This is a genomic window from Paenibacillus sp. 453mf, from assembly GCF_900116105.1.
Lineage (GTDB): Bacteria > Bacillota > Bacilli > Paenibacillales > Paenibacillaceae > Paenibacillus > Paenibacillus provencensis.
This window is the reverse complement of the sequence record NZ_FPAC01000012.1, coordinates 1-50,156: the sequence shown is the minus strand read 5'-3', so window position 1 is coordinate 50,156 and position 50,156 is coordinate 1. Positions and strand designations below refer to the sequence as shown.

The 50,156-nt window shown below is 46.1% G+C and carries 45 protein-coding genes and 2 other annotated features; all 45 genes read left to right on the top strand.

The window, feature by feature from the left end:
- A partial coding sequence (tig, locus tag BM415_RS23610; protein ID WP_091161784.1) for a trigger factor occupies positions 1–1,016 on the top strand: 1,016 nt, incomplete at its 5' end.
- A 375-nt stretch (positions 1,017–1,391) separates the two neighbouring features.
- Positions 1,392–1,982: an ATP-dependent Clp endopeptidase proteolytic subunit ClpP gene (clpP, locus tag BM415_RS23605; protein WP_091161783.1), complete on the top strand. Its 591-nt coding sequence runs from the start codon at positions 1,392–1,394 to the stop codon at positions 1,980–1,982.
- 12 nt (positions 1,983–1,994) lie between these two features.
- Entirely contained in the window at positions 1,995–3,248 is a 1,254-nt protein-coding gene (clpX, locus tag BM415_RS23600) for an ATP-dependent protease ATP-binding subunit ClpX (protein ID WP_091161781.1), read from the top strand.
- 101 nt (positions 3,249–3,349) lie between these two features.
- Complete coding sequence (ispG, locus tag BM415_RS23595; protein WP_091161779.1) at positions 3,350–4,447, top strand: flavodoxin-dependent (E)-4-hydroxy-3-methylbut-2-enyl-diphosphate synthase; 1,098 nt, start codon at positions 3,350–3,352, stop codon at positions 4,445–4,447.
- A gap of 213 nt (positions 4,448–4,660) precedes the next feature.
- Entirely contained in the window at positions 4,661–6,400 is a 1,740-nt protein-coding gene (gene lonB, locus BM415_RS23590; protein ID WP_091161778.1) for an ATP-dependent protease LonB, read from the top strand.
- A gap of 87 nt (positions 6,401–6,487) precedes the next feature.
- The gene (gene lon, locus BM415_RS23585; RefSeq protein ID WP_091161776.1) at positions 6,488–8,827 is read left to right on the top strand and encodes an endopeptidase La; all 2,340 of its coding nucleotides are present in this window, start codon (positions 6,488–6,490) and stop codon (positions 8,825–8,827) included.
- Positions 8,828–8,900: 73 nt separating this feature from the next.
- Positions 8,901–9,515, top strand: a complete 615-nt coding sequence (gene yihA / locus BM415_RS23580; protein ID WP_091161774.1) for a ribosome biogenesis GTP-binding protein YihA/YsxC — start codon at positions 8,901–8,903, stop codon at positions 9,513–9,515.
- Between the two features lie 275 nt (positions 9,516–9,790).
- Positions 9,791–10,381: a non-ribosomal peptide synthetase module gene (locus BM415_RS23575; RefSeq protein WP_091161773.1), complete on the top strand. Its 591-nt coding sequence runs from the start codon at positions 9,791–9,793 to the stop codon at positions 10,379–10,381.
- A gap of 327 nt (positions 10,382–10,708) precedes the next feature.
- The gene (speD, locus tag BM415_RS23570; RefSeq protein ID WP_091161771.1) at positions 10,709–11,107 is read left to right on the top strand and encodes an adenosylmethionine decarboxylase; all 399 of its coding nucleotides are present in this window, start codon (positions 10,709–10,711) and stop codon (positions 11,105–11,107) included.
- A 480-nt stretch (positions 11,108–11,587) separates the two neighbouring features.
- Positions 11,588–12,973, top strand: coding sequence for a glutamyl-tRNA reductase (gene hemA, locus BM415_RS23565; protein ID WP_091161769.1), 1,386 nt, complete (start codon positions 11,588–11,590; stop codon positions 12,971–12,973).
- Positions 12,974–12,987: 14 nt separating this feature from the next.
- Complete coding sequence (ccsA, locus tag BM415_RS23560; RefSeq protein WP_091161767.1) at positions 12,988–13,815, top strand: cytochrome c biogenesis protein CcsA; 828 nt, start codon at positions 12,988–12,990, stop codon at positions 13,813–13,815.
- Positions 13,816–13,820: 5 nt separating this feature from the next.
- Complete coding sequence (locus BM415_RS23555; protein ID WP_091161766.1) at positions 13,821–14,471, top strand: precorrin-2 dehydrogenase/sirohydrochlorin ferrochelatase family protein; 651 nt, start codon at positions 13,821–13,823, stop codon at positions 14,469–14,471.
- A 6-nt stretch (positions 14,472–14,477) separates the two neighbouring features.
- Complete coding sequence (gene hemC / locus BM415_RS23550; RefSeq protein WP_091161764.1) at positions 14,478–15,428, top strand: hydroxymethylbilane synthase; 951 nt, start codon at positions 14,478–14,480, stop codon at positions 15,426–15,428.
- 4 nt (positions 15,429–15,432) lie between these two features.
- Positions 15,433–16,980: a uroporphyrinogen-III C-methyltransferase gene (gene cobA / locus BM415_RS23545; RefSeq protein WP_091161763.1), complete on the top strand. Its 1,548-nt coding sequence runs from the start codon at positions 15,433–15,435 to the stop codon at positions 16,978–16,980.
- Positions 16,981–17,025: 45 nt separating this feature from the next.
- Positions 17,026–18,027, top strand: a complete 1,002-nt coding sequence (hemB, locus tag BM415_RS23540; protein ID WP_091161761.1) for a porphobilinogen synthase — start codon at positions 17,026–17,028, stop codon at positions 18,025–18,027.
- 60 nt (positions 18,028–18,087) lie between these two features.
- Positions 18,088–19,392: a glutamate-1-semialdehyde 2,1-aminomutase gene (hemL, locus tag BM415_RS23535; protein ID WP_091161760.1), complete on the top strand. Its 1,305-nt coding sequence runs from the start codon at positions 18,088–18,090 to the stop codon at positions 19,390–19,392.
- Positions 19,392–20,288 (top strand): RluA family pseudouridine synthase, encoded by an 897-nt coding sequence (locus BM415_RS23530; RefSeq protein ID WP_091161758.1) that lies wholly within the window; start codon positions 19,392–19,394, stop codon positions 20,286–20,288. Before hemL ends, BM415_RS23530 begins: the two co-directional genes overlap by 1 nt.
- 152 nt (positions 20,289–20,440) lie before the next feature.
- Positions 20,441–21,892: a LysM peptidoglycan-binding domain-containing protein gene (locus BM415_RS23525; protein ID WP_091161756.1), complete on the top strand. Its 1,452-nt coding sequence runs from the start codon at positions 20,441–20,443 to the stop codon at positions 21,890–21,892.
- 149 nt (positions 21,893–22,041) lie between these two features.
- Positions 22,042–22,322, top strand: a binding site (T-box leader).
- Positions 22,323–22,385: 63 nt separating this feature from the next.
- Positions 22,386–25,055 carry a valine--tRNA ligase gene (locus BM415_RS23520; protein ID WP_091161754.1) on the top strand — a complete coding sequence of 890 codons (2,670 nt, stop codon included), beginning with the start codon at positions 22,386–22,388 and terminating at the stop codon, positions 25,053–25,055.
- Between the two features lie 80 nt (positions 25,056–25,135).
- On the top strand, positions 25,136–26,512 hold the full coding sequence (locus BM415_RS23515; RefSeq protein ID WP_091161753.1) for a bifunctional folylpolyglutamate synthase/dihydrofolate synthase: 1,377 nt from the start codon (positions 25,136–25,138) through the stop codon (positions 26,510–26,512).
- A 4-nt stretch (positions 26,513–26,516) separates the two neighbouring features.
- Positions 26,517–27,887 (top strand): UDP-N-acetylmuramate--L-alanine ligase, encoded by a 1,371-nt coding sequence (murC, locus tag BM415_RS23510; protein WP_091161751.1) that lies wholly within the window; start codon positions 26,517–26,519, stop codon positions 27,885–27,887.
- 128 nt (positions 27,888–28,015) lie between these two features.
- Positions 28,016–29,269, top strand: a complete 1,254-nt coding sequence (locus BM415_RS23505; RefSeq protein WP_091161750.1) for an SPOR domain-containing protein — start codon at positions 28,016–28,018, stop codon at positions 29,267–29,269.
- Between the two features lie 120 nt (positions 29,270–29,389).
- Positions 29,390–29,632, top strand: a complete 243-nt coding sequence (locus BM415_RS23500) for a DUF4321 domain-containing protein (RefSeq protein WP_047914296.1) — start codon at positions 29,390–29,392, stop codon at positions 29,630–29,632.
- Between the two features lie 117 nt (positions 29,633–29,749).
- Complete coding sequence (locus BM415_RS23495; RefSeq protein ID WP_091161748.1) at positions 29,750–30,355, top strand: Maf family protein; 606 nt, start codon at positions 29,750–29,752, stop codon at positions 30,353–30,355.
- Between the two features lie 62 nt (positions 30,356–30,417).
- Positions 30,418–31,107 (top strand): RadC family protein, encoded by a 690-nt coding sequence (gene radC / locus BM415_RS23490; RefSeq protein ID WP_091161747.1) that lies wholly within the window; start codon positions 30,418–30,420, stop codon positions 31,105–31,107.
- A gap of 167 nt (positions 31,108–31,274) precedes the next feature.
- Entirely contained in the window at positions 31,275–32,309 is a 1,035-nt protein-coding gene (locus BM415_RS23485; protein WP_091161744.1) for a rod shape-determining protein, read from the top strand.
- Between the two features lie 281 nt (positions 32,310–32,590).
- Complete coding sequence (mreC, locus tag BM415_RS23480) at positions 32,591–33,430, top strand: rod shape-determining protein MreC (RefSeq protein ID WP_091161742.1); 840 nt, start codon at positions 32,591–32,593, stop codon at positions 33,428–33,430.
- On the top strand, positions 33,430–33,963 hold the full coding sequence (mreD, locus tag BM415_RS23475; protein ID WP_091161741.1) for a rod shape-determining protein MreD: 534 nt from the start codon (positions 33,430–33,432) through the stop codon (positions 33,961–33,963). Before mreC ends, mreD begins: the two co-directional genes overlap by 1 nt.
- Before the next feature lie 79 nt (positions 33,964–34,042).
- On the top strand, positions 34,043–34,705 hold the full coding sequence (gene minC, locus BM415_RS23470) for a septum site-determining protein MinC (protein WP_091161739.1): 663 nt from the start codon (positions 34,043–34,045) through the stop codon (positions 34,703–34,705).
- A gap of 5 nt (positions 34,706–34,710) precedes the next feature.
- Positions 34,711–35,505 carry a septum site-determining protein MinD gene (gene minD, locus BM415_RS23465; protein ID WP_091161737.1) on the top strand — a complete coding sequence of 265 codons (795 nt, stop codon included), beginning with the start codon at positions 34,711–34,713 and terminating at the stop codon, positions 35,503–35,505.
- Between the two features lie 6 nt (positions 35,506–35,511).
- Positions 35,512–36,690: an FtsW/RodA/SpoVE family cell cycle protein gene (locus tag BM415_RS23460; protein WP_091161736.1), complete on the top strand. Its 1,179-nt coding sequence runs from the start codon at positions 35,512–35,514 to the stop codon at positions 36,688–36,690.
- A 109-nt stretch (positions 36,691–36,799) separates the two neighbouring features.
- Positions 36,800–37,699: a M23 family metallopeptidase gene (locus tag BM415_RS23455; RefSeq protein ID WP_091161735.1), complete on the top strand. Its 900-nt coding sequence runs from the start codon at positions 36,800–36,802 to the stop codon at positions 37,697–37,699.
- On the top strand, positions 37,692–38,543 hold the full coding sequence (locus BM415_RS23450) for a M50 family metallopeptidase (protein WP_091161733.1): 852 nt from the start codon (positions 37,692–37,694) through the stop codon (positions 38,541–38,543). Before BM415_RS23455 ends, BM415_RS23450 begins: the two co-directional genes overlap by 8 nt.
- Before the next feature lie 70 nt (positions 38,544–38,613).
- The gene (locus tag BM415_RS23445; RefSeq protein ID WP_091161732.1) at positions 38,614–39,804 is read left to right on the top strand and encodes an Rne/Rng family ribonuclease; all 1,191 of its coding nucleotides are present in this window, start codon (positions 38,614–38,616) and stop codon (positions 39,802–39,804) included.
- 111 nt (positions 39,805–39,915) lie between these two features.
- Positions 39,916–40,001 (top strand) — a sequence feature (ribosomal protein L21 leader region).
- A 13-nt stretch (positions 40,002–40,014) separates the two neighbouring features.
- Positions 40,015–40,326: a 50S ribosomal protein L21 gene (gene rplU / locus BM415_RS23440; protein ID WP_091161730.1), complete on the top strand. Its 312-nt coding sequence runs from the start codon at positions 40,015–40,017 to the stop codon at positions 40,324–40,326.
- A gap of 13 nt (positions 40,327–40,339) precedes the next feature.
- Positions 40,340–40,678: a ribosomal-processing cysteine protease Prp gene (locus BM415_RS23435; protein WP_091161729.1), complete on the top strand. Its 339-nt coding sequence runs from the start codon at positions 40,340–40,342 to the stop codon at positions 40,676–40,678.
- An 18-nt stretch (positions 40,679–40,696) separates the two neighbouring features.
- Positions 40,697–41,008 (top strand): 50S ribosomal protein L27, encoded by a 312-nt coding sequence (gene rpmA / locus BM415_RS23430; protein ID WP_091161727.1) that lies wholly within the window; start codon positions 40,697–40,699, stop codon positions 41,006–41,008.
- Positions 41,009–41,206: 198 nt separating this feature from the next.
- Entirely contained in the window at positions 41,207–41,944 is a 738-nt protein-coding gene (locus tag BM415_RS23425) for a Spo0B domain-containing protein (RefSeq protein WP_091161725.1), read from the top strand.
- Positions 41,945–41,957: 13 nt separating this feature from the next.
- Complete coding sequence (gene obgE / locus BM415_RS23420; protein ID WP_091161724.1) at positions 41,958–43,268, top strand: GTPase ObgE; 1,311 nt, start codon at positions 41,958–41,960, stop codon at positions 43,266–43,268.
- A 154-nt stretch (positions 43,269–43,422) separates the two neighbouring features.
- A complete protein-coding gene (locus tag BM415_RS23415) occupies positions 43,423–43,860 on the top strand; it encodes an ACT domain-containing protein (protein WP_091161722.1) in 438 nt (145 codons plus the stop codon).
- Between the two features lie 35 nt (positions 43,861–43,895).
- A complete protein-coding gene (locus BM415_RS23410; RefSeq protein ID WP_091161721.1) occupies positions 43,896–45,182 on the top strand; it encodes a homoserine dehydrogenase in 1,287 nt (428 codons plus the stop codon).
- A gap of 34 nt (positions 45,183–45,216) precedes the next feature.
- Positions 45,217–46,179 (top strand): homoserine kinase, encoded by a 963-nt coding sequence (thrB, locus tag BM415_RS23405; protein WP_091161719.1) that lies wholly within the window; start codon positions 45,217–45,219, stop codon positions 46,177–46,179.
- Positions 46,176–47,048: a prephenate dehydratase gene (gene pheA, locus BM415_RS23400; RefSeq protein WP_091161718.1), complete on the top strand. Its 873-nt coding sequence runs from the start codon at positions 46,176–46,178 to the stop codon at positions 47,046–47,048. Before thrB ends, pheA begins: the two co-directional genes overlap by 4 nt.
- 19 nt (positions 47,049–47,067) lie before the next feature.
- Positions 47,068–47,955, top strand: a complete 888-nt coding sequence (gene ilvE, locus BM415_RS23395; RefSeq protein WP_091161716.1) for a branched-chain-amino-acid transaminase — start codon at positions 47,068–47,070, stop codon at positions 47,953–47,955.
- A gap of 185 nt (positions 47,956–48,140) precedes the next feature.
- Positions 48,141–49,745 carry a LysM peptidoglycan-binding domain-containing protein gene (locus BM415_RS23390; protein WP_091161714.1) on the top strand — a complete coding sequence of 535 codons (1,605 nt, stop codon included), beginning with the start codon at positions 48,141–48,143 and terminating at the stop codon, positions 49,743–49,745.
- The last annotated feature ends 411 nt before the right edge of the window (positions 49,746–50,156 follow it).

Here is a 50,156-nt window from a genome sequence, read left to right as displayed (position 1 = left end):
TCAAAGCAAAAGTTGTTGTTAAACCTGAAGCTAAACTTGGCGAGTACAAAGGACTTGAAGTTCCTAAGGCGAACACAGAAGTTTCCGAAGAAGAACTGACTGCTGAGCTTGAGCGTCTGCAACAACGTCATGCTGAGCTGGTAGTCATCGAAGAAGGTACAGCGGAGTCCGGCGATATCGCTGTAATCGATTATGAAGGTTCTGTTGATGGGGAATTGTTCGATGGTGGACAAGCAGAGCGTCACTCCCTGGAACTGGGTTCCAACACATTTATCCCTGGCTTTGAAGAACAAGTCATCGGTCTTTCAACTGGCGACAACAAGGATGTTGAAGTGACATTCCCTGAGGAATATCATGCAGCAGAGCTTGCTGGCAAGAAAGCCATCTTCAAAGTGAAAGTACACGAAATCAAACGCAAAGTGCTTCCTGCAATCGACGATGAGTTTGCTAAAGACGTAAGTGAATTCGATACTCTTGCTGAGTACAAAGAAGATCTTACGAAGCAGCTGTCTGAGCGCAAAGCAGAAGAAGCAAAAGCAAACCAAGAGAATGTTGTTGTTGAGAAAGCGGCTGCTAACGCAGAAGTTGAAATTCCACAAGGAATGGTTAACACCGAAGTACGCAACATGATGCGTGACTTTGACAACCGCCTTCGTCAACAAGGCATGAACCTTGAAATGTTCATGAGCTTCTCCGGTCAAACAGAAGCAGATCTTCAAAACCAAATGAAGGGCGATGCTGAAAAACGCGTACGCAACAACCTGGTTCTTGAAGCAATCGGTAAGCAAGAGAACATTGAAGTATCCGATGAGGATATTAACGAAGAGCTGAACAACATGGCGGCTTCCTTCAGACGTACTCCAGAAGAGATTCGTCAAATTCTCGAAAGCAACGGTTCTTTCGACAGCCTTCGTGAAGAAGCTCTGCTTCGCAAAACGATCGACTTCCTTCTTGCAAACAGCGTAGAAGTTGACGCTCCAGCTGAGGAAGCTGCTGTAGAAGCAACAGAAGAATAATATTACACATTACGTTAGAAATATAACAGATAAGGCACGTAAGGTATTTTACTAAACGTGCCTTATTTCTTCTCTTCTATATCCATTTTATAGTTAAATATACTATTAAATGGTAATGCGTGAGCTGTCGTGATATTTTAACTGTACCTTCCATATACTTGAGTTATAGGTCTTGACTCCATAGGATGGAAGTCCGATTTGCACATACATAAAAAAAATGGTTAAATATGATCAAGCTTTCTCTTCAGCAGCTATTGGCTGAGAAAAGCAGTCATAAATGACATTGAACAGGGAACATGATAAAATTAAGACTGATATTTATTTAACCCTGATTGATGTGGCAGTAAGATTCTATAATGGAGAAGAGGTCGGAACATGAATCTCGTGCCTATGGTTGTTGAACAAACCAATCGCGGTGAACGTTCTTACGATATATATTCAAGACTACTGAAGGATCGTATTATCTTTCTGAGCGGTGCAATAGATGATGATGTGGCCAACAGCGTTATTGCTCAGCTCTTATTCTTGTCTGCAGAGGATCCGGAGAAGGATATCAGTTTATATATCAATTCGCCAGGTGGTTCTGTTACAGCAGGGTTGGGTATATATGATACAATGCAATTTATTAAGCCAGACGTTTCAACCATCTGCGTAGGGATGGCTGCCAGCATGGGCTCACTTCTGCTCACTGCGGGTGCACCTGGCAAGCGCTATGCGCTGGAGAACAGTGAAGTTATGATACATCAGCCGCTTGGCGGGATCCAAGGTCAGGCATCCGATATTCAAATTCACGCCGACTGGATTATTAAAACGCGTCAGAAGCTTAATCAGATCTATGTGGAGCGTACGGGTCAACCCCTTGATAAAATCGAGCGTGATACGGACCGCGACTATTTTATGAGTGCGGAAGAAGCTTTAGAATACCGTATCATTGACCAAGTACTCACCAGACCGATTAATTCTTAAAGGGGTGGTTAGATGTTTAAATTTAACGATGAGAAAGGACAGCTTAAATGTTCTTTCTGTGGTAAATCCCAGGAACAGGTTCGTAAGCTTGTGGCTGGACCAGGGGTATATATTTGTGACGAATGCATCGAGCTATGTGCAGAGATTGTAGAGGAAGAGCTCGGTCATGATGAAGAGATTGATCTGAAGGATATTCCAAAACCGATGCAGATTCGTGATATTTTGGATCAATATGTTATCGGTCAGGAACAAGCGAAGAAATCGCTGTCTGTTGCTGTATATAATCATTACAAGCGCATTAATACACAGAGCAAAATTGACGATGTGGAAATGTCGAAGAGTAACATTTTGCTATTGGGACCAACGGGTTCAGGTAAAACGCTCTTAGCTCAAACCATGGCGAAGATTTTGAACGTTCCATTTGCGATTGCTGACGCGACCTCGCTTACAGAAGCAGGATACGTAGGTGAAGACGTTGAGAACATTCTGCTCAAGCTCATTCAAGCTGCCGATTATGATGTAGAAAAGGCAGAACGCGGCATTATTTATATTGATGAGATTGATAAAGTAGCACGTAAGTCGGAGAACCCATCGATTACTCGCGACGTTTCCGGTGAAGGCGTACAGCAGGCCCTCCTCAAAATTCTAGAGGGTACGGTTGCTTCTGTTCCACCGCAAGGCGGACGTAAGCACCCTCATCAGGAATTCATTCAAATCGATACAACGAATATTTTGTTCATCTGTGGCGGTGCCTTTGACGGACTCGAGCAAATGATCAAACGCCGTATCGGCAAAAAAGTGATCGGATTCAACTCTTCTGCTGAGCAGAAGGATCTGAAGCCGGGTGAGTACCTTGGAATGGTTCTTCCAGAGGACTTGCTGAAATTTGGTCTCATTCCGGAGTTTGTTGGACGTCTTCCGGTCATCTCTACATTGGAGCCGCTTGATGAGGCTACCCTTGTTCGTATTTTGTCTGAGCCGAAGAATGCTTTGGTTAAGCAGTATACGAAGATGCTGGAGCTGGACAACGTAACTCTCGAATTTGAGAAGGAAGCACTCGAAGCGATCGCTCGGGAAGCGATCAAGCGTAATACGGGTGCCCGTGGACTTCGTGCCATCATTGAGGGCCTTCTGCTGGATGTGATGTATGAAATTCCTTCTCGTGAGGATATTACGAAGTGTGTAATTACGAAACAGGTTGTTGAAGAGAAGACAGCACCTGAACTGCATGGTGAGAAAGATAAGAAGCAAGAAGAGAGTGCCTAAATAAACAAGTCTTACTCCACTCGTAATGAGGTTTATTTATACTGGATTTTTCCAGGCCTCTAGCGGGTGGAGATTTGACGTTATGGGGAGAGACAGGAATCATGTTTTTAAGACAAGATACACGTCCCGTAAAAGTCGGCAACATTACCATTGGCGGAAGCAATGAAGTCATTATTCAAAGTATGTGTACAACGAAAACGGCTGATGTGGATGCAACGGTAGCTGAGATTTTGCGGCTTGAAGAAGCGGGATGCCAAATTGTTCGCGTAACGGTCAATAATGATGAAGCAGCAGAAGCGATTAAGGAAATTAAGAAGAGAATTCATATTCCGCTAGTCGCGGATATTCATTTTAATTATAAATTGGCTCTGAAAGCGATCGAGAATGGCATCGATAAGGTGCGGATTAACCCGGGTAACATCGGCAAACGCGAAAAAGTAGAGGCTGTTGTTAAAGCATGTAAGGAAAAAGGCATCCCGATCCGCATCGGCGTTAATGCTGGGTCGCTTGAGAATCACTTGCTTGAGAAATATGGATATCCGACAGCAGATGCAATGGTAGAAAGTGCTCTGTTCCATATCGGTATTCTGGAAGAGCTGGATTTCCATGATATTATCGTATCCTTGAAGGCATCTGACGTTCCGATGGCCATTGAGGCATATACTAAGGCTGCGCAGGTGATCCCATATCCATTGCATCTAGGGATTACAGAAGCGGGTACGTTGTTCTCAGGCACAATTAAGAGCTCGGCCGGGATGGGTGCTCTTCTTTCCATGGGAATTGGATCTACAATGCGGATTTCTTTAAGTGCGGATCCGGTTGAAGAGATCAAGGTTGCCCGTGAGCTTCTCAAAACCTTTGGTTTGATTACAAATGCCGCAACCCTGATTTCTTGTCCGACCTGCGGCCGTCTGGATATTGACCTGTTCTCGATTGCTAATGAAGTAGAGGATTATATTTCACAAATCAAAGTGCCGATCAAGGTTTCGGTGTTGGGTTGTGCGGTCAATGGTCCTGGTGAAGCGAGAGAAGCAGATATCGGGATTGCAGGGGCGCGCGGCGAAGGTCTTCTGTTCCGACATGGAGAGATGATCCGCAAAGTGCCTGAGGCCGAAATGGTTGAAGAGCTGAAGAAAGAAATCGACAAGATCGTAGAAGTATACGAAGCAACCGGCATTATTCCGGGACGCAAGCACTAATATCACTTTTATAAGGTCTGAATTTGATCATAACTGCTTCCTCATATAGGAAGCAGTTTTCTTTTTGTCTGAAGAACTGTCTCTGTTCATGTTTGGTGTTTAAATCTACAAGAGAACTTCTGTTTTCTACGTTTATGCCTGAGTGAAAAGGCTATACTACCATGTATCGAACTTTTTGTGGTAAGAGCGTAAAGAACAGGAGGGACACCTAATATGGGTACTGAATTAACCATTATTGTCATGTTAATCAATTTGTTTTTCGGAGTCGTGATCGGGCTCTATTTCTGGAATATGCTGCGTGGACAAAGAAACAACAAAAGTGCGGTGGAACGAGAGTCTCGCAAGGAATTGGACAAACTGAGAAAGCTGCGCTCCATATCGCTGACCAAACCGCTTGCGGAGAAGACGCGTCCTGCCAAGATGGAGGATATTGTCGGTCAAAAGGACGGGCTTCGTGCGATGAAGGCGGCACTGTGCAGTGCAAATCCACAGCACGTTATCGTTTATGGACCGCCAGGGGTAGGTAAAACAGCGGCAGCGAGGGTCATATTGGAGGAAGCCAAAAAAAATCCGGCCTCTCCGTTCAAAGCAGATGCTAAATTTACGGAGATTGATGCGACGACCGCCAGGTTCGATGAGCGCGGAATTGCAGATCCTTTGATCGGCTCTGTTCATGATCCGATATACCAAGGCGCAGGGGCGATGGGAGTTGCCGGTATTCCTCAGCCTAAACCAGGGGCAGTTACGAAAGCGCACGGTGGGATTTTATTTGTCGATGAAATTGGAGAGCTTCATACGATTCAGATGAACAAGCTGCTCAAAGTGTTAGAGGATCGTAAAGTTATTTTGGAAAGTGCATACTATAATTCCGAAGATACGCATACTCCTGCTTATATCCACGATATATTTCAAAACGGTCTGCCGGCTGATTTCCGTTTGGTAGGGGCAACCACCCGTTCACCTCACGAAATTCCTCCGGCTCTTCGTTCCCGGTGCATGGAGATATTCTTTCGAGCGCTGCTGCCTGAGGAGATTGGACAAATTGCAGAAGATGCAATTAGCAAAATTGGCTTTGGAGCTAATCCGGAAGCAGTGGAGGTCGTAAAAAGATATGCCACCAATGGACGTGAAGCGGTTAATATCGTGCAGCTCGCGGCAGGACTTGCACTGACTGAGAATCGGGATGAACTCCGTGCTTCAGATCTCGAATGGGTCGCCAGCAGCAGCCAGATTCAACCGAGACCCGACAGGAAAGTGCCAAGTCTTCCTCAAGTGGGCTTTGTCAATGGTCTTGCGGTATACGGACCTAACATGGGGGCGCTGCTTGAGATTGAAGTGTCAGCGGTACCTGTAATGAAGGGAAAAGGAGTATATAACATCACAGGGGTTGTAGACGAAGAGGAGATTGGCGGAGGATCAAGAACGCTACGGCGGAAGAGCATGGCCAAAGGTTCAGTGGAAAATGTAATCACTGTACTCAGATCAATGGGTCTTGAGCCTTCTAACTATGATCTTCATATTAATTTCCCTGGAGGTACACCAATAGACGGTCCTTCTGCGGGAATTGCCATGGCAACAGCTATTGCTTCTGCAATCAAGGGGATTCCCGTCCATCATGAGCTGGCGATGACAGGTGAAATCAGCATTCATGGAAAAGTAAAACCGATCGGCGGTGTGCTGGCCAAGGTAGAGGCTGCTTTTCAGGCTGGAGCCAAGACCGTTATTATCCCCGCAGACAACTGGCAGACCATTTTTGAGGATTTGAATGGTCTTAAGGTTATTCCTGTGGAATCCGTGGATGAAGTATTCGAGCATGTCTTTGGCAAAGAGCTGATGATGGACAATGAAGAGAAGGCATCACCTGCGCCCGAGCTATTTCCCCAATCTTCTCCTTCGATATTGCATGCGGATATGAATCGGGGCGGAACGATGAATAGTACAGAAAGCATGTGAAGACTTCTCCTTCATTGGTTTTTTATGTGAACATTTGATAGAATAATGAATGATAACAACCTGAGAGCCATTGGAGGTGTGAAAGCGATGGGGCAGAGCAAAGCCAAAGTTCGTCGTTTTCCTTTACTGCCTTTAAGAGGACTTCTCGTCTATCCGAGCATGGTGCTTCATCTCGACGTGGGCAGGGAGAAATCCGTCAAGGCTTTGGAAAAAGCGATGGTAGAAGAACATCTGATTCTCCTGTGTTCTCAATCTGACGTAAATATAGAAGATCCTACACGTGAAGATATTTATCGGATCGGTACAGTGGCGAAGGTCAGACAAATGCTGAAGCTTCCTAATGGAACCATTCGTGTCCTCGTGGAAGGACTTGAACGTGCAGAGATAACAGAGTATACAGATCATGACGAGTTCTATGAAGTGCTGGCGGTGGAACTGCCGGAGGAAGATGCGGACCACCCTGAGACAGATGCATTAATGCGGACGGTTCTCAGCCAGTTTGAAAATTATATAAATTTATCGAAGAAAGTAACACCAGAGACTCTTGCAGCTGTATCTGATATTGAAGAGCCAGGGCGTCTTGCCGATGTAATAACGAGTCACTTGTCGCTGAAGATCAAGGACAAACAAGAAATTCTGGAGACTGTAGATGTTAAACAGCGGCTTGAGAAGCTGCTGGATATTTTGAACAATGAGCGTGAGGTCCTTGAGCTGGAACGTAAGATTAACCAGCGGGTCAAGAAGCAGATGGAGAAGACCCAGAAGGAGTACTATCTTCGCGAGCAAATGAAGGCGATTCAGAAGGAGCTTGGGGAGAAGGAGGGGCGTGCCGGGGAAGTTGAAGAGCTTCGTACTGGAGCAGCAGAGTTGTCACTCCCTGACAAAGTCCGCGAGAAAGTCGAGAAGGAAATTGATCGGCTTGAGAAAATGCCTGCCAGCTCAGCAGAGGGAGGCGTTATCCGCAATTATGTGGATTGGCTGTTAGCTCTGCCGTGGAGTCGCAGGACTGAAGATGATCTGGATATTCATGCGGCTGAAGAAGTGCTGGATGCAGATCATTACGGTCTAGAGAAGCCGAAGGAGCGCGTGCTTGAATATCTGGCTGTCCAAAAGCTGGTGAAGAAGCTGAAAGGGCCGATTCTTTGTCTTGTAGGCCCTCCAGGGGTTGGTAAGACATCACTTGCGCGTTCTATTGCAAAATCGCTTGGTCGTGAATTTGTGCGCATCTCCTTGGGCGGTGTTAGAGACGAAGCGGAGATTCGCGGACATCGAAGAACGTATGTCGGTGCCATGCCTGGCCGAATCATTCAAGGGATGAAGACCGCAGGTTCACTGAATCCTGTGTTTTTACTGGATGAGATCGACAAGATGGCTTCTGATTTCCGTGGAGATCCTTCCTCGGCTCTGCTTGAAGTGCTTGATCCTGAACAGAACAATACGTTCAGTGACCATTTTGTAGAGCTTCCCTTTGACCTGTCAAACGTGATGTTTGTTACCACGGCTAATACGATTCATAGTATTCCGCGTCCACTCCTCGATCGGATGGAAGTGCTTAACATTCCAGGATACACGGAGCTGGAGAAGCTGCAGATCGCAAGCCGCTATTTGCTGCCGAAGCAGATCACAGAGCATGGATTGACAGATGAACAGATGGAAGTACAGCAGGATGCTCTCTTGAAGGTCATTCGAGAATACACGAGAGAATCTGGAGTGAGAAATCTGGAGCAGCAGATGGCTTCCTTATGCCGCAAAGCTGCGAAGAAGATTGTATCCGGTCATACGGACAAGATCGTTATTGCTCCGGACGATGTGAAGGAATATTTAGGTCCGCAGAAATTCCGTTACGGTGTTGCCGAGCTTGAGGATCAGATCGGGACGGTTACAGGTCTTGCTTGGACAGAAGTCGGTGGTGAGACACTGGTGATCGAAGTGACCGTTGTTCCAGGCACCGGCAAGCTTACCTTGACCGGTAAACTGGGGGATGTCATGAAGGAATCCGCGCAAGCAGCCTTCAGCTATACTCGTTCCAAAGCAGAGGATCTTGGAATCGCACCTGACTTCCACGAGAAGAACGATATTCACATCCATATTCCGGAAGGTGCAATCCCGAAAGACGGACCTTCTGCCGGAATTACAATGGCAACCGCGCTGATATCCGCTCTGACCAACCGTTATGTGTCCAAGGATGTGGCGATGACAGGTGAGATTACACTCCGCGGACGGGTTCTCCCGATTGGCGGTCTTAAGGAGAAATCACTTGCGGCACATCGTGCAGGATATAAGAAAATTTTGCTCCCCAAGGATAATGAACGGGATCTAAGAGATATACCGGACAGTGTACGAGAAGATGTTGAATTCGTACCTGTTGCACACATGGATCAAGTGCTTCACCACGCACTGGTCGAACAACAGACAGGTGTGCACTAGATTAGCCACTGATGCATCAATGAGAGCTTCGTTATTTCATTGCTGTGTTATGAAGAGAGGATAAATAACGATTATGAAAGTTACAAAATCCGAATTTATCATTAGTGCGGTCAGCCCTAGCCAATACCCTGAGGACGCCTTGCCGGAGATTGCTCTGGCAGGGCGTTCCAATGTGGGGAAATCTTCGCTGATCAATCGAATGATTAATCGTAAGAATTTAGCAAGAACGAGCTCAACCCCAGGCAAAACCCAGCAGCTTAATTATTACCGCATTAATGATGCACTTTATTTCGTGGATTTTCCAGGCTATGGGTATGCCAAAGTGTCGAAGACGCAGCGTGCACTCTTCGGTCAAATGATGGAGAAGTATTTGCTTGAACGAGAAGAACTAAAATTAGTGATGCAAATGATTGATATGCGTCATCCCCCTACGAAAGACGACATTATGATGTATGAATGGCTGAAGCACCATGGACTTCCCGTATGCGTCGTGACCACGAAGATGGATAAGATTCCTAAGACACGCAGAGCCAAGCATGCAAAGGTAATAAGAGATGCGATTGGTCTTCATCCTGAAGACAGCTTTGTCTCTTTTTCGTCGGAGGAAGGCCTCGGCAAGGATGAGCTGTGGGCTGTGATATCTCGTTATGCAGGGTTTTCAGAAGAGCAGCCGTCTGTAGGGGAGTAGTCTCAAGCATTTTTATCGAAAGCAGCGTGACAAGGCGATATTGCAGAACAATAGAGTTATCATGAACTTTCATGCAGAATAATGAGCTTTTTCCCTCTGAGATGAATAATTTCAAGTTTCTTCCTGATTTTTAATGATTTAAAGCAGAAATTCATTGTATGGCAGAAGGGCGGGCACCGCCTGCGGTAGTGTATAATGAAGCTAAGCAGTGAAAATTACGGTTTTAAATCGGTCTGACTACAGCGTGGTCGGGAAAGAATTGAGGAGATTTTTTTATGGCTCAGCGGTTAGCCACAGAATATGTTAAAGCCACTTTGAAATTAACAGAACCTCAGATGCAGCAGTTTTTAAAGATGGCTGAAGACAGCCAGTTTCAGCACCAACGAGTGAAGGTGCTGGGTAAGGGCGGACAGGATGTTGTACTTCGTGATGGTGCTGGAGAGGAAGTATATTTCCCATTTGATCGAGAAGATGGATTATATGTCTGTGAGTTGTCTTGCCGTCTGGTGAATCCTCAGCTGACGAGTATCGTACGTAAATTGTTTCTTGCTTTTAAGGGTGAAGGAATGGAAAACCGGGTGTATACTGGATTTACCATGATGTATTTTTATTCCCAAGGCTCTGTTCGCAAGATTATTGAAGTCAAACAAGACCAAGCTCGTATCGTATACGAATATAAGAATTCCTTGCAAGAGATTGAACAGCAATACCGATCACTTGAGGTTGAACAGAAGATTGTGCGTGTGAAGAACAACATCAATCATTTGCTTGATGCAAGAAACAGGGTATCTTGCCAGGAGGATATTCGTCATATTGATGAGCAGTTACGCATAGAAGCATTTATCCTATTTACTCTTGAAGCCTAGACATCATGCTAGATCGAAACCATGGCCTGCTCCTTACGGAGTGGGCTTTTTATATATTCCAGCAAGGTTTCAGGTTAAAATTTATTTTTTGCGTGCTGTTCCACATGAAGGCCACAAAAAATATACTGTATTGCTCTTTGAAAAAACTGTTGCATTTGTAATGAATAGGTGTTATTTTTATTCTCGTTGAAAAGAATATAGGAACCAGGATTCACTCAGGACATTGTGTATGTTGCGAGAGATTTATCCCTCGGGAAGTGAATGACGTAGGTCCTAGCGGATGAAATTTTTTCAAACATTTTATTCCTAGGAAGGGGGAGCCGAAAGATGGAATATACAACTTTCGGAAGACACGTTGCTGTTGACACTTGGGGAGTAGACTTTGATCTGTTGAACAATGAGGATTTCTTGCAAGTACAGATGGTAGAAGCAGCGGATGCTTGCGGTGCGACCATCCTGTCCGTGCAATCCAGACAGTTTGAACCTCAGGGAGCTACTGTGCTTGTCATGCTGTCTGAGAGCCATCTCTCGATTCATACGTACCCTGAAAGAGGTTTTGCCGCGATCGATTGTTATACTTGTGGAGAAGCGGTGGACCCGCAGCTTGCTGTTGACTACCTGGTATCCGTATTGAAGCCGGAGAAGATTTTTTCAAAGACATTAGTACGCGGAAACGGTGAATTAGAAGTCGTAGCACCTGTAAAACAGCAGATTGAGCTTGTATAATACACGGATTTATAATACGATACAAATATATAAAGAACCATGGAATTTCCATGGTTCTTTATATATTTTATGTAATAAAATAGAAATCCTCCTAGCTCTTTTATGCGTTTGATTAGAACAAGTTTCAAATAAGTGTGGAGCGTATAAATAAATGAAGTGGTGGTAAAATTAAGTAGGCAATGTTTATGAAATGGGTTCAATAAGTTAAAAAGATGAGGATTTCATAAACATGTCATAAAAAGCATTAGGGCGAAACTGTACATATGTTATACTAAATACTGCTTATGGCTAACGGTTAATAGCACATTAATGTTATAGATTGAATCAATTTCATAATACCCTTTAGCTGCTTTAATCAAGAATATATATAGATCAAAATTATTTTAGTTTGTCTATTTATAGTTTTATATTTATTTTTTAAATGAGTTATGAAATTGATTCGAGTATTTACGAATTTTTGTAGAGGCAGGTGAACTTGCAATGCACATCGTCGCAGTTGGGTTAAACTATCGCACAGCGCCTGTAGAAGTAAGGGAACGCTTTACATTTGACGAAAGAGACCTGCCATCAGCGCTCCGAGAGCTCAAGAAGACAAACAGTGTATTGGAAGGCGTCATCGTTGCTACATGCAACCGTACGGAAATGTATGTGGTGGTTGATCGTCTCCATATGTGCGGTTATTTTATACGCAGCTTCATGGAGCAATGGTTTGGTATTTCTCGCGAGGAGTTTACTCAACATCTATATATATATGAAGATGAACAGGCGATACGTCATCTATTTAGGGTAACCAGCGGACTGGACTCCATGGTGATTGGGGAAACTCAAATTCTAGGCCAGGTTAAGCACGCCTTCTTAACAGCTCAAGCCGAGAAGGCTACCGGAACATGGTTTAATACGCTGTTCAAGCATGCCATCTCCGTAGGCAAGAGAGCGCATAGCGAGACCTCAATTGGTGAAGCGGCGGTTTCTGTCAGCTATGCTGCTGTAGAGCTGGGTAAGCGTATCTTTGGCTCCTTTAATCATAAGAAGGTCATGATTCTGGGTGCAGGGAAGATGAGCGAACTCACGGTACAGCATCTGTATGCTAACGGCGCTGAAGAGGTAATTGTGGCTAATCGGACCTTCTCTCGCGCAGAAGAGCTGGCAGCCAAATTTGACGGAACCGCATGCACCATGGAGCAGGCGTTTACCCGTCTTCATGAAGTCGATATTTTGATCAGTTCAACAGGAGCGAAGGATTTCGTTATCTCGGCTGAAATGGTTAAAGACAGCATGAAGCGAAGAAAGGCACGTCCTCTATTCATGATCGATATTGCTGTGCCGCGGGATATAGATCCCGTGATCTCAGATTTCGCCAACGTCTTTTTATATGATATTGATGATCTTGAAGGTGTGGTTGAGACGAATCTGGAGATGCGCCGGATCGAAGCAGCGAAGATTGATTCCTTTATCGAGGAAGAGATTGTCGAGTTCAATCATTGGCTCAAAACATTGGGGGTTCGTCCTGTAATTAGAGCTTTGCAAGAAAAAGCAAACAGTGTGCATGAGGAAACACTGGAGAGCTTGTTTAACAAGTTGCCTGAGCTGGATGAGCGTCAACGTAAAGTGATTCGGAGACTGACGAAGAGTATGCTTAATCAAATGACGCATGAGCCCATTAATCGTATAAAAGAAATAGCAGTGGATAAGAATGCTGAAGATGTATTATCGATGTTCACTACCCTGTTTGGTCTTGAGGAAGAGCCGGAAGACAAGGAAGAGTCTTCTGTGCCATCAAGAGTGAATATGAAGCCGGCCACGGAGCCTGGTCGTGAGGTAGAGCAAGCACCTTCACGGATTGCATATGTTCCAGTGAGCCTGTAAGGCAGGTGTAAGAAGTGTCTACAGTAGATACGATTCACACTATGCTGATTTATATTTATGCCCTGAGCCTTCTGTTTTATTTCTCGGATTGCATTCGACGCAATACGAGTGCGAAGCGGATGGGCACAGGGCTTCTTGTTGTCGTGTTCCTGATGCAGCTAATGTACTTGATTCTAAGCACCCTTGATCTGGGACATATTCCGATATATTCGATGTATGATTTTGTATTTCTATTCACGTTTAGCATCGTCATCACCTCTCTAATCATGACGAGATTCAGGAAATCGGAATATATCGTATTCCTACTGAATGTTGTCGGTTTCAGTGCTTTGGTGCTCAGTGATTTTTGGCTTGCCCCCATCGTGAATCCTAAGCTCAATTGGCAGACTGTACATGGGCTTCTTGTCATGCACATCGCTCTTGCTAATCTGGGGTTTGCTGCATTAACGCTCGCTGCTGTATTTGCTGCGATCTATCTGTTTCTGCATTTCAGACTTAAATCGAAGCAATGGGGCGACACGATGCGGCGCATGCCGAGTCTTGAAATGCTCTATATGTACATGAACAAGTCAAGCTCAATCGGGACCCCGATGCTAGGTGTTTCGGTCATGCTTGCCGTATTATCGATTATGGCAGAGAAGCGCTGGCCATTATTACTCGATGCCAAAGTCCTCTCTACGTTAATTGCATTATGTATCTATTTAGGGTACTTCATTTCAAAACGATATAATGGTCATGCCCCCCATGTTATGGCACGGTGGACGCTTATAGGATATGTATTTGTTATCATTAGTTTTATCAGTAATGCTTGGTCTGTATTTCACCGCTGGACAGGAGAGTGAAGTAAATGGAGCAAGCTTATGTTCCGATATGGCTTGATTGCTCTGGTCGTACTGTCATTGTTATTGGCGGTGGTCCAGTGGCTGAGCGTAAGGTTAGTGGACTTCTTAATTCAGGAGCAAACATTACGATCATCAGTCCCACGATGACCGAGAGACTTCTTCAGCTGGCTCAGCAGGGAGAAGTCTCCTGGATTCAAAGGCCCTACCGTCAGGGAGACCTGAGAGGGGCTTTTCTTGTATATACAGCTACGAATCAAGCGGATATCAACCAACAGGTGGTTAAGGAAGCGAAAGAGACCGGCGCTTTGGTGAATAGCGCAGATGAGCCGCGCACAGGTGATTTTATTACACCGAGTGTTCTGCGCCGAGGCAGGCTGGCCATCGCTGTGTCAGCTTCGGGGTCAAGTCCAGGAGCTGTAGCACAAATTAAGAAACAGCTGGAGCAAGATTATGGTGATGAGTACAGTATGTACTTTGATTTTTTGCATCATATTCGTCAACTCATCCTGCTCCGTATTCAGGACCCAGTCCGGAGAAGACATCTGCTTCAAAAAGTATTAGAGTTAGACATATTAGCGGAAATTAGAAATGGACATTATGAATTATGGTCCGATGAACGGATGAATAAATGGATTGCAGACAATCAGGAGGGGTAATTAACAATGCGAACGATTGTAGTAGGAAGCAGACAAAGCGCACTGGCTCTAACACAGACAGGGCATGTCATTGATGATTTGAAGAACCTATGCAAGCATCACGGGCTTCCCTTTGATTTTGAGGTCAAGAAGATTGTAACTAAGGGCGATCAAATTCTGGATGTCACTTTATCCAAAGTCGGGGGCAAGGGGCTGTTCGTAAAAGAAATTGAGCAGGCCATGATGAACGGCGAGATTGACATGGCTGTACATAGCATGAAGGATATGCCATCTGTGCTTCCTGAACCATTGACTACCGGTGCAGTGCCGAGCCGGAAGGATCCAAGAGATGCATTAATATCCAGAACCGGATCCTCACTGGATGAGCTGCCCCAAGGCGCAAAAGTTGGGACGAGCAGTTTGCGCAGAGCGTCTCAGCTCAAAGCCTACCGTCCCGACTTTCAAATTGAATGGATTCGAGGCAATATTGACTCCAGACTCCGCAAGCTTGAGACAGAAGGCTTTGATGCCATCATTCTCGCTGCCGCGGGGCTTTCTCGAATGGGATGGGAAGATCGGATAACGGCTTATTTGTCTCCGGACACTTGTCTGCCAGCGGTAGGACAAGGCGCGCTCGGTATTGAATGCAGGAAGGATGACCAGGAACTCCTTCATTTACTCAGTTTATACAATGATCGGGAGACGGCAATCCCGGTTGCAGCTGAACGGAGATTTCTAAATGTGTTGAACGGAGGCTGTCAAGTACCCATTGGGGCGTATGCAACTTGGGCTTCTCAGCAAGGAGAGGCTGTTGATAAGCAGCTTATCCAGCTAACGGGTATGGTTGGCACACCGGATGGATCGACAGTGCTTAAAGAGACGCTCATTGGGAGCGATCCTGAACGTCTTGGGGAGGAAGTTGCTGAACGCTTGATTCAAAAAGGCGCAGAGAAGATACTGGCAGATGTAAGGGGATGAGGAAATGGCAGGAAAGGTATATCTCGTGGGTGCGGGACCGGGTAACGCAAAGCTTATTACAGTAAAAGGCTGGGAGTGTATTCAGAAGGCAGATGCGGTAGTCTATGATCGCCTAGCCAGTCCTAGACTGCTTCGGATTATGAAGCCTGGAGCTGCCAAAATCTATGTCGGCAAGAAAACAAACCGTCACACAATGAAGCAGGAGGATATCAATCAGCTGCTTGTCGATCTCGCTCATGAAGGCAAAACAGTCGTTCGTTTAAAAGGCGGGGACCCGACCATTTTTGGAAGGGTCGGTGAGGAGGCGGAGCTGCTTCGGCAACATGATATCCCGTTTGAGATCGTGCCAGGAGTTACCTCTGCGATCAGTGTACCAGCCTATGCCGGTATTCCTGTCACACATCGGGATTATGCATCATCCATTTCGATTATTACGGGACATGAGAGTCCTGATAAGCTAAATAGAGCGATTTATTGGGACAAGGTAACGAACGCTACAGGAACTCTGGTATTTATGATGGGGGTTGCGAATATCGGCTATATCAGTAAGCAGCTGATAGATCATGGCAGACCCAAGGATACGCCTGTAGCGCTGATTCGCTGGGGAACTTGGGCAGAGCAGGATACACTAGTGGGCACGCTTGAGGATATTGAGCACAAGGTCCAGGAGCACGGATTCCGTCCGCCCGGCGTCATTGTTGTTGGCGATGTGGTCAAGCAGCGTGAACGGCTGCAGTGGGCTGAATTAATGCCTCTCTTCGGCAAAAGAATACTTGTGACAAGGGCAAGAAGTCAGGCAAGCGAGCTTGTTTCGCGGATTGAGGAATTGGGTGGAGAGCCTTATGAGCTGCCTGTTATTGAAACGGTTCCTGTACAAACGGATCATCATAGGGAGCAAATAGCAGAAGCGCTAGATCAGTTAGAGCAGTATGACTGGGTCATATTTACGAGTGTGAATGGAGTAGAGCATTTCTTTAGAGCGATGGAGGAGCAGAAGAAAGATATACGCTCACTCTATCGTGCAAGAATTGTGGCCATTGGTCCGTCGACGAAGAAAGTGCTTCGTGACAAAGGCATTTTGGCGGAGCAGGTCCAAGGTTCTTATCAGCAGGAAGGACTGATGGATACCTTTGATGCCGAGCTGCTCCCAGGACAAAAGGTGCTGCTGCCCTCAGGTAACCTAGCTCGTCCTTGGCTCTCCGAGAAACTAAGGGAGAAGGGGCTTGAAGTAAACAGCGTCAGTGTATATGAAACGGTCATTCCTGAGGAGCAGGATGATGAGCTGATTGGACTCTTGCAAAAGGGAAAAGTCTACGCTGTCACGTTCACCAGCTCTTCAACGGTGACTCATCTCCTAACGCTATTAGAACGGATGGGATATGAACAGCCTGCTTCTTTATTTAAAAATGTTCACGTAGCCTGCATCGGCCCTGTTACTGCAGAAACGGCAACAAGTTCTGGACTCCATGTCAGCATCGTTTCAGAAGAGGCAACAGTTGAGAGCTTGGCTGATGCGCTGTGTCATATTAACGAAGATGTTCATGTTGTTTAGATTTAAGATACGAGTTAGACGAACTAGAGAAAGGGGTTATTCACAATGGGATTTCCAATCGTAAGGCATCGCAGATTACGGCAATCGGCCGCTATTCGCAGTATGGTGCGTGAAACACATTTGAATGTTAGTGATTTTATACAACCGATTTATGTTACATACGGTACAGGGGTTAAACAAGAAATTTCGTCTATGCCGGGAGTGTACCGTTTTTCACTCGATACGCTGAAAGAGGAAGTGCAGGAGATTGCTGAACTTGGCATTCCGGCTGTGCTTCTGTTTGGGATTCCAGATACGAAGGATGCAGTAGGCTCTTCCGCGTATGCCGAGAATGGAATTGTGCAGGAAGCGACCAGGCTCATCAAATCCTGGTATCCAGATTTGCTCGTGATCGCAGATACCTGTCTATGCGAATTCACGGATCACGGTCATTGCGGCATGATTCATACCCATGAGCGGGATGGTCATGTATGCGTGGATGTTCTGAATGATGAATCACTTGAGCTTCTGGTTAAGACCGCTGTGTCCCAGGCTGAAGCAGGGGCTGATATTATTGCACCATCCAACATGATGGACGGTTTCGTAGGTGCGATTCGTGCAGGACTTGATGAAGCAGGATTCTCTCACATTCCAATTATGTCTTACTCGGTGAAATACGCTTCTGGCTTCTACGGACCTTTTCGCGAGGCAGCAGATTCGGCACCTCAGTATGGTGATCGCAAAGCTTACCAGATGGATCCGGCTAATGCAAGGGAAGCGCTGCGTGAAGCAGAGACGGATGTTCTTGAAGGAGCAGATATGCTGATGGTGAAGCCTTCTTTATCTTACCTGGACGTAATGCGCACAATTAAGGACCAGTTTGATCTGCCGCTGGTAGCATATAACGTTAGCGGTGAATATGCAATGGTCAAGGCCGCGGCAATCAACGGCTGGATTGATGAAGAGAAGGTGGCCATGGAAATCCTGCTCAGCATGAAGCGTGCAGGAGCGGATATGATTATTACGTATTACGGCAAAGACGCAGCCCGCTGGCTGTCAGTACGTTGATTATTTAGAAGAGCTACACTATTGCAATAAAATTGGATAACAGAGGAGAGAGGTTTGAGAATGAGTGAACAGATTCGTCAGCCGCGCCGGGAGGAACGTTCCCGTACCGCTTTTGAAGAAGCAAAACAATATATGCCTGGCGGTGTGAATAGTCCGGTACGTGCATTTAAATCTGTAGGTTTAACTCCTGTTTACGCAGACCATGGTATAGGTTCTAGAATCTATGATATTGATGGTAATTCTTTTATTGATTATGTGGCTTCTTGGGGCCCCCTTATAATGGGACATGCCCACCCGGAAGTGATATCCGCGATCCAGGAGACGGCTGTAAAGGGAACAAGTTTTGGCGCGCCGACACTGATTGAGACGGAAATGGCCAAGCTGGTATGCGAGCGCGTACCATCGATCGATGTTGTTCGTATGGTGAACTCGGGCACGGAAGCCACGATGAGCGCGATCAGACTTGCTCGTGGGGCAACAGGCAGAAGCAAAATTCTGAAATTTGAAGGCTCCTACCATGGACACGCTGACAGCTTGCTGATCAAGGCAGGTTCTGGTGTAGCCACTCTTGGACTTCCGGACAGCCCCGGTGTACCTGAAGGAGTCGCTGCCAACACCATTACGGTTCCTTACAATGATCTGGAATCGGTTCGCTTGGCCTTTGATAAATTTGGGGAACAGATTGCTGCGATCATCGTAGAGCCTGTGGCAGGCAACATGGGCGTTGTGCCGCCAGCTGCGGGATTCCTTGAAGGGCTGCGCCGGATTACCATAGATTACGGCAGCCTGCTTATTTTTGACGAGGTCATGACAGGCTTCCGGGTAGGACTTCATAGCGCACAAGGCCGGTTCGGTGTAATCCCGGATTTGACATGTCTCGGCAAGGTCATTGGCGGCGGCTTGCCTGTTGGCGCATATGGCGGCAGACGAGACCTTATGGAGCAGGTAGCTCCGGTCGGCCCAATCTATCAAGCAGGTACACTCAGCGGTAATCCGCTGGCCATGGTTGCAGGTTATACGACACTTAAGCTTCTTAACGAAGAAGTATACACTCGTCTCGAAGAGCTGGGCGCTAGGCTTGCTGCCGGCTTTGAGAAGAATGCGAAGGAGCTGGGCGTTCCTGTAACGATCAATAGGGTCGGATCGATGGTATGTCCATTCTTTACAGATCAAGAAGTCACGAATTATGACGTTGCCAAATCAAGCAATTTGGATCATTTCCGAGCTTACTTTGGCCATATGCTTCAGGAAGGAATCAGCGTAGCCCCTTCTCAATTCGAGGGGATGTTCATCTCCGGGGTGCATAGTGTCCAGGATATCGATGATACGATTGAAGCGAATTATAATGCGCTGAAGGCTTTATGATGAAATATAAGAAAAGAGGAGACTGGGCTGAGCTGATGCCAGGCAAAAAAGTGCTCTCCCAGGATGATCGGAGTATGGCCGCCGAGAAGTGGCTGCTTGAGGAACTGGGTATGCCCGAGAAGCTCTTGCACGAGCTTAGAGCTAATAGCGGTATTCAACTTGCAGGGGACCGGCTTCGGCTGGCCCTTTTTCCTCCGGCACCGTATGGAATTACACCGCGATATGTAGGGCTGGATGTGCTGTATGAGGATGATTTTTGTCTTGTTGTAAACAAGCCGGTAGGCATGCCAATTCATCCAGATGGAAGTGAGCGTCAGGACGGAATAGTGACACTTGATCATGCGGTGGCTGGATATTACCAGGCAAGCGGGCTTGAGGTCGCGGTGAAACATATCCATCGGCTGGATGTGGATACGTCAGGTCCGGTGCTGTATGCGAAGAACCGCTATGCAGAGCTTAAGCTGAATGCCATGATGCAGCTTAAGCAGATTGAGCGCAAATATGTAGCTATCGTTCACGGAATCGTAGCACAAAATAAAGAGACGATGGACTTGCCGATCGGTAAGGACAGGCATCACAAACAGAGAAGAAGAGTCTCCCCTACAGGTCAGCATGCCGTAACTCATATGGAGACATCAGAAAGACTAAGAGGAGCAACAGTGGTTCGGCTTCGTCTGGAGACAGGTAGAACGCATCAAATTCGGGTGCACCTCAGCCATTTGGAACATCCCTTGTTTGGCGATACGCTGTACGGCGGCATGAGAGAGGGAATTCGCAGACAGGCGCTACATGGAGAAGAGCTCAGCTTTCAGCACCCTTTTACGGGAGAGCTGCTTACAGTGATAGCCTCTTGGCCTCAGGATATGATTGATTTGTATGATTCGCTAAAAGTGTAAATAAAAATATGAATCCACGGATGAATGGTATGAGTCCTCTGACAGATGCATATACATGTACACGAGAAGCATCTTGAAATGACTTGTGTAACATGACGTAAAGCTATGAAAATCTCATGGTGAATATATGCTGTGAAAGGAGGACTAGCGCTATGTTAAACCCGCCGTATGGACTTCGGTTTGATATTTACGAGCGTGTTCATTTACCCGAGGATGTTCCTGCCATAAGTGAGCTGGATGAGATTGAATTGTATCCTCGCATACAGGTTGTCTCGGAGCAGGAGCACGCTGCGCTACGTGGACACTTACTGTTGTCCGGTATTTATCAAGGAGAGAACAATCAGCAGGAGGAGCTGTCTCATCAGATTCCTGTTGAGATTACGATTCCACTCAGCCGTGTCGCATCCATTGATGATATTGCAGTGGAGATTGAGAACTTCGACGTGGATCTCTTGTCGACGCGCAGTCTGAACATTACGGGCGTGCTCTCTTTGCGCGGAATTGAAGGAATTGGACCGGCAGAAGAAACCTCTGACTGGAATCCAGAGGAGTTTACGGTTGTTCATTCCAATTCAGGTGAGGAAGAGGCGCCAGCTAATCCACTGTATTCGGGATACAATCCGTATAATCGAGATCCATCCATACCGGATTCAGAACAACAAGAAGCAATCCTGTCGGATGCGGAATCGGCAACTGAATTTCAATCTGAAACGGAAGCTGGAGCGTACTCACCTTCAAGGCCTTTTTTGCATACGCCATATGAGGCTTCCGTATCCGAGCCGACTACGACAGAGAATATTGATGCATGGTCACTGCCGTATGAAGCGGAGTCTGTCCATGATTCAGTGAATCGGGAAGAAGCACAGCCACAGGCACCACACAATGCAATAGAGAGCGTAGATGAACAATATGACGAGGATGAAGAAGAGACGGATCGGGTACAAGATGACCCATCGAATCAATATGGTGAGCTCGCATCCGTTAATCAACAGCCGGAAGCATACTCATCTCCAGAGGTGTGGAGCTTTGAGCCTGCTGTAGTTGTAGGAGCAGACCGTGACGCAGCTCCAGCTGTGAACGCTGAGACAGATGCTGGCACAGCTCCTGATTTGATTGATGAGGCATCCGGCGATGGTGGTGAGGGGAATGAACTTGAGGCAGACTCCATTCCACGAGAGCAGGAAGCGCAGGAGGTCTTGCTCGAAGCAGATGTGCCGCAGCCTGATCCTTCCGAAGAGAAGCCCGAATTGAAGGTTGCCTTTGGAACCAAAAAATCAGGCGAAACATCAGCACAAGGCTCCTATGGAATTACTTCTCTCCTACAAAAGTCCAGGACTGCAGAAGAGGTCTTGCAGCTTGAACAGGAGTTTCCGATCGAACAGCGTGATGAAGAACCTGCAGAGGAAGTTCAATGGAAGAGTCTGTTTCTCGGAAGAGGCGCAGAGCAAACACCATTCAAGAAGGTTAGACTCTGTATCGTGCAGCGTGAAGAAACGCTTGAGACCATTGCAGACCGATATCAGCTCAGTACGCGTGAGTTGCAGCTATATAACCGTCTGTCCGAGCAATCGGTTGAGGAAGGCCAGGTATTGTATATTCCATAGGAGAGCTGGCATACAGGAGAGTTCCCGGTTTGAATCGGGGACTCTCTTTTTTTGTCATGAAAGGTCTAATGCCCGGTTGACGAATTGCACAAAAGAAATGTATGATGACTGTAGGATTGGGAATACAATGAATAACAACTGTAATTAATCTAACGACTTGGATCGGGAATAGTAGGCAGTGAAGCCCTTCAGAGAGTGGAATTGATATGGTGTGAAATTCCGCAGGATAGCGAGCTGTACCGAAGTCGCCCGTGAGTTGCCCTTTTGAACTTTCTTGTAGGATGAGGAAGCTAGAATGCGGCCGGTAGCAGCCGTTATCTGCCTAATGGAGTGTCATATCGAGATATGTTTTCTCTTTACAAGTGAATTCTGACCTGCTCGGGTATGAAACAAAGGTGGTACCGCGAAAGAATGGCCTTTCGTCCTTTGAGGATGAAGGGTCTTTTTGTATTTTCAAGAATGTGTTAAACGAAGATAATTGGAGGAATGTATGATGTCAGAACCGACAGCAAATCCGAATCAGACGGAAATGTCGACAACTTACGATCCGCGTGCAGCGGAACAGAAATGGTATCCATATTGGATGAATAATGAATTTTTCAAGGCAGGTCAGCGCAAGGATGCCAAGCCTTTTACGATCGTCATCCCTCCGCCCAACGTTACGGGTATTCTTCATATCGGGCATGCACTAGACTTTACGCTGCAAGATATCATTATTCGAGCCAAAAGAATGCAGGGCTACGATGCACTCTGGCTTCCAGGCTCTGACCATGCAGGAATTGCTACACAAACGAAGGTAGAACAGAAGCTTAGAGAAGGCGGCGTGTCCCGCTATGATCTGGGCCGTGAGAAATTCCTTGAGAAGGTATGGGACTGGAAGGAAGAATATGCGAACACGATTCGTTCCCAATGGGCGAAGATGGGGCTATCGCTTGATTATTCCCGTGAGCGGTTTACGTTGGATGAAGGTCTATCCAAGGCGGTTCGCGAAGTATTTGTTAAACTGTACGAAAAAGGGCTCATTTACCGCGGCAAACGCATTATCAACTGGGATCCTGCTGCACGTACGGCTTTGTCTGACATTGAGGTTGAATACAAAGAGGTACAGGGACATTTGTACCATTTAAAATATGAGCTAAAAGACGGAAGCGGATCGATTACTGTTGCGACAACACGTCCGGAAACAATGCTTGGGGATACCGCAGTGGCTGTACATCCCGAAGATGATCGTTACAAGGACATGATTGGTAAGACCCTCGTGCTTCCGATTATTGGTCGTGAAATACCGGTGATCGCGGATGAGTATGTGGACCAAACGTTTGGCAGTGGTGCTGTAAAAATTACACCCGCCCATGATCCTAACGATTTTGAAGTGGGTCTGCGTCATGATTTGCCGCAAATCACCGTGATGGATGAGTCCGGTAAAATGAATGAAGAAGCCGGCAAGTATCAAGGACTGGATCGCAGTGACTGCCGCAAGCAAATCGCTCTTGATCTCAAAGAATCCGGAGTATTGATTAACATTGAAGACCATACACATCAAGTTGGCCATAGTGAACGTTCTGGTGCGGTTGTAGAGCCTTACTTATCCACTCAGTGGTTTGTAGCCATGCAGCCGCTTGCGGAACGTGCAATTGAAGCACAGAAGAGCGGTAAAGGAGTTAACTTTGTTCCTGATCGCTTCGAAAGAACTTATTTACAATGGATTGAGAATGTTCGCGATTGGTGTATTTCCCGTCAGCTGTGGTGGGGACACCGCATTCCTGCGTGGTATTGTGATGCTTGTGGTGAAATTCATGTCAGCCGCGAGGATATGACGGCTTGTCCGAAGTGCGGATCGCAGGAGCTTCGTCAGGACGAAGACGTACTCGACACTTGGTTTAGTTCAGCACTGTGGCCGTTCTCTACACTCGGCTGGCCGGAAGAGACAGAGGACCTGAAGCGTTACTATCCAACCTCTGTACTTGTAACGGGATATGATATCATTTATTTCTGGGTAGCACGTATGATCTTTACCGCACTTGAATTTACGGATGAGATTCCGTTCAAGGATGTTCTGATGCATGGACTCGTTCGTGATTCTGAAGGACGCAAGATGTCCAAGTCACTGGGCAACGGAGTAGATCCACTTGAAGTTATCGAAAAATATGGAACAGACGCGATGCGCTACATGCTCTCTACAGGGATTACTCCAGGTCAGGATCTGCGCTTCCGCTGGGAACGTGTTGAGCAGGCCCGCAACTTTGCGAACAAGATCTGGAATGCCTCCCGCTTTGCGCTGATGAACCTGGAAGGCTTCAAGGTGGAAGACATTGATATTACGGGTGAGCTGACTACAGCGGACCGCTGGATCTTGCATCGTTTGAACGAAACAGCCAAAGACGTAACCCGTCTGATGGATGCATATGAATTCGGAGAAACGGGCCGTACATTGTATAACTTCATATGGGATGATCTCTGTGACTGGTACATTGAGTTCTCCAAGCTTTCATTATACGGTGAAGATGCGGATGCAAAACGCAAAACACAATCCGTTCTCGCCTATGTACTTGATCAGACCATGCGCCTGATCCATCCGTTTATGCCATTTATCTCCGAGGAGATCTGGCAGCACCTTCCGCATGAGGGCGAGACCATTACTTTGGCATCTTGGCCGGAATTCAATGAGGCCTTTGTTAACGATAAGGCCGTTGCCGAGATGAATATGCTGATGGATCTTATCCGTGCAGTGCGTAATATTCGTGCTGAAGTTAATGTTCCGATGAGCAAAAAGGTTGAATTGCACATTAATGCAAGCGGTCAGGACGGTCTGAATATTATTGACAACAACCTGATTTATGTTCGTCGCTTCTGTAATACTTCAGAACTATCTACAGGAACAGAGCTGTCTACACCAGAGAAAGCGATGACTGCTGTAATCTCCGGCGCCGAGCTGTATTTCCCTCTTGCAGGTTTGATTGACATCGATCAAGAGATTGCGCGTCTTACGAAAGAGAAGGAAACACTGGATAAGGAAGTAATGCGGATTGAGAAGAAGCTGGGCAACGAGGGCTTTGTATCCAAAGCACCTGAGAAAGTAATCGAAGAAGAGCGCGCGAAGCTTGCAGATTATTCTGATAAGCGGACAAAAGTGATTGCACGGATTGACGAACTTCAAAATTAATTAATAAGAGACGGCAGGTGTTCCTATTAACGTAAGGGATGCCTCTCTCTTACTTACTTTATACTTAGAAGGTGAATCATATGGATCGAACCACTGGAAATAGTACGGCTGCTCCGCTGAATACGTATAATGACGCGGTCGCTTGGATCAACAATCTTATTCCGTTTGGAATCAGACCTGGACTTTCCCGCATTGAATTGCTCTTGTCTAAGCTGGGTAATCCCCATAAACATCTGAAGTTTATCCATGTCGCAGGAACAAACGGAAAAGGGTCTACCTGTGCCTTTTTGACGTCGGCCTTAAGACAGTCCGGTTACGATGTAGGTACATTCACTTCACCGTATATTACCAAGTTTACGAATCGGTTTCAGTACAACGGGAATGACATCCCTGAAGAAACTTTACTGGTGCTTGCAAGACGCCTTCATCCGTTGGTAGAGGAAGTGGCTGAGACGGAGCTTGGGTCTCCCACTATGTTTGAGGTTGCGACGGCGCTTGCAATTCTGTATTATGCTGAGGTGTGCTATCCCGATGTGGTGGTATGGGAGACTGGACTCGGGGGAAGGCTTGATGTAACAAATATCGTGACTCCCATTATTTCCGTGATCACCAATATTGGAATGGACCACACAGATATTCTTGGAGATACGATCAGCCAAATCGCAGCTGAAAAGGCAGGAATTATTAAACCCGGCGTTCCTGTCGTCAGTCTAGTAGAGCAGCCGGAAGCGATTCAAGTCATTCGTGAGGTCGCAGAGAAACAGAAATCCACCTTATATCTTGCTGGTGACCAGTTTACATATGAGCAGGTTCAGGTTAATAAGGATGGACAGAAATTGCATTTTAGAGGACCGTTTCGTGAACTTGATGTCGAGCTTACATTGCAGGGCAAGCATCAATGTGCCAATGCCGCTGGGGCTTTGATGACACTTGAAGTGCTGCGCCAATACATGGCGTTCTATATGGAAGAGGAAGATTTGCAGAAAGGTTTCCGACTTGCCTCTTGGGCAGGCCGTTTCGAGAAGGTGTCCGACGAGCCGCTTCTCATTCTGGACGGAGCACATAACCCTGAGGGGGCTGAGATGCTGGCACAGAGCATCAAGGATCTATATCCTGAGCGGAAACTAATTTTAATGATGGGCATGCTGAAGAATAAGCATCACAAATTGTATTTTGAGCATATACTGCCACTAGTGGATACGCTTATCCTGACTGAGCCAGATTTCCGACGTAAAATGGACGCGGCCCAGTTAAAAAATATGGTAGAAGAGCTTCGTCCATCCTATGCCAAACCAAACCTTGACATCATCGTAGAACCTTCATGGAAACAAGCATTGAGCATACTTAAGTTACGGACGGAAGCGGAAGATCTGGGGGTTGTGTCCGGCACATTATATTTAATTGCCGATGTAAGGGCCGCCCTTCTGCATCAAACCGATTCTGAAAAAGGTTGGTGAAAATTTGTTAAACACTTCGGAACATGTACATTTTATCGGTATCGGCGGCTATGGGATGAGCGCCATTGCAAGAGTTATGCTGGAAATGGGATATACCGTCACGGGATCGGATGTCGTATCCCAGGAGCTCACTGAAAAGCTTGCCGCTAAGGGAGCAACAATATATATAGGGCATACGCCGGAACAAGTCCATGGTGCGGATTTGGTTGTGTATTCAACAGCGGCTTCCAAGGACAATGTGGAACGCGTTGAAGCTGAGCAGCTGAACATCCCTATTCTTCATCGTGCTCAAATGCTTGCAAGACTACTGAATGAACGTAAGGGAGTAGCCGTTGCTGGTGCGCACGGTAAGACTACCACTTCTTCCATGATTGCGCTCGTTATGGAGGAGTGCGGCGTAGACCCGACCTATATTATCGGCGGAGAAATCATGAACCTTGGTACGAATGCCAAGGCGGGCAAGGGCGAGCATGTTGTAGCTGAGGCGGATGAGAGCGACGGCTCCTTCCTGCAGTATCACCCTTGGCTTGGCATCGTAACGAATCTTGAAGCCGATCATATGGAGAATTACAACAATGATTTTAATGAGCTGAAGAATGCTTACGTCAAATTCTTGAATCAAGTCAAGCCGGAAGGCTGTGCGATTGTCTGTGCAGATGATGAGAACATTCAGAGCATCATGCCACAGCTCAAATCCAACATCATTACTTATGCGATAGATGCAGAAGCAGATTATACTGCAACGGATATTGAGCTCGGCGATCGCCATATATCATTTACGATGAATCATAGAGGTGCGCCTCTTGGAACCGTTGAGTTGTCTGTACCCGGGAGACATAATGTGAGCAATGCAATGGCGACAGTCATTTCTTGTCTCGAGGCAGGCATTCCGTTTGAGTCAATTGTGAAGGCAATTGTGAAATTCAGCGGGGCGAAGCGGAGATTTCAAGTATTGGGAGAAGCACGTGATATTCTCATTATTGATGATTATGCGCATCACCCAACGGAGATTGAAGCGACGATCAGTGCTGCCAAAGCGACAGGAAAACGGATTATCGCGGTCTTTCAGCCGCAGCGCTACACACGTACCTTCTTCCTGCTGGATGCGTTCAGCCGTGCATTTGGAGAAGCAGATGAGGTTATTATTACCGACATCTTCTCCCCTGCAGGAGAGAAACAGATTGAGGGTGTACATTCCTCCAAGCTGGTAGATTTGATCAAGCTCAACAGCAATCCAAATGCCGCATATATTCCTTCCAAAGAGGATGTTGTTAAGCAGCTCGAGCATCGTTTGCAGCCTGGAGATCTCGTTCTTACAATGGGAGCCGGAGATATTTGGAAGGCAGGCTATGAGCTTGCCAAAGGAATCAAGTAAGATCCGATTTACAGTTTGTGTTATACCAAGCACCGTTTCTTTAATTACAGAAACGGTGCTTTTTTTGCATAACTCCTCTATTAAGCACATATAGCTGTTAGAAAGGACAAGAGGAGGGTGGTTTAGCCTTGAACAAAGCTAGAATGACATTTCGTTTCAATGAGGACAAGCCTGCTGCCAAGCTCGAATCAGGCATAGTGAAGTCTGGCGATGAACAGAAGCTCAGCAAGGAGAGAACAACTGCGAACCGCTATGTAACAGACGATGTTCCTGCTGAAATGCCGCAGATCACCATCCCGCTGCAGACCGGGATGAGCCTTCCTCTTGACGAGCGGCAAGAAGAAGGTCGGACCGAAAGCTTCGCTATAGATGGTGCTTACGTGGATCGGAGAATATACGAAGATTGGGAAGAGCCTTTTGGATCTTATTCCTCTGTACCTATTATTGCAGGTCATGAGCACTACAAAGACCCGCAAGAGAAAGACAAGCAGCACCGTGATTCATATGAGGAACTGGAGGATCAGGATCGTTTCTATATGGATCATGCAAGTGAAAATTACACAATGTACCGGGGACCGCGAAATGTGTGGAAACTGGCTGGATCCATTATCGCTGCAGTCGTTACAGGTGTCATGTTCGGATTTGTTGCGATGTCCATGTTGAATTCTGAGAACACCTCAAACACAGTTTCGCCTGTAACAGTTCCTGCATCATCAGGTGTGACCCAAGACTCTACGGATCTTACAGTTACAGCGGCTGCAACCATCCCAGCTGTAAACTACTATATGCTCCAGTACGGAGTGTTCAGCAGTCCTGAAGGTGCTGAACAAGCCAAAGCGGAGCTCGCGTCAGCGGGTATAGCGGCAGGAAGCGATCCTTTGGATGAGCTGCGTGTGTATGCCGGAGTTTCAGCCGATCGTGAGGATGCCAAACTTATCAGCAATCAGTTAAGAACGGAAGGGGTAGAGCTGTACGTACGTGAGATTCAACTTCCTGAATTGACAAGCCTTCAGTTTTCAGGTGATCGGAGCACGGTTGCCGAGTTTTTTAGTTCCAGCCGGGCGGTTGCAGAAATATTGACCTCTTTATCAATCAGGCAGCTGGGTCAGCAGGAACAGAATGCACTGTCTGAAGCGGATATGAATGCTGTCACAGACGCTCATCAGTACTGGACAGGCACTGTAGCTAAGGTCAGAACCGGCTTGCCGGCGGAAAGTGAGTCTGTCGAGCTTCAAATGGAAGCCGCTATGAATACGGCAGTCACAGCTGTTACAGAATATAATAAAAATCCTTCCAAAGAACATATTTGGAAAGTACAATCACAGATCATGAATTATATACTGCTCGAAAAACAACTGCTTGAAATCATCAAACAAGCATAGTATGTGCGCTTATCCGGCATGGGACTGGAAATAGTTCCCCATGTCGGATTTCTGTTTGTACTTACGTCTAGGTTCCCGTATAATAATGAAGGTGTCAAAATATGGCGAGGGAAGAGTAGAATGAAAAAAAACTTCGGAATATTCATCTTGTTTCTGCTCCTCGGTTGGTTGATTGGAGCATCCATATCCAAAGGCTTAGAGCAGTTTGAGGCTCTTTCTTTTTTAACGAATGCAACGACGATCAGCTGGTCGCCAAAGGCAAATTTCGACATCATTAGCTATCATCTTAACATTCAATTGAAGATCAGCCTGCTCAGTCTGTTAGGGGTTGTTTTTGCGATTTGGCTTTACCGGAAACTATAGCTTTTTATTATCACACAATTGATGTAGTACAGAAGCTTGAGCAGGAGTAACCACAGACTAAAAAAGATATGTAACACATGCGAATAACATTATCATTCTTACGAAGGAGTTCATCTCTTGAAAAAGCAGCGGATTATACTCGCCTCCACGTCTCCAAGACGCCGGGAACTAATAGCGACGCTTGGTCTTTCGTTTGAAGTTCGCCCTAGCCACGCCCCGGAAGATACACCAGAAGACTACACACCTCAGCAAATTGTAGAAGAACTTGCCTACCGCAAAGCAAAAGCTGTCTATGATTCTTATGATTCCGATCTGGCAGGAGCCATCGTAGTAGGCAGTGATACGATTGTCGTGCTCGGCGGAGAAGTGCTTGGCAAACCAAAGGACGAGCAGGATGCTTACCGGATGCTGAGTATGCTTCAGAGCCGAACTCATGAAGTATATACGGGTGTTGCTTGTATATCAGGTGAGGATGGACGTGTAATTACGCGGCATCGCCGTACGAAGGTGAAGATGAAGCAGCTTGGACCAGATGCCATTCATGCCTATATACGGACAGGCGAGCCTTCTGACAAGGCAGGGGCATACGCCATTCAGGGTTTGGGCGCAACATTTGTTGATTCCATCGAAGGATGCTATTTTAACGTGGTGGGTTTGCCGCTTTCTTTGCTTAGTGAACAACTGGCGGAGCTGGGCTTGAACATGCTATCCATAGACGAATAGTAAGCAAGTAAGAGTATTAAGAAGAGAACGGGTTCGTTTTTTTATGTGAAAAGAGGGAGAAGATGAGTTCGCCACAGTACATGCTGCGCGACATCCCCCAAGAACAGCGCCCGAGAGAACGCATGATGGAATTAGGGGCGGGTGCATTAAGTCATACTGAGCTTCTGGCGATCTTGCTTAGAACAGGAACAAAGCAGGAGTCGGCCATTCATATCGCTCAGCGCATTCTGAATGAAGCAGGGAGCCTTCGCAATCTGGTGGATATGAGCGTTGATGAGCTGTGTCAGCTCAAAGGCATTGGTCCCGCCAAAGCGATTCAGCTAAAGGCAGGAATTGAGCTCGGGCAACGGGTAATGCAGACTAGATTGGCTGAGAGGCCTGTCATTCGCAGTCCGAGAGATGCGGCTGATTTGCTTATGGAACAGCTTAGGTATCTGCAGAAGGAGCATTTTGTCTGTCTCTTCCTTAACACCAAGAATCACGTGATTTCCCAAGAGACGTTATCTATGGGCAGCCTCAACGCTTCCATCGTTCATCCGAGGGAAGTGTTCCGGGCTGCCATGAAATGCAGCAGCGCCTCCATCGTATGCGCGCACAATCATCCGAGCGGTGATCCTGCCCCGAGTCCAGAAGATATACAGCTGACGCGTCGTCTTGTCAAAGCTGGTGAAATTGTAGGAATTGACGTGCTTGATCATATCGTTATCGGGGACGGGAAATATGCAAGTTTGAAGGAGCAAGGGTTCATATAATATAATGTGGTACGTTAACGGTTTTTTTATTAAGCGTAAATAACAAGGAGCGTTTTCCTTCATCGCTTCGATCGCTTTTTTTGAATCGGATTATAATGACGCAGCTGCTAGGCTTAGTTATGGGACAGCAGCATAAATAATGCAAGTAAAGAAAGGGAGAAAATAGCATGTTAGGTGGCTTTACAAAAGATTTGGGGATTGACTTGGGAACGGCGAATACGCTCGTTTACGTACGGGGAAAAGGCATTGTTGTCAGAGAACCATCCGTTGTTGCATTACGTACAGATACACAGGTTATTGAAGCTGTCGGTGAATCTGCAAAAAAAATGATCGGACGTACTCCTGGCAATATCCGTGCCATTAGACCGATGAAGGATGGAGTTATTGCCGATTTTGATACAACGGCAACGATGATTAAATATTTCATTCGCCAAGCTCAGAAGCAGCGTTCCTTCTTCCAGCGTCATCCGAACGTAATGGTATGTGTTCCTTCTGGTATTACGGCGGTAGAACAACGTGCAGTAGAAGATGCTACGAAACAAGCGGGAGCAAGAGAGGCTTACACAATCGAGGAGCCGTTTGCTGCTGCGATCGGTGCAGATCTGCCTGTATGGGAGCCAACAGGCAGCATGGTCGTAGATATCGGCGGAGGTACAACAGAAGTCGCAGTTATCTCCCTTGGGGGCATCGTGACAAGCCGTTCTGTACGTGTTGCCGGTGATGAGATGGACGAGTCCATCATTCAGTACATCAAACGCCAATATAACCTGATGATCGGTGAAAGAACATCGGAACAGCTCAAGATGGAAATTGGTTCTGCACTTCCGTTGGAATCTGTAGAAACGATGGAAATTCGTGGACGTGACCTTGTTACCGGACTGCCGAAGACAATTACAATCACTTCAGATGAAATTAGTGAAGCACTTGCCGATACAGTGGGTTCCATTGTTGAAGCTGTTAAAGTAACCCTAGAGAAATGCCCGCCTGAGCTGGCTGCGGATATTATGGACCGTGGCATTGTGCTGACAGGAGGAGGAGCTCTGCTTCGTAATCTGGACAAGCTGCTTGCAGGTGAAACAGGAATGCCGGTTATCGTTGCTGAGAATCCGCTGGATTGTGTAGCTATTGGTACAGGCAAAGCACTTGACAACATTCATTTGTTTAAAACAAGAAGCAGTGCTGCAATCAGATCTAAACGTTAATATACGAAACTTTGAAAGTCACAGCTAAGCAGGCTGCATCCACCCGTGCTGGCCTCATAGCGATAAGGCATAGCTGCATAAGGAGATGCAGCTATGCTCCAGATTTTTATGATGTTGCTACCCATGGGATAGTAAGTCAGTAGTTTAAGGTTCGCACAGCTATAGGACCACTACGTACTTGCTTTCCCTTTTTAAGTGAAGCTTATAATCGGCTTAGCATCATAACGAAATAAGGATGTTAGAGGGTGTTGTAACTGTTTAAATGGTTAGGCAACAAGCGATTGTTTATTTTACTCGTTGGTATTATCATTTTTATCGCACTTATGGGTTTTACGGTAGGATCGAGAGCAGGCTTATCACTGCCCGAGAAGTTTACGAAAGATATGGTCGGATTCGTACAGCAGGTCTTCTATAAACCGACTTCCTATGTTGCTGGGTTCTTCGAGGATATAGCTAATCTTAAGTCGCTGCAGGAAGAGAACGAGATTCTGAAAACCTCAGTCGCACAATATAAGCAAGAAGCGGTGAGATACGGGAATTTGGCAGAAACGAATCAGCGGCTTCAGGAGAATCTTGATTTCACCGAGGAACAAAAGAACAGACATAATTACAAGCTGCGGACAGCCCAAGTCATCAGTGTGAACTCGGATCCGAACAACAGGGTTTTGAACATTGATATTGGAGAGAATGCGGGGCTCAAGGTAGGGATGGCCGTAACGACGCTTGACGGGCTTGCAGGAACCATCAGCCATGTCAGCAATTTCACTTCTACGGTTACACTGTTAACGGCACTGGATCCAAGCTCAAGTGATGCTAATGCCATTGCAGCTACTGTGGTAGGCAAAGAGAATGATACTTTTGGCATGATTGAGAAGTATAACCCGCAAACGGGTTATCTGGAAATGACCAAAATCAGTGAGAACTCCAAAATTGCAAAAGAAGATGTCGTTATGTCCTCAGGAATTATCGAAGGATTTCCGAAATATATGATTATAGGGACAGTCAAGGAGATTAAGGAGAGTGAATTCGGGCTTGCACAAGTAGCCTATATTGTGCCAGCAGCGAACTTTACTGATTGGAAAGAAGTCTTCGTTGTTATTCCACCGGAGGTAACTCCATAGTGGCCGGGCGGAAGCAGTTACTGATCATTCTGTTGTTTGTGCTCTTTATTATTGAAGGGACTGTCGTGCCTTGGATCATCCCGGACAGCTGGCTTCCTCGAATTGGACACAATTTCGTGTTTATAGCCATTTTGTTCGTCACGGTATACTATCATCGCCATTCAGCCCTCGTGCTGGGAATTATATTTGGTTTGCTTCATGATGTGGTGTTCTATGGCCATATGATTGGTCCGTATTCCTTTGCAATGGGGTTAACAGCCTATCTGATTGGCTTGTTCTTCAAATCCCCAAGAGCTACGATGCCGGTCATGATGATGATGGTGATTCTGGGGAGTCTGCTGTTCGATACCATTCTCTTTTTTACCTATAAGCTATTCCGGCTAAATCAAGAATCTTACAATTGGGCACTGCTGGAATACATGATTCCAACCGTGTTTATTCATTTTATATTTGCATTGATTATTTATGTTCCGCTACGAAAGCAGCTTGATCGACTAACACGGCGTAGAGTAACAAAGAAGGATAAAGTGTAATAATATCTAACGCTTTTCAGGCAAAAAGAAGGAACTGCTGCGCTTCGGCACGAATGTTTGAGATGGGAGGGACAGGCTTATGACAGTAAAATCAAATCATGTGACGATCAAAGGCATCAAAGATGGCCTGGTATTCCTGATGGATGACGAGTGTGATTTGGAGGAACTGCTGAGCGAACTTCGCTTTAAGCTTGAACATAGCCATCAAAATATATTGTCCGGTCCTATTATTCATGTCGATGTAAAGCTTGGATCTCGAATTGTGACCGAAGAGCAGAAAGAAGAAATTCTTCATATTTTGAAGCAAAAAGGCAATTTGCTCATACGTTCCATTGAATCCCCGGACGCTGAACCGGATGAGAAAGGGGCTTCGGCTCTGACAACCATTACCGGTATTGTGCGTTCCGGTCAAGTGCTTCACCATGAAGGAAACTTGCTGCTTCTTGGTGATGTCAATCCTGGCGGTAGTGTGAGCTGCACGGGTAATATTTATATTATGGGTGCACTTCGCGGAATGGCGCATGCGGGAAACAAGGGTAATGAGGATGCAATTATATGTGCATCTTATTTTGCCCCGACGCAGCTTCGAATCGCAGAGGTTATCAGCCGTCCCCCGGATGAATGGGAGCAAAGAGAAGCAGGAATGGAGTTTGCTTACTTGCAGAACGGACAAATGCAGATCGACAAAACGAGCAATATCGTTCGGTTGCACCGTGATTTTAACGTGTTTAAAGGGGTGTAGCATACATGGGAGAGGCGATTGTTGTCACTTCAGGAAAAGGCGGTGTCGGCAAAACAACCACATCTGCCAACATTGGCACTGCACTTGCGCTGCTTGGTAAAAAAGTATGTCTGGTAGATACAGACATTGGCCTTCGAAATCTGGATGTCGTTATGGGACTCGAGAATCGAATCATCTACGATCTGGTGGATGTAGCAGAAGGCAGATGCCGATTGAACCAAGCCTTGGTCAAAGACAAGCGCTTTGATGAATTATATATGCTGCCGGCTGCGCAGACAAAAGATAAAAACTCGGTTACACCTGATCAGGTAAAGGATATTGTGCTGGAGCTCAAAAAAGATTTTGAGTATGTCATTATCGACTGTCCAGCAGGTATTGAACAAGGGTTTAAGAACGCAATTGCAGGTGCCGATCAGGCTATTGTTGTAACTACACCAGAGAATGCTGCAGTTCGTGATGCGGACCGAGTAATCGGGCTGCTCGAAAGCTCGCATGTCGGATCTCCAAAGCTGGTCGTTAACCGGATTCGGAATAATATGGTCAAAACCGGCGATATGCTGGATATCGATAGTATTTTACAGGTGCTTAATATTGATCTTATTGGGATTGTTCCTGATGATGAGCTTGTTATTAAAGCAGCCAATTCTGGTGAACCCACCGTGATGAATCCGAACTCGCAAGCTGCCATGGCCTATCGAAATATCGCAAGACGCATTCTTGGCGATACGGTACCGCTTATGCTGCTCGAACAAAAGAAAGGTGTCTTTACACGGTTTAAGAAGTTTTTCGGAATGGGTTGATGCAATTTGTTTCGCAAATGGAAAGAACTGGACTGGACACTAGTGGCAGTTCTCGTTTTATTTATGCTGGTAAGTACAATGGTTGTACATAGTGCCATTATTCCAACGCCGGAATTCGAGGGTTATGATATAAGGACTGCGCTCTTTTACATCCTTGGATTCATCATTGTGCTGGGAATCGCTTTAGTCGATTATCGGGCTTTGCTCAAGTATAGCTTCGTTATATACGGAATAGGCTTGTTCCTGATCATTCTCCTATTCTTTATCGGGGCAGAAGTGAATGGCGCAAAGAGCTGGTTTAAGCTTCCGGGAGGATTGCTGTTCCAGCCTGCTGAATTGGTCAAGCTGGTGCTTATCCTCATCTCTGCATACATGCTCGGCAAGAGGGGGGGAGAACCGCTTAGGTTCAGGGCAGATATTATTCCCGCCGCTCTCATCGTTCTTGTTCCTTTTGTACTGGTGCTGATTCAGCCGGACTTGGGGAATGCCATCATTTATTTGGTTGTATTTGTCGGGATGCTGTGGATTGCGGGAACACGCTATAAGCATGTCTTGATAGGCATTACGACAGTTCTTGCTGCACTGATCCTATTTGTGACCTTGTTTAATACCTTTAATGATCAGATTAGAGAAGCACTTGAGGAACAGAATCGATTGCATTGGTATCAGCGTATCAATACCTTTCTCAATCCGGGTGAGGCTTCAAGTGATGATAGACACCAATCCAGTTATGCAATCATTGCAATAGGAACTGGCGGACTGGCGGGGGATGGGTTTAAGCAAGGTGAACTTAAGAACAATCATTTTATCCCGTATCCGTATTCGGATTCCATATTTGTTGTCATTGGCGAAGAGTTTGGATTTTTGGGAAGCGCGTTTGTTCTGCTTATGTATTTTGCGCTGATCTATCGTTTGATCCGAATCGCAGCAGCTTGTTATGATAAACGAGGGGCTTATATTATTATTGGGATCGCGACCATGTTTATTTTTCAGGTATATGAAAATGTAGGTATGATGGTCGGGCTAATGCCGATTACCGGCATCACGCTACCCTTCATTAGCTATGGCGGGACTTCCCTGTTAATCAACATGCTTAGTATCGGAATCGTCATGAGCATCAAGCTGCATCAGGAAAAATACGATCTGCAGAATAAAGAAACCAAGACAATAGCACCTGGGCTTTAGAGCTCATGGTGCTTTTTTGTATGTACGATCTGAGGCTTGTTCATAATTGCTCGTCCGTATTCATAAGATGTAACAGTTAAAGTGAATCCTCACAAGGAGGACAATTGGGATGAACATTAAAGCCAATATTAAACAGCGAAGACAGGAACGGATCAGACAGCTTCTTGATGTAGAAGATACCCGCGATAAACAGAGTTCGAAGACCATAGAACAAGGGCGACCTATAGACAGGAGAGGGGTGCCGCAGGCAGAACAGCCTCCTTCTCGGTTCCAATCGTATGAAGAAGCAGATGTAAATATCGCTGAGCGAGATCCTGAGTTGTTATGGAAGAAAGATCGCAGAAGATGGTTAGAGGATGAGACTTACCACGAGGGCCCTGATCATCAACCCCGTTTTCTAAACGGACTGCTTAAGCGAATTGTCATCAGCGGCATTTTATTTGGTGCGATCTGGGGCGCGTTTCAGTGGGATGCTCCTTTTTTGGAAAGAGCCAAATTCTTTGTGGCAGACAGCCTGCATCAGGAAATGGATTTTCAAGCAGCGGCAGCCTGGTACACTGACCATTTTGGAGGCGCGCCTTCCTTCTTGCCGATCTTTGAAAATGATGGCGCATCTCCACTGAAAGTGACGGCTTCCCGTAAATTGTCTCCTCCCATTGCAGGAACAATTGCTCAGCCCTTTGCTATAACGATGGAAGGGGTAGAGATTGTTCCCAATTCTGAGGGTGGGGGCGTTTTTCAAGTTGACAGCATTGATGCAGGACGAGTAATCCAGGTAATCAACAACCCCGAGACAGGAACGACGGTAGTCGTTCAGCATACAGGCGGGCTTACGGGCATTTATGGACGTCTTGCAGAGACCAAGCTGGAAACGGGCTCTTGGGTTGAAGAAGGTGGGAAGATCGGTCAGATCCCTGCAGGCACTTTAGAGCATGATCAGACCTTGTATTTTGCTGTAAAGGATGGGGACGTCTATATTGATCCAGCGGAAGTGATTGCTTTTGATTAATGTAATGGGGATCCGGTTATCCCTGCATCCGGTATTTGTGCTTGTCATGATGCTCTCTGTAGTAACTGGCCGATTCGTTGAGCTGTTGACGTTATTTGCGATCGTATTTATCCATGAGCTGGGTCATGCGAGCTGCGCTTTGTTACTTGGAATTCGGGTTAATTCCATTCAGATGCTTCCTTTTGGCGGAGTGGCAACGATTGAGGATCGGGGAGACCTGACGGCCAGGAAAGAGATCCTGATTTCACTGGCTGGTCCTCTCCAAAATGTAATGATGATTGCAGCAGCTTATGCGATGTACGCTACAGGCATGTGGGACGGAGAATTTCTGCATTATTTTATTTCCTCAAACGTCATCATTGCTCTATTTAATCTGCTGCCGATCCTGCCTCTGGACGGGGGGAAGATTATACAAGCCTTGCTGAGTATCTTCTTGCCTTATCATAGAACACTACTCGACACTTATAAGATCAGCATCATTTTCAGTGCCTTGATGCTGACCTATGCCTTTTTGCCGCTAATGAGGGGACAAGGAATGGTGGATCTAAACCTGGCTATGATGGGCTCCTTTCTCCTTTATTCCAACATCGTGGATTATCGGAATATCCCTTATCGATTCGTGCGCTTTTTGATGAACAGAGATATTCTATTTTCAGTACATGCCTCTTCCGGGAGTTTGGCACAGCCAATAATTTCGATGCCAGCGAAACCTTTGGACAATATCTTGCGTTTATTTAAGAGAGAGAAATATCATATGATATATGTGATGGACAAGCATGGGAATATTGTTGGCGTTCTGCCAGAGCAGCGCGTAATCAAGTCGTATTTTGATAAAAGAACGTAATTTACAAAATAGGAGAGCGCAAACGAATGCCCCTATCTTCTCTCTAAAAGAGTACTCTAGAGGTGAAGCCATGAAGCAAACGATTGTGAACTATGAACCAAATCTTATTCGAATGGCTCTTCTGGAGGAAGGTAAAGTAGTTGAATATGCAGCGGAACGGGCGGGTGAAAGGGGGCTGCTCGGTTCCTTTTTTAAGGGACGTGTAGTCAATGTGCTTCCAGGTATGCAGGCTGCCTTTGTTGATATCGGGCAAAAGAAAAATGCCTTTTTATATATTGATGATGTACTGCATCCCCATCTGGACAAGCAGCCCAAGATCAAGCCGGCCATTACAGAGCTACTTCACGTGGGTCAGGATATTATCGTTCAAGTGTTCAAGGAGCCGGTAGGCGGAAAAGGGGCAAGAGTAACAACACACTATGCATTACCCGGTCGATGGATCGTTTATATGCCGATGGCGGGATATATAGCGGTATCCAAGAAAATTGCTAAAGAGGGTGAAAGATCTCGTCTCAAAAGTATCGCTGAACGTTGCAAACTGGATGAAGAGGGTATGATTATACGAACCGTTTCTGAGCATGAGAGTTTAGAAGCAATTGAAGGTGATCTAATTCAGCTGCGCAAGGTATGGCAGAGGATTGAGCAAAAAGCCAGCATGAATAATGCTCCGCGACTGCTGCATCAGGATCTCAGCATTCTGCAGAGATTTATTCGAGACAGTCATACTGCGCATAGTGATGAGTTTGTAATTGATAACGAGCAGCAGGCCAAAGAAGCCAAGCTGTTCTATCAGGAGGTCGCCTTGAATGGAGTACCCAATCTTCATGTTTATCACGGGGATAAGCCTGTTTTTGAAGCATATGGTGTTCAGGAGCAACTGATAAGGGACTTCAAAAGAAAGGTGTGGCTTGAAGGTGGCGGCTATGTCGTTATTGACCATACCGAAGCTCTGACAGTCATTGATGTTAATACAGGTAAATATATAGGCGGTCGAAACCTGGAAGAGACGGTAACGAAGACGAATATTCAAGCAGCTATTGAAATAGCCAGACTGCTCAGACTCCGGGATATCGGAGGAATCATCATTATTGATTTTATTGACATGGAATTCGAACGACACCGGGATGAGGTTATGCTCACACTGGAGCGTGAGCTCCAGAAGGATCGTACGAAATCTCACGTCGTAGGATGGACAAGGCTTGGTCTGCTGGAGCTTACCCGCAAGAAGGTAAGGGAGGAGAGCAGCTTGGCACTGGAGTAATCAGTGACTAAGCACAAGCGCTCATAGAGCTGAACGAATATTGCAAAATCATTGATTTGAGTATAGACTCGTGATATAATCTTCAGGTATGTGTCTAGTATTAAGTTGCTGCACATGCTGTAACCGCTCCGATCGGGTTGGAAGTATTCTGCTTTTTGAGGCAGGATCACCTGGATTAGGCGAGTCTGAGACATGAGGAGGTGCAAGCAAATGTACGCAATTATTGAAACTGGTGGTAAACAGTACAAAGTTCAAGAAGGCGATGTTCTTTACATCGAGAAATTGAACGCTGCAGACGGTGAAACTGTAACGTTTGACCGCGTGTTGGCTGTTTCTAACGACAATGGTTTGACTGCAGGTACACCGGTTGTTTCCGGCGCAACTGTAACAGCGACTGTTGAGAAGCATGGCAAAGGTCAAAAGGTTGTTGTATACAAATACAAGCCTAAGAAGAACTACCATGTGAAACAAGGTCATCGTCAACCTTACACTAAAGTAACTATCGGCAAAATCCAAGCGTAAGTGGGTGTAAACAGTGATTACTGTACACATCTTTCGTTTGAGTGACGGCAGCATTCGCGGCTTTTCCGTGAAAGGTCATGCGAATTATGCTAAAGCTGGTGAAGATATTGTATGTGCGGGAGTTTCCGCAGTGACAGTTGGCACGGCTAATTCGATTGAGACACTTACAGGTGTTGAGCTCGATGCCGAGATGGAGCATGGCTTTCTGAGCGCATATGTTCCGGAAGGAGCCGAGTTGTCAGTCGATATTCATTCCCAGATTCAGTTGCTGCTTGAATCACTTGTGGTGATGCTGAAATCGATCGTTGATTCGTACGGAGAGTATATTCAGATAAAGCAGCATAATAACTAAAGAAGGAGGTAGACTACAATGTTAAAATTGGATCTTCAGTTGTTCGCATCCAAAAAAGGTGTGGGTTCCACAAAGAACGGTCGTGATTCCGAGTCCAAACGTCTTGGCGTTAAGCGTGCAGACGGTCAGGCAGTGACTGGCGGCAGCATCCTTGTTCGTCAACGTGGTACTAAAATCCACCCAGGAACGAACGTAGGAATCGGTAAAGACGATACTTTGTTTGCGAAAGTAGACGGCGTTGTGAAATTTGAACGTTGGGGCCGCGATCGTAAAAAAGTGAGCGTCTACCCTATTGAAGTTGCTCCTGTAGCAGCTGCAGTAGAAGCGTAATAGGCATTTTCGCCTAAGGAGCCTTCGGCATGTTTGCCGGAGGCTTTTTTTATTCAGGCAATCAGCTCACCTTGGTTCATTTTCGAATGTGCTAAGATGTTTTTGTTTTTGATACTGTTTGGCAACATCGTCTGTGATATACTGCCTTTATGACCTTTATATTATAATGGGGTTAACATTGATGAACGGGGAGAAGTCATGAATTACTGGAAAAAAGTGCCCTTAGCGGTATCTTGTTCGGTCATATTTCCGTTAGTTTTGGTGATCATCTCTAAGACTCTGGTCTCTTGTATTTTGCTTGCGTTCTGGTTAGTAGCTGTCCTATATTATGTCTTTAAGGCTATGGACAAGCAGCTTGAAGAGCAGCGCCGTCAAACGCAGCAGAGAATGGAAGATACAGCGATATCCGTGTTAAATCATCACAGACATGATTGGATGAATGACCTCCAGGTGTTGTATGGATATATTCGTCTAGGAAAGAATGATAAATCAATACAAACGGTGGAAAGAATAAAGGATAGAATGACGGAAGAGAGCAAGATTTCAAAGCTGGGCGTGCCGTCTCTCATTTTTTATTTGCAGTCGTATAGAATAAGCGGCAGTCTTGTTGTTCTAAGTGTTGAAGTGGAAGACGGATTGCGGCTGGATACCTTGATTTCTCCCGAGGACGGTGAAATGCTGACAGGGACGATTGCGGATACAGTCAGGGCTTATCAGTTCAGCAACCGATCGTCTTGGGGAGAAATTCGTCACCTGTTAATTCGTTTTGGTCAGGATCAAGGGGATGTTATTGTACGCTTCGAGGGAGAGAGAGTAGCGTCTGAATCAGAAGCTTGGAGTAATTTGTATACGATGAAGCAAGGAACAAAGGTGATAGCGGAGCCGCCTGCGACAGGGGATGCGCTGATTCAATTTCGTGTGACTTGTGGGATATAAGGAAGGGATAATTATGTTTGTAGATAAAGCGAAGATTTATGTTAAAGGCGGGGACGGCGGAGATGGGCTCGTATCGTTCCGTCGTGAGAAATATGTGCCCGAAGGTGGACCTGCTGGTGGGGACGGTGGAAAGGGCGGCAGTGTTATTTTTCGTGTAGACGAAGGTCTCAGAACGCTGATGGATTTCCGCTACCAACGTCACTTCAAAGCCAAGCGCGGTGAAAAAGGCCGCAATAAAAGTCAGCACGGTGCGAATGCGGAGGATATGATTGTCCGTATCCCGCCGGGAACGGTAGTAACCGATGAAGATTCAGGTGAGGTGCTCGCTGATTTGACCCGTCACGGACAGCAGGTTGTTGTTGCGAGAGGCGGTCGAGGCGGAAGAGGGAATATTCGATTTGCAACTCCGAAGAATCCAGCACCTGAGCTTGCGGAGAATGGCGAAGAAGGGGAAGAACGCTACATTGTACTGGAAATGAAGGTTATGGCCGATGTAGGCTTGGTTGGATTTCCAAGTGTGGGCAAATCTACTCTCTTGTCCGTCGTATCGGGTGCCAACCCGAAGATTGGGGCATACCACTTTACAACGATTACGCCGAATCTCGGTGTTGTTGATGTAGGGGAAGGCCGCAGCTTTGTTATGGCGGATTTGCCTGGACTGATTGAAGGGGCGAGCGAAGGTATTGGGCTGGGTCATGAGTTCCTGAGACACGTTGAGCGTACTCGCGTTATCATTCATGTGATCGATATGGCTGGATCTGAGGGCAGAGACCCATACGAGGATTTCGTCAAGATCAATGACGAGCTTCATCAGTACAATGCTAAATTGATGGAGCGTCCACAAATTGTGGCCGCGAACAAAATGGATATGCCGGAGTCGGCAGACAACCTGGAGAACTTTAAGCAACAGCTTCATGCTTCTCATCCTGAAATTGAGATTATGCCAATCTCATCCCTTACCCGTCAAGGCGTGAAGGAGCTTCTCTATAAGGCAGCAGACATGCTGGATCAAATGCCGGAGGAACTGCATGTGGAAGAAGTGGCAGAAGTAAGTGAACGCAAAGTTTATAAGCTGGATAAAGAAGAAGAGGAAGGCTTCAAAATTGTCCGGGAGAATGAGATGTTTATTGTGGAAAGTCCGAAGATCGAGCGCATGATGAAACGAATGCAGCTGAATTCGCATGAGGCCATTATGAAGCTTGCGCGTACCCTTCGCCATATGGGTGTCGATGATGAGCTTAGAAAACGTGGTGCGAAGGATGGTACGATCGTTCGTATTGCCGATTTCGAATTCGAATTTGTGGAAAGCAGCAGCTACTATTAATAAAACAAGAAATTACCGTGGGTATCTTCCTTAGATATCCACGGTTTTTTGGAATATGGGCAGCAAGAGACTCCATTTGTCTATTGCCCTTTTCGATACGATTCGATATAATGTCCACTATATGAATACAATAGTCTTTGAGGAGAGGACGTTTTTGAAAGAACACTATTATTTAGTACGTGAAGATATATTGCCAGAAGCCGTGGTGAAGACGATGCAGGTGAAGCAGCTGCTCGCTTCCGGTGAAGTAAAGACTGTCCATGAAGCGGCTGAACGTGTTGGTCTAAGCCGAAGTGCATTTTATAAATACAAGGATGGAATTCATCTGGTCAATCAGCTGGAGAGAGAGAGAATTGTCACCATCTCAATTGATCTGGAGCATGAGTCTGGGATGCTGTCCCAAGTGCTATCGCATGTGGCATCATATGGAGGCAATGTGCTTACCATTCATCAGAGCATTCCGCTCCAAGGGCGTGCTAATGTAGTTATTTCAGTAGAAACTTCTCGGCTCAGTGGAGACCTTGGCGAGATGTTGGAGCAATTCTCGCAGGTTCCTGGAGTCAAACGAACACGCTTGATAGGTCAGGGGTAGAGGAGATACTCTAGGTACATAAAGGGGATGAGAAGATGAAACCGATTAAGGTGGGTTTGCTTGGATTAGGTACTGTAGGCACAGGTGTAATACGAATCGTGGAAGGGAATCAGGAGGATCTGAGCAGTCAAGTCGGCTCTCCTATCGTTATTGAAAAAGTAGCTGTGAAGAATCTGGTCAAGGCTCGTAATATTACAGTGGATGCTGATAAATTAACAGAAGATCCATGGGAAGTTATTCGTAATCCTGAGATTGATGTTATTGTCGAAGTCATGGGCGGAGTGGAGAAAACAAAAGAATACATTCTTGAAGCGCTAGAGCGGGGCAAGCATATCGTGACGGCAAACAAGGATTTGATGGCGCTCTTTGGTGCGGAAATTTTAGCAAAAGCTGAGGAGAAGCGCTGTGACGTCTATTATGAAGCTAGTGTTGCTGGTGGTATTCCGATCATTCGTACGTTGATTGAGGGCTTCTCGTCTGACCGAATCACACGAATTATGGGGATCGTTAACGGGACCACGAACTTCATATTAACCAAGATGAGTCAGGAAGGGGCTTCGTATGATGAAGTCCTAACAGAGGCACAGGCACTTGGTTATGCAGAATCCGATCCTACCTCGGACGTAGAAGGGCTAGATGCCGCACGTAAGATGGCCATTCTCGGCACGCTTGGGTTCCATACAAACGTCGAGCTTCGGGATGTGTCAGTCAGCGGAATTTCTGGTGTTACCAAAGAGGATATTGCTTACGCTAAGAGACTTGGATATGAAATGAAGCTGTTAGGTATTGCAGAGCGACAAGATGACCAAATCTCAATCAGTGTAGAGCCAACGATGGTGAGACAGCAGCATCCTCTGGCCTCAGTCAACGGAGTATTTAATGCGGTATTTGTTCACGGTGAAGCCGTTGGAGAAACGATGTTCTATGGAGCAGGTGCGGGTGAACTGCCTACGGCTACTTCTGTTGTAGCTGACTTGGTATCTGTAATCCGTAATTTGAAGCTCGGAGTGAGCGGCCTGAAATCCATCAGCCCTTATAAAGAGAAGCATCTGATACAAGATGAGCATATTTCTTATAAAAATTTCATCCTGCTGCATGTCGATGACAAAGCAGGTGTGCTTGCTCAAATTACCCAAATATTTGCTGAGTATAACGTCAGTCTTGCTTCCGTTGTGCAGCAGCCGAATGAACAGAATCCGGATGCCGAGATCATTATTGTTACCCATAATGCGAGTAAAGCAAGCATGGATAAAGTGCTGAAGCACTTTGAAACGCTTAGTGTTATTCGTAAAGTGAAGAGTGTTTACCGGGTAGAAGGATGATCTTTCCCGTTACTTTCGAGGAGGACCGAATAGAATGAAGAACAGCGTAAGAGTAAAAATCCCGGCGAGTACAGCTAACTTAGGCCCAGGTTTTGATTCTTTGGGGATGGCGCTCAGCTTATATTCTTATGTGGAGATGAAGAGGGCAGAGGAGACTACTATCTCTCTGCATGGCGAACATTTGAAGGGGATTCCTACGGATAAGACGAACCTTGTCTATAAAGTGGCACAAGCTGTATTTAATAAAGCAGGAGTCCTTGTTCCTGAGCTTGAGATTTCTATGTATTCCGAAATTCCTCTTACACGGGGGCTTGGAAGCAGCGCGACGACGATTATAGGTGCTATGGTCGCAGCTAACGAACTCATTGGGTCACCTTTGATGCGGGAAGAGCTGTTCACGATGGCCACGCAAATAGAGAAGCACCCCGACAATGTGGGGGCCTCGCTGTTTGGCGGTTTTGCTGTCTGTGCATGGGATGGTACTTCGGCACATCATATATCGTTTAATCCGCCTGAACAATTGGAAGTGCTTGTTGTGATTCCGCAGTTTGAATTGTCGACAACGAAGGCAAGAGAAGCATTGCCGCGCGAGCTTTCATTTCAGGATGCGGTCTATAATATCGGGCGAACCTCAATGCTGGTCGGCGCCTTGGCGAGTGGTCGTTACGATCTGTTAAGTGCGGCGATGAAGGATAAGCTGCATCAGCCCTACCGGGCTGCCCTTGTTCCCGGGATGGCCGAAATACTGGAGGAAGCACCGCGAAAAGGGGCTCTAGGAGCAGCTCTAAGCGGCGCGGGTCCGACGGTACTCGCTTTCGTACATCAAGAAGAGCGGGATAAGCATGGCCTTGAAACTTATATGGTTGAGACTATGCGAGCCCAAGGAATTGAAGCAGATACGATGTGGATCAAACCAGATCTGCAGGGTGCACAGCTTGTATCTGACGAGCAAGAAGGTACATTTATGGATATGATAAAAGGGGAAGTTAAAGCATGAAACGAGTTGCAATACTACCTGAAGGCACCGTGTCACATGAAGCGCTCGATTTTTTGCTAGGAGACGAGCCATATGAAGGCAAACACTTCAAGCTGATATCGGATGTATTTCGATCTACGGAACGAGGAGAGAGTGACTACAGTGTTATACCGGTGGAAAATACAATAGATGGGTCGGTTAGTCTACATATGGATTGGCTTGTACATGAAGTGGATATCCCTATGCAATGCGAATGGGTTTACCCCTCTATTCAGAATTTAATTGGCGATCGAAATGAATTTCTGAATACAGCGGGAGATATGGACTTTACGAAAATCCGCAAAATCATGTCTCATCCCGTAGCTATCCCTCAATGTCAGCAGTTTATCCGCACTTATGCTCCACAGGCAGAGCTTGAAAGTGTAGGCAGTACAGCAGAGGCAGTAGAGATTGTGAAGAAGAACCCGGGTCAAGGCTGGGCGGCCATTGCTACGAGACTGGCTGCAGCGAAACATGGATTGGATATCATGGCTGAGCGGGTTACGGATCATGATAACAACTACACCCGGTTTGTGTTAATTGGTCCAGATGCGGTTAATCTGCAGCGAGAGGCGGATCATCAGAAGACAAGCATACTTATCACACCTCCAGAAGATTTTCCTGGAGCGCTTCATCAGGTATTATCGGCTTTTGCTTGGCGCAGACTGAATTTGTCTCGGATTGAGTCCAGACCAACGAAAAAGAAGCTCGGTAACTATTATTTCTATATTGATGTAATGGAATCAATGGATTCGGTACTTCTTCCTGCAGCTATTTCAGAGATTGAAGCTCTGGGATGCCAGGTTCGCGTACTGGGTTCTTATCCTTGCTATGTATATACAGGACAATAATGCGGAGGTGTCACTCGTTATGGCAGCAGAACAGTGGATTTATCTTGATGGTCAGTATGTGACGAAGGAAAATGCAAAAGTATCCGTTTTTGATCATGGATTTTTATATGGTGACGGGATTTTTGAAGGGATTCGGATATACAACGGAAATATTTTTAAATGCAAGGAGCACTTAGATCGTCTCTATGATTCCGCAAAATCCATCATGCTGGATATTCCTTTGTCTCATGATGAGATGCGGGAGGCCATGGCTGAAACCATTCGTCGCAACGAAATGAGAAATGGATATATACGGCTCGTTGTATCGCGCGGTTACGGTAACCTTGGAATTGATCCACTTCGGTGCGAAAAGGCAAGTGTCGTCATCATTGTAGAAGAGCTGTCCATTTACCCAGAGGAAGCGTATCTCAAGGGCTTAAGAACAATCTCGGTTTCGCAGCGCCGCAACATCCCAGATGCACTCAATCCTAAGATCAAGTCATTGAACTACTTGAATAATGTGCTGGTCAAAATTCAGTCGAATCACGCTGGTGTTGGAGAAGCAATTATGCTGAATTCGCAAGGCTACGTTACAGAAGGTTCCTCAGATAATATTTTTATCGTCAAAAATGGGGTTCTCATTACGCCTCCATGTTATTTGGGTGCGCTAGAAGGCATTACTCGAAATGCCATTATTGAACTCGCAGACAAAATAGGTTTGCCCTTCAAGGAGCAGCCCTTCACATTGCATGATGTATATGTAGCAGACGAAGTGTTCTTTACGGGTACTGCCGCTGAAGTTATCGCTGCTTATAAGGTAGATGGCAGAACGATTGGTACCGGTGTTGCTGGTCCGATTACACTCCAGCTGCTTGAGGAGTTTCGCCAAGTTGTAGATAAAGACGGGTATAAAGTATTTGCAGATTAGTGCTGCTGCGTGATAGGCGGATAAGATCCTCTTCTTCGCATGTAGTCTCTTTTTAAAGGGATTGCTGCCTAGAAGAGGATTTTTTTATGATAATGATGTCATTTGTTCGGATGCTGCATAGGATGAGAGTAACGAAAGAACGGGCGAATATCATGCCTGAAGAAACGTGAGGAGGTTTTGGGCCTGTGAAAATCCATATTGTAAAAGAAGGAGATACATTATATAAGCTGTCTCAAAAGTATAATGTATCTTTAGAAACGATGATTAGCGCAAATCCGGAAATTGCAAACCCTAATGAATTAACGATCGGGATGAAAGTCAAGATTCCATCGGCACCGGTAACTGCACCACCAGGAAATATGATTATACACTCCCATACCGTAGTACAAGGAGACTCGCTCTGGAAATTGTCCAAAGCATGGGGAATTCCTCTTCAGGATTTAATTGCTGCTAATCCGCAGCTGAAAAACCCGAATGTACTATTGGTAGGAGAAACGGTGAAGATTCCTGCCGGGACATCCGCTAATAAGGAAATGGGAACAAATACACAAATGGGTCAAACCCACACCGGTACATCTCCAAAAACAACAGTGGGAAGTGAGCAGTATACAGGCGTAAAAGAAGAAATTGTTCCATTGGATGCTTTGCCTAATTATCCTCAGCTTCCTAAGCTGCCAACGATGCCAGAAGCACCAGTCGCGCCAAAAGCCGAATTAACGAAGCCAAAATTGACCGCACCCAAAGCCGAGTTGACCAAACCGAAGCCAGAACAGCCAAAAGCAGAAATAACTAAACCTGCACCGACTCCTCCAAAGGCAGAAGTGACCAAACCGAAGCCGGTACCTCCCAAAGCCGAGATTACAAAGCCGATTGCTCCCGCTCCGAAGCCTGAGATGATGAAGCCAATGCCGCCTGCACCTAAAAAGGAGTTTAAACCAGTAGCCCCGCCACCCAAACCTTTGCCTAAGCCTGTAAAACAGCCTGAAATGGTTAAACCGATGCCGCTTCCAGCACCTGTTAAAAAACCCGATTACGGTTATTGCGATTCATGTTACCCAACACACGGAATGATGATGCCATTCTATGAAGATAAGCATTACGGAAAAGGGCACGCCGGACATTGGCCGGGATTCCATCAGCCGTATGGTCAGCATCCAGTTGCTCCAGCGGGGCATTATGGTTCGCATGAAGGTACTGTTCCTTATGGTGAGCAATCTCCTATGGTTCAAGGTGTCTATGATCAGTCGGATGGATCTTATACCACATACGAGCATGGCGGATATATTGTGGATTATGCTCTTGTACATGGAGATCAATATGGGGATTGCGGATGCGGTCAACCTGTAGCTTTGCCATACAGCTATGCTCAAGCGGAGTCGGAATGGAAGGCAGCGACAGCACAGAATCAGCAGCCTGCATTGCATCCAGAGGCGTATGGACGTCAGCCGCAGTATACGAACTATTACAGACCTAATGAATACGGACCTCAAGTTTCTTATGTAGACTATTACAATCAACCGTATAACAACACAGCTGTACAGAATGTAGTAGATGGAAAAAGCGATATTGCCGAACAACAAACAGGCATTAACTTAGATAGCTTGAGCGAGCTTCCAAAGATAGAGGATGCACAGATGTCTATTAAAGCAAAAACAACAGTCGGAAAGAGTAAAACTAAAAAAGCGATGGTGTCATCCAGTGCTAAAAAGCGTACCTCATCAAATAGAAACCAAAGCAGCAAAGGATCTGGATTAAAAAAGGCGCGCAGAAATCCATGGCTTAAGAGATAACATTCTATTTAGGATCAAGCAGCTCTTTATGAGCTGCTTATTTAATTTCTAAAAAAGTATTGCATTAGATCTTGGTATGTGATAATCTATAATTCCTGTCGCGTTGACGGGGATGAGCGTTGAGAAATTGATAGTTTGATAGAATAACATTTTTTAAAAAAACTATTGACGAAATAACATCATCTATGATATATTATAAAAGTCGCCGCTGAGAGAAAATGAAGGCGAGCGAGAGAAATTGATCTTTGAAAACTGAACAACGAGTGAGCAGCATTTTCTTCGAAAATGCTTAGCGAGATCATTCGGTATGTGTCGCAAGACCGTATGAATGATGGAGCAAAATAAAGAGAACATAATGTTCTCGTCAGTTTTTCTAAATGAGCTTATCGCTCTTTTCAATATTCGTTAAGA

Excerpts from the sequence above, each read along its gene's own strand:
- BM415_RS23455 (WP_091161735.1), top strand. The coding sequence starts at position 36,800 with ATGAACATTAAAGCCAATATTAAACAGCGAAGACAGGAACGGATCAGA.
- radC (WP_091161747.1), top strand. The coding sequence starts at position 30,418 with ATGAGTTCGCCACAGTACATGCTGCGCGACATCCCCCAAGAACAGCGC.
- yihA (WP_091161774.1), top strand. The coding sequence starts at position 8,901 with ATGAAAGTTACAAAATCCGAATTTATCATTAGTGCGGTCAGCCCTAGC.
- BM415_RS23500 (WP_047914296.1), top strand. The coding sequence starts at position 29,390 with ATGAAAAAAAACTTCGGAATATTCATCTTGTTTCTGCTCCTCGGTTGG.
- minD (WP_091161737.1), top strand. The coding sequence starts at position 34,711 with ATGGGAGAGGCGATTGTTGTCACTTCAGGAAAAGGCGGTGTCGGCAAA.
- BM415_RS23515 (WP_091161753.1), top strand. The coding sequence starts at position 25,136 with ATGGATCGAACCACTGGAAATAGTACGGCTGCTCCGCTGAATACGTAT.
- speD (WP_091161771.1), top strand. The coding sequence starts at position 10,709 with ATGGAATATACAACTTTCGGAAGACACGTTGCTGTTGACACTTGGGGA.
- BM415_RS23485 (WP_091161744.1), top strand. The coding sequence starts at position 31,275 with ATGTTAGGTGGCTTTACAAAAGATTTGGGGATTGACTTGGGAACGGCG.
- BM415_RS23410 (WP_091161721.1), top strand. The coding sequence starts at position 43,896 with ATGAAACCGATTAAGGTGGGTTTGCTTGGATTAGGTACTGTAGGCACA.
- ilvE (WP_091161716.1), top strand. The coding sequence starts at position 47,068 with ATGGCAGCAGAACAGTGGATTTATCTTGATGGTCAGTATGTGACGAAG.
- rpmA (WP_091161727.1), top strand. The coding sequence starts at position 40,697 with ATGTTAAAATTGGATCTTCAGTTGTTCGCATCCAAAAAAGGTGTGGGT.
- lon (WP_091161776.1), top strand. The coding sequence starts at position 6,488 with ATGGGGCAGAGCAAAGCCAAAGTTCGTCGTTTTCCTTTACTGCCTTTA.
- BM415_RS23520 (WP_091161754.1), top strand. The coding sequence starts at position 22,386 with ATGTCAGAACCGACAGCAAATCCGAATCAGACGGAAATGTCGACAACT.
- BM415_RS23525 (WP_091161756.1), top strand. The coding sequence starts at position 20,441 with ATGTTAAACCCGCCGTATGGACTTCGGTTTGATATTTACGAGCGTGTT.
- pheA (WP_091161718.1), top strand. The coding sequence starts at position 46,176 with ATGAAACGAGTTGCAATACTACCTGAAGGCACCGTGTCACATGAAGCG.
- ispG (WP_091161779.1), top strand. The coding sequence starts at position 3,350 with ATGTTTTTAAGACAAGATACACGTCCCGTAAAAGTCGGCAACATTACC.
- BM415_RS23575 (WP_091161773.1), top strand. The coding sequence starts at position 9,791 with ATGGCTCAGCGGTTAGCCACAGAATATGTTAAAGCCACTTTGAAATTA.
- hemC (WP_091161764.1), top strand. The coding sequence starts at position 14,478 with ATGCGAACGATTGTAGTAGGAAGCAGACAAAGCGCACTGGCTCTAACA.
- BM415_RS23425 (WP_091161725.1), top strand. The coding sequence starts at position 41,207 with ATGAATTACTGGAAAAAAGTGCCCTTAGCGGTATCTTGTTCGGTCATA.
- cobA (WP_091161763.1), top strand. The coding sequence starts at position 15,433 with ATGGCAGGAAAGGTATATCTCGTGGGTGCGGGACCGGGTAACGCAAAG.
- BM415_RS23555 (WP_091161766.1), top strand. The coding sequence starts at position 13,821 with ATGGAGCAAGCTTATGTTCCGATATGGCTTGATTGCTCTGGTCGTACT.
- thrB (WP_091161719.1), top strand. The coding sequence starts at position 45,217 with ATGAAGAACAGCGTAAGAGTAAAAATCCCGGCGAGTACAGCTAACTTA.
- BM415_RS23530 (WP_091161758.1), top strand. The coding sequence starts at position 19,392 with ATGAAATATAAGAAAAGAGGAGACTGGGCTGAGCTGATGCCAGGCAAA.
- clpP (WP_091161783.1), top strand. The coding sequence starts at position 1,392 with ATGAATCTCGTGCCTATGGTTGTTGAACAAACCAATCGCGGTGAACGT.
- obgE (WP_091161724.1), top strand. The coding sequence starts at position 41,958 with ATGTTTGTAGATAAAGCGAAGATTTATGTTAAAGGCGGGGACGGCGGA.
- minC (WP_091161739.1), top strand. The coding sequence starts at position 34,043 with ATGACAGTAAAATCAAATCATGTGACGATCAAAGGCATCAAAGATGGC.
- lonB (WP_091161778.1), top strand. The coding sequence starts at position 4,661 with ATGGGTACTGAATTAACCATTATTGTCATGTTAATCAATTTGTTTTTC.
- hemA (WP_091161769.1), top strand. The coding sequence starts at position 11,588 with ATGCACATCGTCGCAGTTGGGTTAAACTATCGCACAGCGCCTGTAGAA.
- rplU (WP_091161730.1), top strand. The coding sequence starts at position 40,015 with ATGTACGCAATTATTGAAACTGGTGGTAAACAGTACAAAGTTCAAGAA.
- clpX (WP_091161781.1), top strand. The coding sequence starts at position 1,995 with ATGTTTAAATTTAACGATGAGAAAGGACAGCTTAAATGTTCTTTCTGT.
- hemB (WP_091161761.1), top strand. The coding sequence starts at position 17,026 with ATGGGATTTCCAATCGTAAGGCATCGCAGATTACGGCAATCGGCCGCT.
- BM415_RS23445 (WP_091161732.1), top strand. The coding sequence starts at position 38,614 with ATGAAGCAAACGATTGTGAACTATGAACCAAATCTTATTCGAATGGCT.
- hemL (WP_091161760.1), top strand. The coding sequence starts at position 18,088 with ATGAGTGAACAGATTCGTCAGCCGCGCCGGGAGGAACGTTCCCGTACC.